The organism is Microbulbifer sp. VAAF005 (assembly GCF_030012985.1).
Classification (GTDB): Bacteria; Pseudomonadota; Gammaproteobacteria; order Pseudomonadales; family Cellvibrionaceae; genus Microbulbifer.
On the sequence record NZ_CP120233.1, the window covers coordinates 115,344 to 173,014 of the forward strand.

The 57,671-nt window shown below is 44.6% G+C and carries 48 protein-coding genes (1 of these 48 only partly in view); 37 read left to right on the forward strand and 11 right to left on the reverse strand.

All coding sequences use genetic code 11. From position 1 onward, the window contains the following. Positions 1–421, reverse strand: partial view of an alpha/beta hydrolase gene (locus P0078_RS00550; RefSeq protein WP_282932533.1) — the beginning only. 1,232 nt of this gene lie to the left of the window's left edge; 421 of the gene's 1,653 nt are visible here — the first part of the coding sequence; the start codon lies at positions 419–421; its stop codon lies beyond the left edge, outside the window. Positions 422–481: 60 nt separating this feature from the next. Further along, complete coding sequence (locus tag P0078_RS00555; RefSeq protein ID WP_282932534.1) at positions 482–1,099, reverse strand: trimeric intracellular cation channel family protein; 618 nt, start codon at positions 1,097–1,099, stop codon at positions 482–484. 215 nt (positions 1,100–1,314) lie between these two features. On the opposite strand from P0078_RS00555, the gene P0078_RS00560 reads away from it, so the two are divergent. Beyond that, on the forward strand, positions 1,315–2,214 hold the full coding sequence (locus tag P0078_RS00560) for an EamA family transporter (RefSeq protein ID WP_282932535.1): 900 nt from the start codon (positions 1,315–1,317) through the stop codon (positions 2,212–2,214). Positions 2,215–2,625: 411 nt separating this feature from the next. On the opposite strand, the gene P0078_RS00565 is transcribed toward P0078_RS00560, so the two are convergent. Then, complete coding sequence (locus tag P0078_RS00565; protein WP_282932536.1) at positions 2,626–3,810, reverse strand: acyl-CoA dehydrogenase; 1,185 nt, start codon at positions 3,808–3,810, stop codon at positions 2,626–2,628. 320 nt (positions 3,811–4,130) lie between these two features. Between P0078_RS00565 and P0078_RS00570 the strand changes: the two genes are divergently transcribed. The 4 genes from P0078_RS00570 (at position 4,131) to P0078_RS00585 (ending at position 13,929) form a co-directional block, all read left to right on the forward strand. Next, positions 4,131–5,567, forward strand: a complete 1,437-nt coding sequence (locus P0078_RS00570; RefSeq protein ID WP_282932537.1) for an efflux transporter outer membrane subunit — start codon at positions 4,131–4,133, stop codon at positions 5,565–5,567. Continuing rightward, the gene (locus P0078_RS00575; protein ID WP_282932538.1) at positions 5,567–6,805 is read left to right on the forward strand and encodes an efflux RND transporter periplasmic adaptor subunit; all 1,239 of its coding nucleotides are present in this window, start codon (positions 5,567–5,569) and stop codon (positions 6,803–6,805) included. Before P0078_RS00570 ends, P0078_RS00575 begins: the two co-directional genes overlap by 1 nt. Then, entirely contained in the window at positions 6,798–9,956 is a 3,159-nt protein-coding gene (locus P0078_RS00580) for an efflux RND transporter permease subunit (RefSeq protein ID WP_282932539.1), read from the forward strand. Before P0078_RS00575 ends, P0078_RS00580 begins: the two co-directional genes overlap by 8 nt. Positions 9,957–10,284: 328 nt before the next feature. Next, a complete protein-coding gene (locus P0078_RS00585; protein ID WP_282932540.1) occupies positions 10,285–13,929 on the forward strand; it encodes an amino acid adenylation domain-containing protein in 3,645 nt (1,214 codons plus the stop codon). A gap of 105 nt (positions 13,930–14,034) precedes the next feature. Here the strand turns inward: P0078_RS00585 and P0078_RS00590 are convergent, their stop codons facing one another. Then, complete coding sequence (locus P0078_RS00590; protein WP_282932541.1) at positions 14,035–15,270, reverse strand: MFS transporter; 1,236 nt, start codon at positions 15,268–15,270, stop codon at positions 14,035–14,037. Between the two features lie 121 nt (positions 15,271–15,391). Here P0078_RS00590 and P0078_RS00595 point away from each other — a divergent pair, with 121 nt between their 5' ends. The 3 genes from P0078_RS00595 to P0078_RS00605 all read left to right on the forward strand — a co-directional run bounded on the left by P0078_RS00595 (position 15,392) and on the right by P0078_RS00605 (position 17,131). After that, positions 15,392–15,685 (forward strand): hypothetical protein, encoded by a 294-nt coding sequence (locus P0078_RS00595; RefSeq protein ID WP_282932542.1) that lies wholly within the window; start codon positions 15,392–15,394, stop codon positions 15,683–15,685. Between the two features lie 460 nt (positions 15,686–16,145). Next, entirely contained in the window at positions 16,146–16,493 is a 348-nt protein-coding gene (locus P0078_RS00600; RefSeq protein ID WP_282932543.1) for a TM2 domain-containing protein, read from the forward strand. Between the two features lie 287 nt (positions 16,494–16,780). Next, positions 16,781–17,131, forward strand: a complete 351-nt coding sequence (locus tag P0078_RS00605; protein ID WP_282932544.1) for a DUF6559 family protein — start codon at positions 16,781–16,783, stop codon at positions 17,129–17,131. A 725-nt stretch (positions 17,132–17,856) separates the two neighbouring features. Here the strand turns inward: P0078_RS00605 and P0078_RS00610 are convergent. Both P0078_RS00610 and P0078_RS00615 read right to left on the reverse strand, forming a co-directional pair. Next, positions 17,857–18,753: a fatty acid desaturase family protein gene (locus P0078_RS00610; protein WP_282932545.1), complete on the reverse strand. Its 897-nt coding sequence runs from the start codon at positions 18,751–18,753 to the stop codon at positions 17,857–17,859. Positions 18,754–18,773: 20 nt separating this feature from the next. Then, complete coding sequence (locus P0078_RS00615) at positions 18,774–19,598, reverse strand: hypothetical protein (protein ID WP_282932546.1); 825 nt, start codon at positions 19,596–19,598, stop codon at positions 18,774–18,776. Between the two features lie 866 nt (positions 19,599–20,464). On the opposite strand from P0078_RS00615, the gene P0078_RS00620 reads away from it, so the two are divergent. From P0078_RS00620 to P0078_RS00630, 3 genes are all read left to right on the forward strand, one after another. Next, on the forward strand, positions 20,465–20,821 hold the full coding sequence (locus P0078_RS00620) for a VOC family protein (RefSeq protein ID WP_282932547.1): 357 nt from the start codon (positions 20,465–20,467) through the stop codon (positions 20,819–20,821). 218 nt (positions 20,822–21,039) lie between these two features. Further along, positions 21,040–21,594, forward strand: a complete 555-nt coding sequence (locus P0078_RS00625) for a hypothetical protein (protein WP_282932548.1) — start codon at positions 21,040–21,042, stop codon at positions 21,592–21,594. A 335-nt stretch (positions 21,595–21,929) separates the two neighbouring features. Further along, on the forward strand, positions 21,930–22,622 hold the full coding sequence (locus P0078_RS00630; RefSeq protein ID WP_282932549.1) for a GlcG/HbpS family heme-binding protein: 693 nt from the start codon (positions 21,930–21,932) through the stop codon (positions 22,620–22,622). A gap of 1,116 nt (positions 22,623–23,738) precedes the next feature. Here P0078_RS00630 and P0078_RS00635 read toward each other — a convergent pair. After that, complete coding sequence (locus tag P0078_RS00635; protein WP_282932550.1) at positions 23,739–24,791, reverse strand: DMT family transporter; 1,053 nt, start codon at positions 24,789–24,791, stop codon at positions 23,739–23,741. 857 nt (positions 24,792–25,648) lie between these two features. After that, positions 25,649–26,143, reverse strand: coding sequence for a DoxX family protein (locus tag P0078_RS00640; protein ID WP_282932551.1), 495 nt, complete (start codon positions 26,141–26,143; stop codon positions 25,649–25,651). Between the two features lie 1,156 nt (positions 26,144–27,299). Between P0078_RS00640 and P0078_RS00645 the strand changes: the two genes are divergently transcribed. The 4 genes from P0078_RS00645 (at position 27,300) to P0078_RS00660 (ending at position 31,630) form a co-directional block, all read left to right on the forward strand. After that, positions 27,300–27,572: a hypothetical protein gene (locus tag P0078_RS00645; protein ID WP_282932552.1), complete on the forward strand. Its 273-nt coding sequence runs from the start codon at positions 27,300–27,302 to the stop codon at positions 27,570–27,572. 2,097 nt (positions 27,573–29,669) lie between these two features. Next, a complete protein-coding gene (locus tag P0078_RS00650; protein WP_282932553.1) occupies positions 29,670–30,143 on the forward strand; it encodes a TM2 domain-containing protein in 474 nt (157 codons plus the stop codon). Between the two features lie 477 nt (positions 30,144–30,620). Further along, complete coding sequence (locus P0078_RS00655; RefSeq protein WP_282932554.1) at positions 30,621–31,127, forward strand: GNAT family N-acetyltransferase; 507 nt, start codon at positions 30,621–30,623, stop codon at positions 31,125–31,127. Between the two features lie 152 nt (positions 31,128–31,279). Next, the gene (locus P0078_RS00660) at positions 31,280–31,630 is read left to right on the forward strand and encodes a hypothetical protein (RefSeq protein ID WP_282932555.1); all 351 of its coding nucleotides are present in this window, start codon (positions 31,280–31,282) and stop codon (positions 31,628–31,630) included. A 587-nt stretch (positions 31,631–32,217) separates the two neighbouring features. Here P0078_RS00660 and P0078_RS00665 read toward each other — a convergent pair. Then, positions 32,218–33,045 (reverse strand): DUF2306 domain-containing protein, encoded by an 828-nt coding sequence (locus tag P0078_RS00665; RefSeq protein WP_282932556.1) that lies wholly within the window; start codon positions 33,043–33,045, stop codon positions 32,218–32,220. 188 nt (positions 33,046–33,233) lie between these two features. On the opposite strand from P0078_RS00665, the gene P0078_RS00670 reads away from it, so the two are divergent. The 3 genes from P0078_RS00670 to P0078_RS00680 are packed head-to-tail and all read left to right on the forward strand — an operon-like array spanning position 33,234 to position 35,615. Further along, positions 33,234–34,505, forward strand: coding sequence for a sensor histidine kinase (locus P0078_RS00670; protein WP_282932557.1), 1,272 nt, complete (start codon positions 33,234–33,236; stop codon positions 34,503–34,505). Further along, positions 34,505–35,179 (forward strand): response regulator, encoded by a 675-nt coding sequence (locus P0078_RS00675; RefSeq protein WP_282932558.1) that lies wholly within the window; start codon positions 34,505–34,507, stop codon positions 35,177–35,179. Before P0078_RS00670 ends, P0078_RS00675 begins: the two co-directional genes overlap by 1 nt. Then, on the forward strand, positions 35,166–35,615 hold the full coding sequence (locus P0078_RS00680; protein ID WP_282932559.1) for a hypothetical protein: 450 nt from the start codon (positions 35,166–35,168) through the stop codon (positions 35,613–35,615). Before P0078_RS00675 ends, P0078_RS00680 begins: the two co-directional genes overlap by 14 nt. Positions 35,616–36,036: 421 nt before the next feature. Here P0078_RS00680 and P0078_RS00685 read toward each other — a convergent pair whose 3' ends face one another. Both P0078_RS00685 and P0078_RS00690 read right to left on the reverse strand, forming a co-directional pair. Next, positions 36,037–36,402, reverse strand: a complete 366-nt coding sequence (locus P0078_RS00685) for a hypothetical protein (protein WP_282932560.1) — start codon at positions 36,400–36,402, stop codon at positions 36,037–36,039. Between the two features lie 100 nt (positions 36,403–36,502). Next, a complete protein-coding gene (locus P0078_RS00690; protein WP_282932561.1) occupies positions 36,503–36,820 on the reverse strand; it encodes a hypothetical protein in 318 nt (105 codons plus the stop codon). 565 nt (positions 36,821–37,385) lie between these two features. Between P0078_RS00690 and P0078_RS00695 the strand changes: the two genes are divergently transcribed. The 19 genes from P0078_RS00695 (at position 37,386) to P0078_RS00785 (ending at position 57,526) form a co-directional block, all read left to right on the forward strand. Next, on the forward strand, positions 37,386–38,168 hold the full coding sequence (locus tag P0078_RS00695) for a YwqG family protein (RefSeq protein ID WP_282932562.1): 783 nt from the start codon (positions 37,386–37,388) through the stop codon (positions 38,166–38,168). A 461-nt stretch (positions 38,169–38,629) separates the two neighbouring features. Next, a complete protein-coding gene (locus P0078_RS00700; protein ID WP_282932563.1) occupies positions 38,630–39,034 on the forward strand; it encodes an ACT domain-containing protein in 405 nt (134 codons plus the stop codon). A 41-nt stretch (positions 39,035–39,075) separates the two neighbouring features. Then, positions 39,076–40,353 (forward strand): DUF711 family protein, encoded by a 1,278-nt coding sequence (locus P0078_RS00705; RefSeq protein ID WP_282932564.1) that lies wholly within the window; start codon positions 39,076–39,078, stop codon positions 40,351–40,353. Positions 40,354–41,143: 790 nt separating this feature from the next. Beyond that, a complete protein-coding gene (locus tag P0078_RS00710) occupies positions 41,144–42,067 on the forward strand; it encodes a phosphatase domain-containing putative toxin (protein ID WP_282932565.1) in 924 nt (307 codons plus the stop codon). A 535-nt stretch (positions 42,068–42,602) separates the two neighbouring features. Further along, positions 42,603–43,160, forward strand: coding sequence for a hypothetical protein (locus tag P0078_RS00715; RefSeq protein ID WP_282932566.1), 558 nt, complete (start codon positions 42,603–42,605; stop codon positions 43,158–43,160). Positions 43,161–43,410: 250 nt separating this feature from the next. Continuing rightward, a complete protein-coding gene (locus tag P0078_RS00720) occupies positions 43,411–43,632 on the forward strand; it encodes a hypothetical protein (protein ID WP_282932567.1) in 222 nt (73 codons plus the stop codon). Positions 43,633–44,165: 533 nt separating this feature from the next. After that, complete coding sequence (locus tag P0078_RS00725) at positions 44,166–44,765, forward strand: dihydrofolate reductase family protein (RefSeq protein WP_282932568.1); 600 nt, start codon at positions 44,166–44,168, stop codon at positions 44,763–44,765. 718 nt (positions 44,766–45,483) lie between these two features. Next, complete coding sequence (locus tag P0078_RS00730; protein WP_282932569.1) at positions 45,484–45,828, forward strand: hypothetical protein; 345 nt, start codon at positions 45,484–45,486, stop codon at positions 45,826–45,828. Between the two features lie 592 nt (positions 45,829–46,420). Then, positions 46,421–46,915, forward strand: coding sequence for a hypothetical protein (locus P0078_RS00735; RefSeq protein WP_282932570.1), 495 nt, complete (start codon positions 46,421–46,423; stop codon positions 46,913–46,915). A 492-nt stretch (positions 46,916–47,407) separates the two neighbouring features. Then, the gene (locus P0078_RS00740; protein WP_282932571.1) at positions 47,408–47,902 is read left to right on the forward strand and encodes a gamma-glutamylcyclotransferase family protein; all 495 of its coding nucleotides are present in this window, start codon (positions 47,408–47,410) and stop codon (positions 47,900–47,902) included. A gap of 646 nt (positions 47,903–48,548) precedes the next feature. Continuing rightward, complete coding sequence (locus tag P0078_RS00745) at positions 48,549–48,764, forward strand: hypothetical protein (protein ID WP_282932572.1); 216 nt, start codon at positions 48,549–48,551, stop codon at positions 48,762–48,764. A 1,005-nt stretch (positions 48,765–49,769) separates the two neighbouring features. After that, positions 49,770–50,567: a hypothetical protein gene (locus tag P0078_RS00750; protein WP_282932573.1), complete on the forward strand. Its 798-nt coding sequence runs from the start codon at positions 49,770–49,772 to the stop codon at positions 50,565–50,567. Positions 50,568–51,606: 1,039 nt separating this feature from the next. Continuing rightward, complete coding sequence (locus P0078_RS00755) at positions 51,607–52,413, forward strand: helix-turn-helix transcriptional regulator (protein ID WP_282932574.1); 807 nt, start codon at positions 51,607–51,609, stop codon at positions 52,411–52,413. Positions 52,414–52,499: 86 nt separating this feature from the next. Then, positions 52,500–53,060 carry a YbhB/YbcL family Raf kinase inhibitor-like protein gene (locus P0078_RS00760; RefSeq protein ID WP_282932575.1) on the forward strand — a complete coding sequence of 187 codons (561 nt, stop codon included), beginning with the start codon at positions 52,500–52,502 and terminating at the stop codon, positions 53,058–53,060. A gap of 386 nt (positions 53,061–53,446) precedes the next feature. Beyond that, on the forward strand, positions 53,447–54,088 hold the full coding sequence (locus P0078_RS00765; protein WP_282932576.1) for a hypothetical protein: 642 nt from the start codon (positions 53,447–53,449) through the stop codon (positions 54,086–54,088). Positions 54,089–54,687: 599 nt separating this feature from the next. After that, a complete protein-coding gene (locus P0078_RS00770; RefSeq protein WP_282932577.1) occupies positions 54,688–55,563 on the forward strand; it encodes a reverse transcriptase domain-containing protein in 876 nt (291 codons plus the stop codon). A gap of 124 nt (positions 55,564–55,687) precedes the next feature. Next, complete coding sequence (locus P0078_RS00775; protein WP_282932578.1) at positions 55,688–55,978, forward strand: group II intron maturase-specific domain-containing protein; 291 nt, start codon at positions 55,688–55,690, stop codon at positions 55,976–55,978. A gap of 140 nt (positions 55,979–56,118) precedes the next feature. After that, positions 56,119–57,129 (forward strand): hypothetical protein, encoded by a 1,011-nt coding sequence (locus P0078_RS00780; protein WP_282934682.1) that lies wholly within the window; start codon positions 56,119–56,121, stop codon positions 57,127–57,129. Positions 57,130–57,220: 91 nt separating this feature from the next. Further along, a complete protein-coding gene (locus tag P0078_RS00785; protein WP_282932579.1) occupies positions 57,221–57,526 on the forward strand; it encodes a hypothetical protein in 306 nt (101 codons plus the stop codon). The last annotated feature ends 145 nt before the right edge of the window (positions 57,527–57,671 follow it).

Genomic DNA, 57,671 nt, shown 5'->3' on the forward strand with positions numbered 1-57,671 from the left:
TGCCCCTGGGATCTATAACAAAGAGATCCCGGCCATCTTCTACTGTCATGGCGGCATAGTTAAGCCACAACCAATCGCTGGCGTTCTCGGGCTCTAACCCCATGCTGGCTCCGGGGCCTCCGGCGCCTAGGTGGAGTAGGGGGATTTTCTTGGGATCGGGGTTTGTGGCGCGGAAGCGCACGACCGGAAAGCGGATTTTGCGCTTTTCTGGGTGGGCATAATTCTCCGGCACCTCCATCATGAAACACTGGGTGAAAGGCCAGGTTTCATCGGTTTTGAACCAGCAGGGCTTTGCTACCAGGCGAGCGTATTGTTTTTGCGGGGATTGACCGGTTTGAGCAGAGTTTGTCGAGCGCTCACAGGCTCCAATCACCATGGAAAAGAGAATGATGAGGAGAATGCGCAATCGGGCTTTTTGCACTTAGATTATTCCTGTGACTGCTACTAAATAGTGGTTTATGGTTTCAGACCTTTGAGTGGGTCAGTGCTTGCCGAAGCGTGCCACTGGCGCGGAGATATTCCAGCGCAATGCCGCGAGGCGAATCGCTAAGGTCACAAATACAGCAATAGCCACCACTAGCTCATGGGGTAGCCACCCTACATTGTCCAAGGCAACGAGTATGGCCGTACCGGTAAGGGCAGCGGTGGCATAGATCTCTCGCCGGAGTAAAAGTGGAATGTCACCGGACAGCACATCCCGAATCACCCCGCCAAAAGTACCGGTCATTACGCCGAGCACGATTGCGATGGTCGCGGAATAGCCCAGTTCTAGTACTTTCTGGGTTCCGAGCACCACAAAAACGGCGAGTCCAATGGCATCTGCCACCATTAGCAGGCGCATAGGGACCTTTAGATAGCGTATCAGGTAAAAGCTTACTACACCGGTAATTGAGGCGATCCACAGGTAATAGGTGTGGTCAAGCCAGAATACAGGGACGTTGAGAATAATGTCCCGGGCGGTGCCGCCGCCAATAGAGGTGACGCAGGCGAGTACCACGGCACCAAATAAATCCATCTGTTTGTGGCCGGCGGCGAGTACGCCGCTGAAGGCAAAGACCGCGATACCGATCAATTCAAACCAGTGCAGCAGCTCATCCATATCATCGTTACATCCAGAGATTGGCGGGCAGGGGAGAATAGCACTTCTGTCTACGCAAAGGGAATTGAGCAGCGATCTACTGGTGAGAAGTGTGAGGCGCCGCAATAGATCGGTACCAGGGAGCTATTGAAACAATGACCAAGGGCCCATTAGGCGCAGAAGAGTAATGGAGGCTGCTACCCTTTGGTTACGTCCATTGTTCACTGGCTGTAGAGATGCCGTATAAAAGCATACTGTTGGCTTTGCTGGCAGTCTCAATTTTTGGACTGAATTACCCGATAACCAAGGTGGCGCTGGCCGACTTCCCGCCAATGTTATTGGCTTCGGTTCGCTTCACCCTCGTCGCTGTTCCTCTGGTTTTCTTTTGTCCATTCCCCAAGACCTCGATCCTCAATGTTGTTGCGCTCGGTTTCTTCTTAGAGTTTCTCTCTCTGGGGTTGATGTACTACGCCATGAAGGCCGATATTCAAGCGGGTGTAGCGTCACTGCTTATGCAGTCGCAGGTGCCATTCACCCTATTGCTATTCGCAATGCTGTTTGGCGATAAGATAAATATGCAGCAGTGCTTGGGTTTGGTAATAGCGGCTGTAGGGTTCTCTGTATTCTTCTACTATGCCGATAAAGGTGGGTCGACAACGATAGTGGGATTTATCCTTATTATGGGGGCGGGGCTGTCTTGGGCGATAGCGAATATCGTATTCCGCAGGATGCCAGGTGTTAACTTACTTCATTTAATGGTTTGGGCTTCATTGGTGCCGCCGGTACCTCTTTTGGTCTTGTCAATATTTTATGAGAGCCATACTCCCTGGGTTTTCTTTTTTCAGGCGCATACGGCCAGTTGGTTTTCAATTGTTTACCAAGTGTGCATGGTGACATTGGTTGGTTATATTTTATGGGGTGATTTAATTCGTCGCTATTCCTCTGCCTGCGTTTCACCATTTGGGTTGCTGGTTCCTATTGTGGGAATAATCGGCTCATCAATTATCCTCGGTGAATATCTTACATTTGTTGAGTGGGTAGCGACTTTTGTTGTGTTGCTGGGTATTGCTCTTTGTGTAGTGAAATTAAATGATCGAAATCCGGGGCAGGAGATTGTTGATGTGGAGGGAAGTTAGGGGAGGGGTAATAATTTTATTCAGCTTGTTGAGCTCTCTGTTTGGGCTTTCCGCGGTTCCCAAAACTTCCTTTTTATACCTTTATTGAGAGTTTAATAATTGCTGAGGGCTGTCTTTACTTGTTTCGCGGTTCGATGATGCGTAAACGGTCACAGTGAGTTTTGGCCTGCTCTCAAATTATTTTTACTTTAAATCCAAACGTTTTTTTCGGTGCAGTACTTTGCTTGGTGTGGGTAATAATTTAATACTGCTCCACAGTCTATGCGCCGCCTTTTTGCGTGATTATTCCGAACTTTAGTTTAATGGCTTTGTGCTACCAACCTGGGGCCGAGGTAGAAGTAAGCAGATAAGAAGTGATGGGATAAGGGCGATGCCCACGGAAAATACCGTGAGCATCGAACTAGACGTGTTTTACACGAATGCTTGCAGGCCGGTCTGGGCGCGGCCGAGGATCAATGCGTGTACGTCGTGGGTACCTTCGTAGGTATTTACAGCTTCCAGGTTCATCACGTGGCGAATTACGTGGAATTCGTCGGAGATGCCGTTGCCGCCGTGCATATCGCGAGCAATACGGGCGATATCCAGTGCCTTACCACAGTTGTTGCGCTTCACCAGGGAGATCATGGTGGGGTCGAACTGCTTGTTCTCATCCATGATGCGACCAACGCGCAGGGAGGCTTGCAGGCCCAGGGTAATTTCGGTCTGCATGTCAGCCAGTTTCTTCTGGAACAGCTGGGTTTGAGCCAGAGGGCGGTTGAACTGGGTGCGGTCCAGGCCGTACTGGCGAGCGGCGTGCCAGCAGAACTCACCGGCACCCATGGCGCCCCAGGAGATACCGTAACGAGCGCGGTTCAGGCAGCCGAAGGGGCCGCGCAGTCCGCCAATTTCCGGGAACTTGTTTTCTTCCGGAACGAACACATTGTCCATCACGATCTCACCGGTAATGGAGGCGCGCAGTGAGAACTTGCCTTCGATCTTCGGTGCGGAGAGGCCTTCCATACCCTTGTCCAGCACGAAGCCGCGAATAATATCGTCGTCATCTTTCGCCCAAACAACGAAAACGTCGGCGATTGGGCTGTTGGTGATCCACATCTTGGAGCCGCTGATGCGGTAGCCGCCATCGACTTTCTTGGCGCGGGTTTTCATGCCGCCGGGATCGGAACCCGCATCGGGCTCGGTCAGGCCGAAACAGCCAACCCATTCGCCGGATGCCAGCTTGGGCAGGTACTTCTGCTTCTGCTCTTCGCTGCCGTAAGCGTAAATTGGGTGCATAACCAGGCTGGACTGAACGCTCATGGCGGAGCGGTAGCCGGAGTCGACGCGTTCAACTTCGCGCGCCACCAGGCCGTAGGAAACGTAGTTGAGACCGGCACAGCCGTAGCCTTCGATGGTGGAACCGAGCAGGCCCAATTCACCCATCTCGTTCATGATTTCACGATCGAAGATTTCGTGGCGGTTACCCTCGAGAACTCTGGGCATCAGTTTGCTTTGGCAGTACTCACGTGCCGTGTCGCGCACCATGCGCTCTTCGTCGGTCAGCTGTTGGTCCAGCAGCAAAATATCGTCCCAATGGGCGAGTGGCTGATGTTTACTCATGGTTTGTCTCTTCTACTTCCGTTATTAATTCCACCGGAGCGTCCAAGGGGGCCGGCTGAAGAAGGCCGAGCACCTTTGTACAGAGGGGAGACTTTTTGGATAAGCTCCGCGTCAAACCCCGATGACTATTCAGTTTAGTGTGCCGCATCATACCGAAGTAGTCGGTTTTCGGCACTCCTGCGGGCAGCAATTTTTTGCCTGATTTTACGTATGCTTTGTAAACAAGAGTAAAACGCATTGCGAGCGATTTTGGGGGGCGGATAATGCACGCAATAAATCTCTATTTTTTACGATTAAACGTTTAATTTCGGTGATATTCCTTGTCCTTTTACCGTATTTTGGCAATTTGTGTTCCGCTGCTTGTCAGCTGTAGTTCGCAGCCAATTGAGACCATTCAACCCGATGAAAATTTAGGGTTACCAGAATCTTTTCGTGCATCGGGTACCGTCGCACCGAGTTTGCGCTGGTGGCGAGATTTGGAAGATCCGCAGTTGGACAATTTGGTACAGCTGGCACTGAAAGATAATCCGGATATTCAGGCTACCTATTGGCGATTGGAGCAGGCCGCAGCCACCGCGCGGGGAGCGCGATCGGGCCTTTGGCCAAGACTGACCGCCAGTATTGAAAATACTGAGCAGCGCTACTCTTCCGGCGAGTTCACCGATCCCTCTGCGGAGGGCAATAGTTGGAGTACCCGTATCGCCGCCAGCTACGAAGTGGATCTTTGGGGGCGGGTTCGTGCCGGTGCCAGTGCTGCAGAGGCGGCTTACCTGGCCCAGGAACAGAATTTACAGACGGCAGCTCTGACCCTGGCGAGCGAGGTGGCAGCTACCTGGTTGGAGTTGCGGGAGCAGTGGGGGCAGCGGGATTTGCTGCAACAACAGCTGGAGATCAATCGCAAAAGCCTGAAGGTTCTGGAACTGCGCTTTGGTCGTGGCGTCTCAGGTGCAGCCGATGTTTTGCAGCAACAGCAACTGGTCCAGCAGTCACAGCAGGAACTGGATGAGGAGGAAGCGGATGCCGAAACTCTAAAAGTACAGTTAGCGGTGCTTTTGGGTATCAATGTCGAGGAACTTAGCGGCATTATTCACGAACAGGCCGGGTTGCCGGTATTACCAGCCCTGCCAGAGACCGGCGTGCCATCGCAATTGTTATTGCGCCGCCCGGATGTCGTTGAGGCGCAGCGAGACCTTCTACAGGGCTATCACTTAGCCGATGAGGCCTGGGCAGATCGACTGCCCGTATTTAGTTTGTCTGCGGTAGCCAGCAATGGCACCAGTTTAATTAGTGATGTGACTGAAAACTGGCTCTTGGCCATCGCAGCCTCTATTGAGGGGGTGATTTTTGATGGTGGCGCCCTGGCATCAGCCCGGGAGCAACAGGACGCCGTTCTGCAGGAGCGCTGGGCGCTCTACCGCAGTGCAGTCAATGAAGCCTTGTCTGAAGTAGAGCAGGCCTTGATTCGAGAGAGCCTGATCGAGCGGAGACTCAACCATCTACGTGAGCGTGAGCGTCTCGCAGACCTTTTGGTTCTGCGCCAAAGCCGCGCCTATGCGCGGGGGACCATCGACTTCCTCAATGTGTTGACCGCGACGAGTGAACAACAGAGTTTGGCGCGACAAATCTTGTCTGCCGAGCGCGAACTGATTGAAAACCGAGTAGTACTTTACCGCGCGCTTTCCGGCGGGATCCCCCAGGCGGATCTTCCAGCCCCCGAGCCAGTGGATTTGGAGTTGTACCTGGAGGGAAATAACTGATGTTGCAGAAACTCAATTGGCGCCTGCTGATCCCCATAATTTTGGTGGTGTTGGCATTCCTGGCCTTCAACTGGATGATGCGGGAAAAACCGTCGGTCAGTCGCGGTGAGCGCAAATCGCCACCGCCGACAGTCGATGTAGCCGTTGCTGAGCAGGGTCGTTTTCCTGTGACCCTGAGCGCGCTGGGTAAAGTGAGTGCCCGTGAGTTAGCGGAGTTGGAGCCCCAAGTACAGGGGCAGGTGCAGTGGCTCGATTATGATCTGGGCCCCGGAGCCGTAATGCCAAAAGGGCAGGTGCTGTTGCGTATTGATCAGGAGCCCTACCAGTTGGCCCTGATGACGGCCCAGAGCACCCTCGCCGAACGCCGTGCTGAATTGCAGCAGGAGCAAGGACAGCAGCAAGTTGCTCAAGAGGAATACGAGCTTCTCGGCACAGCCCTGTCTGGAACGGATAAGGCTCTGGTGTTGCGCGAGCCTCAGAGAGCTGCAGCAGAGGCGGCAGTAAAATCCGCAGAGGCAAATGTGGCCTTGGCTAAACGCGATCTTCGGCTTACCGAGATTCGCGCCCCATTTGATGCCCTGGTAGTTGAGCGTGATGCCGACGTCGGTGATCGCGTCTCTCCGGGAGATACTCTTTACAGCCTCGCTAGTGCCGACCGTTTCCAGATTGCCGTTGAGGTTCCCGCGTCGCAACTGCACCGGCTCGGACGCGGTGATGTTGAAGTTCGAATTTACGGCAGCCAGTGGCCGCAGGGCGTCTACCGCCGCGGTGAGTTTGTCCGGGTTATCCCGGTACTGGAAGAGCAGGGTCGTCTCGCCAGTGTGTTGGTAGAGCTGGAAGACCCGCTTTCCGTCCAGGATCCGTCCCAGCCGCAGCTGCTTCTCAACGATCTGGCGAAAGTAGAGATCGTTTCCCAAAGTGAGGATGAGCGCGTGCGTATCCCCCTCACTGCGTTGCAAGACGGCAACAATGTGTGGGTGGTTCGCGAGAACCGCACCACGGTTCTGCCGGTAGAAGTGGCCTATATGAGCGGCGACTTTGCAGTCCTGGAGCAGGGGCTCAGCGGTGGAGAAGCCTTAGTGACGACCCGGTTGGTAACCGTTACTGAGGGTATGCCGGTGCGAATTGCCGGAGACAGTAATCGCCAGCAGCGTCCGCCGATAGATGCGGCTGCCTCTGCAGAACGGCCGCCAAGGCGCGGCCCCGGTGGACCCAATGCTGGGGGCGCAGATGACTGAGCAGAATAGATCCAAAGATAAGGTCGATACCCGCACGGGCGCCATCGCCTGGATGGCGCGCAACCATGTAACCGCCAATTTGTTGATGCTGGTTTTCCTGATCGGTGGTTTGATTTTTTCGACCATCGTTAAAAAGGAAGTTTTCCCGGAGTTCAGCCTGGACACTGTGAGCGTGTCCATTTCCTATCCCGGTGCCAGCCCTGAGGAAGTCGAGCGCGGTGTACTGGTGGCCGCAGAGCAGGCGGTACAGGGCTTGGTAGGGATCAAGGAGATGACCGCGAGGGCCAATGAGGGTAGTGCCTCTTTGACACTGGAGCTGGAAGGCGATGCTGATGCTGCCTTGGTGTACCAGAATATTCAGCAGGCTATCGATTCCGTTACCACTTTCCCCACAGATATTGAGCAGCCCCAGGTCAGTCTGGCTGAGCGCAAACGGGATGTGCTGGACCTCGTATTGCACGGCGATCTTACCGAGCAAAACCTGCGCGCGTTGGCGATGCAGGTTTACGATAAGCTCGAAGCGCACAGCGGTATTACCCAGCTGGAAGCACAGGGTATGCGGGACTTACAAGTGGCGATCGAGATTCGCCGCGATGACCTGCGTCGCTATGGGCTTACCCTGCTGGAAGTGGCAAGCATCGTAGAAAATGCAGCGGTAGATATTCCCAGCGGCAGCGTTAAGTCTGATGCGGGGGAGATATTGGTTCGGGTGACCGAGCGCCGTGATTGGGCTCGTGAGTTCGGCGATATTGTTATTGCCCAGGGCGCTGGTGGCGGTGCTGTTTATTTAAAGGATGTTGCCAATATCAGCGATGCGCTTGAGGAAGAAGCGCGCAATATGGTGTTTAACGGCGAGCCAGCTATCAGCATCAAGATCTACCGGGTGGGCGACCAAACACCAATGAGTGTCAGTGAGGCTGCCCATGAAGTCGTTGATGAGGTCAGGGCAAGCCTGCCTCCGGGGGTGACCCTGACAGTTCGAGATGACGACTCAGAAATTTTCAAAGCGCGTCTGACCCTGCTGCTGAAGAACGGTTTTATTGGGCTCTTATTAGTATTTGTTGTGCTCGGAGCCTTTCTGGAATTGCGGTTGGCTTTTTGGGTAACACTGGGCATTCCTACCAGCTTCCTGGGGGCATTGCTATTCCTGCCTGGGCTGGATATTTCCATCAGTATGGTAAGTATGTTTGCCTTTATTATCGCCCTTGGAATAGTGGTGGATGATGCAATTATTGCCGGTGAGAATATCCACGAGTGGCGACAAAAAGGCTACAGCAATCTGGAGGCTGCCGTTGCCGGTGCCCGGCAGGTATCGGTGCCGCTCACATTTGCGATTCTGACTAATATTGTCGCCTTCCTTCCATTGATGGCCTTACCCGGCTTTATGGGCAAGATCTTTGGTGTGATTCCCTTTGTGGTGGGCTCGGTATTTATTATTTCCTGGGTGGAAGCCCTGTTTATTTTGCCCGGTCACTTGGCCCACTCTCGTCGCGGCTATAAAAGTCGCCGGGCGCGCCGCTTTGCCGCGCGGCAGAAAATGCTGGCGCGGGGATTGGATCGTTTTGTACAGCAGCGATTTAGGCCCTTCCTGGATATATGTATCAAGCACCGCTACACCACTATTGCCGTGGCGGTAGCGGCGCTGTTGGTGGTTGGCGGTTATGCGGCTAGCGGTCGTATGGGCTTCACCTTGATGCCCAGGGTGGAGCGTGACTCCGGTCGCTTTGCCGTTACTTTTCCCACCGGAACGGCTCAATCCCAGCTGGAAAAAGCGCGCTCGCAGATTATTACTGCTGCCGATAAGGTGCTCGAGCAATACGATAAAGAAAAGGTCTTCCTGGGGATTCGCGGTTTGATGGGCGATGATGCGATTATGGTGGACGCTTTCTTTGTTCCCGCAGATGAGCGTCCTTTTTCCACCGGTGAGTTTATTCGCGCCTGGCGCCAGGAAGTGGGACCCATTGCCGGTGCCCTTAGCGCGACAACAGCTTCTGACCGTGGCGGTCCCGGCGCTGGCTCCTCGTTAACCGTGGAGCTTCGCCATACTGACACGGATACCTTGGAGCAAGCTGCGATACGTTTAGGGGATGAGTTGGAGAAATTCCCCAATGTCAGTGATATCGATCCCGGTATTTCCCTCGGTAAGACCCAGTTGGACCTTACGCTGACTGAAACGGCCAAAAGTTTGGGCATGTCTGCGGAGGATATTGGTCGCCAGTTGCGGGCAGCGTTGTACGGGGCTGAGGCCCTGCGCCAACAGCGCGGCCGGGATCAGGTGAAGGTCATGGTGCGTTTGCCAGAGGATGAGCGAGCCAATATCAATGATGTGAATAGCATTATGATCCGGGCCAGCAATGGACTTTGGATGCCCCTGCCAGATCTGGTAAAAATTGATAAAGGGCGCGCCTATGCCACGATTAATCGCCGAGCAGGCCGCAGGGTTACAACAATTACCGCCAATGTGGAGCCCAGTGACCAAGCGACGCTTGTGATTAATGAGCTGAATGAAAGTGTGGTCCCCCAATTGAAAGCTGAATTCCCCGGCTTAAGTGTTTCGTATGAGGGACGCCAAGCGGAGGAGCGAGAGGGATTGGCAAGCCTGGCGATGACCTTTGCCCTTGCAATGGCGGTGCTGTACTTGTTATTGGCAATTCCCTTAAAGAGTTACGTACAGCCGTTGATCGTAATGGTGGCGATACCCTTTGGTGTGATCGGTGCGTTACTTGGTCACTTAGGTATGGGGTATGGACTCAGTATGGTGAGTCTGCTGGGGATGGTAGCACTGGCCGGAGTTGTGATTAACGATACCCTGGTAATGATTGAGTACAGCAATCGCCTTCGAAATGATGGTGCCGATTTGGAAAGTGCTATCAAGGGAGCTGCAGCGCGGCGTTTCCGCCCAATTGTGTTGACCACTGTAACAACTTTCTGCGGCTTGATGCCGATGATCTTTGAAAGCTCGGTGCAAGCGCGTTTTATGATTCCAATGGCGATCTCGCTGGGCTATGGAATACTTGCTGCCACGGCGATTTCATTGTTATTAGTACCCTGTCTCTATTTAATGATGGGTAGAGATATTCCACAGTTATTCGTATGGCTGAAAAACAACTTTATCCGCCTTAGAGGTGAAGGTGTAGTTGTACATAAATAGATTTAAATGCAGTCGGCATTTTGTGCCGACTGCATCTCTTCTCAATGCCACTTCTTTTGTGACCGATTTTTCCCCAGTGGTTTCCGCTTTCCGCTTCTAGCTTCCAGAACGCTCGATCTATTTGTATTCCTCTTCATTCATTGAATTTTCAGTAGCGGAAATGCTGGGCTAGTTCAATGTTATGAAATTTATTCCCGGCATACTTCCCGTTTACCGAATGATTCCTCTGTATTTTCAAATAACATAAAATTTTGACCAAATTTGAAAGACAGCGAGATAGATTGAAAGTTAGTTTTCAGATTTTAATAAGTATAAAAGGTAACGTTCAGTGTGCAGCTCAATAGACGAATTGAAAGTTCAACCCGAAGATGTAAGTCAAGTAGAAATAGCTGCTGTATCATCGGGAGAGACAGTCTGTGATTTAATCGAAAGACAAAGATTAAAGAGTCCCGATAAGGTCGCTATTATTGATGGCGACAAGAAGGTAAGTTTCACTTTCCTAATGAAGCGCGCCAATGGGATTACAGCTGAATTGGTAAGCCGGGGAGTTAAGCCAGGTTCCCTGGTGGGGGTCTGTATGAATCGATCCTGGGAGTTGGTCGCTGCTTTACTTGGTGTGATGCGTGCAGGTTGTGCCTATGTCCCATTAGATCCGCTTTACCCGCAAGAGCGCGTGCGGTATACGCTCGAACATTCCAAAGCTGCGGCAGCAATAGTTGATTGTGATAGTAGTGCAAACTTGTGTCTTGGTGTTAATGAGCTGCTATGGATTGATGAGTTACGAGGGGAGTCGCCGAACTTGCCGCCCGAGCAGGTAAGGCCCGGTGCGAGTGATTTGGCCTACGTAATCTATACGTCGGGTTCTACCGGAAACCCGAAGGGGGTCGCTATTGAGCACCGCAGCCTTATCGCTCTCAGTAAGTCCATGAGCGAGCTATTGAGTAATGATGAGCTTGAAGGTGTGCTAGCTTCGACTTCAGTTTGTTTTGACCCGTCTGTGATGGAGACTATAGGAGCTCTAGCATTGGGTGGCCGGGTTATATTGGCAAAAAATATTTTGGAGTTGCCGCAGTTACCCTCTCTTGCGCAAGTGCGAACTTGTATCACTGTTCCATCAGCAATGCAGGCCTTACTTTCAGTAGAAGAGCTGCCCGGGGGAATCCGTTGCCTGATTTTTGGGGGTGAGGTACTTAAACAGTCCTTGGTTGATCAGATTTATGCAGGGGCGGTTAAACCGAGGATAGTGAATGTATACGGTCCCACAGAGGATACGGTTTATTCTACTTATACTGAGGTTAGCCCTGGTAGCGGTAGTATTACGATAGGGAAGACTCTCCCGAATTCCTGCGCGTATATTTTGGACAGAAATCTGCGACCGGTTTCTCCCGGTAGAGAGGGGGAGCTATATTTGGCGGGTGACAAGCTCGCTAGAGGCTATTTGAATGATGAGCCACTAACCAAGGCGCGATTTATTCAGACAGCTCCCGATACTGGAATAGCGGATCAACGTCTGTATAAAACGGGAGACCTATGCCGATGGACAGAGAATGGGGAAATAGAATATCTGGGGCGTGCTGACTGTCAGGTAAAGATCAGGGGGTATCGTATTGAGTTGGAAGAAGTCGAGTCGACACTTGAGTCGCTAACCGGGGTTAATGCAGCGGCCGCTACTGTAGTTGATGGCGGAGCAGGGCAACAGATACTAGTGGCCTATATTGTCGTTACAGATAAGGCAATTACTGAGGAAACTGTAAAGGCTTTTCTCAATGAGCGTCTTCCAAAATATATGGTTCCCCATTTTGTTCGACATCTACGTGAGTTGCCTCTGCTCCCTAACAATAAGCTCGACCGAAAAAAACTAGCACTCCTCAAAGTCGATTTCAGTGCCTTTGTTGATAATAGTTTTGCCGCAAATGATGATATTAACCAAGGCAGCAAATTACTTGGACACTTCGCAGCTTTATCTGTGGATAGCGAAACAATTATTATGTCAATTATTCAGGGTGAGATGGCTTCTCTTATGAACCACTCAAATCCCGAAAGTGTATTACCAGAGCTAACATTCGATAAGCAGGGATTGGATTCTTTGACGACGTTAGAGTTGGCTAGCCGTCTCAGCCATTGCGCGGGACGTCCGCTTACTGTTCAAGCAATTCAGGATTACCCCACGCCAAAGTTATTGGCTGGCTATATGCTCGACTTGATGGATAGCAAAGTTGATTCTGAATCACCTTGCGTGGCTGTCGGCGCTAAAACCGATCAGCTGGCTCACTTCCAGTCTCAGCTCCAATTGAGTCATCCAAGTTTTCAAGTTGCAAAGGCATCATCCTGGTCTGCTTCCGATAAAAGTAGGTTGTTGCAAGCTGTGATTGCGATGGTTAATAACCAGGAGAGGAATCCTTATAGCAAGGTTTTGCTCACAGGCAGTGGTACTCGGGGCACAGTAACGGATGTTTACAGCGATGATACTCAAGATGCCATTATATGGACTACAAACTTATACCTTGGCTTGAATAGGGATGAGTCAGTTATCGAGCAGGCATCGTCGGCTCTTCGGCACCTCGGTACCGGAATGGGTACTTCTGCAGCGGCATCAGGTCTGACAGACCTCCACCTGCAGTTTGAAGCGGAGTTTGCTGATTTAGTAGGTAAGTCTGGAGCTTGCTTATTTCCAACGGGCTACACAGCCAATGTCGGGGTCGTCGCAGGACTTCTTGGTGAAGATGATGTCGTGGTTATCGATCAGCTTTGCCATGCCTCAATTGTTGATGGAGCTCGCCTCAGTGGGGCCAAAATCAGGACTTTCCAACACAATAGCACTTCTGATCTGGAGTCTGTACTCAAGTCGGAGGTATCCCCTTACCGTACAATTTTAGTGGTACTCGAGGGGGTTTATAGTATGGGGGAAGGGGCTGCACCCGTGGCAGAGATTGTACGCGCAGCAAAGAAATACAATGCCCTCGTTTTGGTTGATGAGGCACATTCGTTTGGTTTTTACGGTGAAAGCGGTGCGGGCATCTGTGCGGCTCAAGGAGTTACAGATCAAGTAGACTTTATAATGACAACTCTTAGCAAGTCGCTTGGTAGTCTCGGTGGCGTTGTTGCTGCGAATAAGGAATATGTTGATCTGCTGAAATCCTCAGCGAGGGCATACATTTTCCAGGCTTCTGTCAGCCCCGCAGATATTGCTGCTGCATTAGCAGCATTGAAGCGCATTAGATCTGACGATGGATTACGCGAGCAATTATGGGATACGACCCGCTATATGCGACAAAGGTTTGAGCGGGCTGGGTACGACCTGGGAACAGGTGATGGGCCAATTATTACGCCCCATTTTAGTGATAAAGATAAGTTATACGGGATAGTACAAGCCCTATATCAGCGCGGTATTCAAACTTCTGCTGTCACCTATCCTATAGTTGAAAGTGGCCGAGGGCGCCTGAGGTTGATTTGTTCCGCGGCTCACACTAGGGAGGATGTTGATAGGACCTTGGAAGCTCTTATTGAGGCTGAAAAAGAGGTTGATGTTCAACCCCAGAAAATAAAAGAGGAAGCTATGGATTTGGGGCAAGCCCTTGCTGAAATTGGTGAGTGGGCAAATACCTTTTCTAACTTCCTAAAGGAATATATCAACCGACAATCCAGCCCTATGCCCAACTTGTGCTTGTCCGTGAGTGTTACTGAACAGTTTGAGCCGGTGAGGATTTTAATTGATGGTGGCAAAGTAACCCTAAGTGATCACTCGGCTGACGACGTTCCTTTTTGCTCATTAACACTAAGAAATCAGAGGTCTGTCATGGCTTTGCGGCTTCACGATGCTCAGTCGCTGCTCGATGGTATTTGTACAGGCAGCTGTACATTAAGTGGTCAGGTTGAGCCATTTATATGGTGGATCGCCCGTATTCTAGATTTAAGTGTGGAGGTAAATAACCCTGTAGACTGTGGATTAGCTAGGGAGCAGGCGATTCATTAACTCATGAGGGGTGAGGTTTAAAGTTATGGGCCTTTCAGCTTACCCTGATGGGCCCATGTCTGGTATTACTGGCAGAGCAAGTCAGTTACTTATTTACCCCGTATTTCACTTTGCTACGCGAGGGAGCTTTCGCCAGCTCCACCGGATTAAAACAAACACTAATATCGATGCAGTTGCTGTAATGTAAAATGGCAAGCGGATATTAACTTCCATAGCCATGCCCCCCGCGAGTGAAATCAAGCTTGCTACCAAGGTGAAGCCTGCAGTAGCTATTCCCATTACCCAACCCTGTTCCGTCTCATCGACACTATTGGCAAATATATTCAAGAGAGCGGGGTAAGCGATCCCAAAGCAAAGGTACGCGAAGAACACACTGAGATAACATAGCCAAATGTGGCTGCTGAATACGAAGACTAGTGCGCTCGCTCCCATTGCTAAGGCGGAAACCATAACTACCAGGGACTTAGTCCAGCGGGACAAAACAGGCTTGACCATATAAAGACTGGAAATTGCCACCGCAATACCCATAGTCAGCATGGCCATACTGGTTGTTAGCAGGCCTGCTTGGAATCTGCTGCTTAAATAATTCGTGATAAATATATAAAAACTGAGATGCACCAGCATGAAACAGAGGTAGGCAGGACAAAGTCGGACAACTCGAGGGCGGTCCTTCAGATGTATAAACTGAGTAAATAGATCCAGAAAACGAAGCCTAAGCTGCATCGGGGCTTGGCGAGTATCGTGATAAAAGGTCAGGATCAAAAACAAAGTAATAGCGACAAGTACCAGAGCAAAGTAAAAGGGCAGCTGGATACTGGCTATGCTCCCCAATAGTTCCCTGTCTGCCAAGACTCCTGCCATAATCGGTCCAGCTACAGCCCCAGCACTCATTCCTGCTACCAATAACCCTAGGTTCTTGGAAGCCTCCAGCTCACTTTGGCTGGCATCAATCATTGCTGCTTGAGCGATAGGCTGGTTTCCCGCAGTAAAGCCGCTGATCACTCGTCCGAGAATAAGAAGCCAAAGGCTATTGCTTATCAAAGAGAGAACAGTGATCGCGTACCCGGCCATAGCTCCCACCAAACACAGTACCATTGCAGTCTTGCGTCCAATACTGTCAGATAGCTTGGCGATATATACAGACCCAACGAACCACGCCAGAAAGAAGCTACCGATCACAACCCCATAGTATAAATGCCGAGTTGATTGTGGTGTATCAGCAGGTAAAAACTGGAATTTTGTCGACATAACCAGTTCATTGATAATCGGAAACAGCAATCCCTGGCCCATCAGATCTACAAAAACTACTGCCAGAAGGGCTAAACGGCACATGATAGACATAAGCACTTCCTCCCCAAGCTTCAGCTTTGCTGCTTAAAGCAAGATAGCAGCTGATGAATAGATTACAGGGCCAGAACTGCACAGCGTAAATTAGATGGGAGTGATAGAGAGGATAGGTTGTTTGGCGCCTTTCTCAGGACGCTCAAATACAGTATTAACTATAAAAGTACAGGAGCTGGCCTGGGAGCAGCAAGGAAAACTAGATGGAGTTCTGTTCTACCCGGATCAAGGAGGTCAATACATGAGTCGCCAGTTCTGGAATCTGAAGAGTGAACGGATACCTTCTCCCGGTTACAGCGCCTTAGCACGAGCAAGCCAAGATACCAGTCATTATTTGATAAATTGCTACAACATCGAGCGTCCCTACCAATACAATGGCGGAGTTCCAACTGGAAAAACAGAAGAAAAAACTTAACTTACTGCCCGACATTAGTTGACCAATACACTATGTAAATCATTTGAGTCGCGGTTTAGCTACTAAGATATAAATTCTAAGTAAGGTTATAGGTTTCCAATAATAAATCCGACGGCTTAAATTTAAGTGCCCGGAGTATACGGTAGTATAAACGGGACACCGATGAGCCATTGACACGAAAGAGGTTGCCTCTACCCTGGATCTTCATAGCCCCCCTCGAAGGTGATATATAAATAGGCATTTATTAACCGATAAGCTCCCTATATCCGGAAGTAATATTTATAAGTATGGATATTTATGGCGCTCTAGCTCCTTAAGTGGTACGACTGTATATGTTTGTGTTGGTTTAGGGGGATCTATTAAACAATTTTGTTATGTTGAGGCTTTGAATAATCCCAAAAGGTGTGTATAAAGCACGGGCGCCAAGTTCTACATAGTGGCAAAACGGAGATTATTTAAAATGAATGACGTAGTTGTGGATAGAGTCAAGGGAGCTGACGAAAAGTTCTGTAGTGACTGTGGGGAAAACATTAAAGAAAGAGCGGAAATTTGTCCTAAATGCGGGGTAAGACAGTCAGCGCGATCTGGGTTGGCTCCAAACGGCAAGAGTAAAGTTGCAGCAGCATTGCTTGCCTTTTTCCTAGGTGGGTTTGGTGTTCATAAATTCTATCTTGGGCAGGTTGGTTTAGGGATTCTATATCTAGTGTTTTTCTGGACATTCATCCCCGCAATTGTAGCCTTTATTGAATTTATCATTCTATTGACTATGAGTGATGAAGCATTCAACCAAAAGTTTGGTAATATTTAGAGTTGCTCTATATATGCAGCGCCGCTATGCGGCGCATGTCTATAAATAAGTTTTCAGTTTTGAAAATACTTAATATTAGCTACATCAAATCTACCCAATCAAATTTTTAATGAGCTGACTGATAGTGTTCATAAGTTATGAGATCGGTTTATTTTGAAAATGCCAATTGGGGTAAAAAATTAAATCGCTATAGATTAAAGTGCATTAACATTCGTCGATCTTCAATTCACAGTGCATGCTACCATTAAATTGTCTATTGGTAGTGGATATGGTAAGGGGCGCTAGGTGTGTGGTTTTTTAATTTAGGAGGCCGACGGAAAGCTATACAGGTTTTCAAAAGGGATTTGAAGCGTAAGCTTTCGGATGACTGGGGAAACAAGAAGAAATACCCTGGGGATAAAGTATCCAAGAGCGTAAAAAAACACTTCCCAAAGTATTGCAAGCATGAAGCTTATGCAATATATATGTGGTCCGGCAAAGATCAATTTGATATATATTGCACGAGTCTTGGTGTGAACCTAAGTTCAATGGATATTAGAAAAGAAATAGAGTCTTCCATTGCTTCTATGAGCAATTCTCATTGGGGGAGAGATGATTATTCTGAGAGCAACTTCTTCGATTCAGGTAACGCAGATTAAATTGAATTCAGGTAATCCTGAACGTGGTTAACGCTATGAATATCAAAAAGATATTAGAGGCTGAGGGTATCGATATAGTAAACATGTTGTCGAAATATATAGGTATAGTTGGATGCTCAGCCGAAGGTGCGGCCCTAAGTTACAAAACGATATGTACTGAGAGTCCTAAAACTTTTAGGGGTCTATAGACACCCTGAGGTTTCTATGTTTACTCATTCCTTAGGGAATTATGTGGATAGACTAAGTGCTCACGATTTAATGGGGATTGCTGAGCTAATGCTGCCCTCTGCTAAAAAGCTCAAGGCGCTGATTTCTTAACCTGCCCAGACTGTGATACGGTTATACTTGGGTGTACCGAAATTCCTTTAATTATTAATAATTCAAACTCTGCTCTTCCGACATTAAATTCAAATTATTTGTTGGCTAAGACCGTCATTAGGGAAGCTGCCGAAAACACCTGGTATTTTTAGCTTGCGGTAGAAAGTAATAGCTGAGTCTTTTTCTATGTAGAGTTGGGGATCTGGAGACACTCACCAATGGAGGTTTAGAAAGCAGCAAAGCTTTAGAAAATAGCTTCTCACATGCTAAAAAGCTTTGCTGCTGCTTATGACTATATTCAGCAATATCACAATATTTTAAGAACTGGGAAAACAATGCTGTATGCACCGGTCGGGAATCGAGGCCTAAATTGTTCTTTCTCTAAGAGAGATAATAGCAATTAAACATTATTTTACTACTTGTTTCAGTACGCCAAAGTAATTTCCGGCCATCTCCACATCATTATAATACCCACGCACTTTAAGAAATTTATGTAGCGCTTTTAGGTTGTAGGTAGGGACAGCCATAAATGCATGATGTTCACAGTGGTAGCTTAGTCCATCGGTGGGACTGACAAATAATAAGCCTAAAAGCCCCCTGGGAATGGATCGTGTATTATATTTTGGTTCCAAGTGATATAGGTCTTTGACCCCAGCGTGCTCGGCAATTTGACGCATACGTATAATAGCCATATACACAGTCAGGTAGGCAATTACCCACAAAGCATACAGTTGAGGAAATCCGGAGGCCCACAATATGGCAAACATGATGCCATTAACAAAAAGGCCGCGTGTAAGCTGGTAATTTGTCCGTTTATTTCGACTTAATAGATCTCGTCCGCTCAAAAATAAATATAGATTCGCCTTTAAACCTGTAATTCCCAAAAAATCCCGAGTAAATTTTCTGAACAGACTTTTCTTACTTACCGGGTAGTCCTTATAGTTCTTTAGGTCTGGGTCTTGATCGGTGCCAGCATTTCGGTGATGTTTTAGATGGCTTTTAATGTAGGTCTCACCATCCATTAGCAAAAAAGGAGAAGATAACCACTTTGCAACAAAATTATTGTAGGAGCGTGTTGCAAAAAGTGTTTTATGACCGGCTTCGTGCATGATCGCTGCCAACGCCTGTTGTCTTCCCGCAAGCAAGAAGATAGCTGCGATATAAGTAGACCAGTGGGGTAGCAATGCCGAAATTAAAAAAATTCCTGAAATTTCAAGCCATGTCCTTGAAACAATCCATAAAGCTTTGGTGTCACTACGCTGGAGAAAAGGCTTGAGTTCTTCTTTGCTAATAGGAACATTCATTGTGTAGCACCTTGTCGTGATTATTCGTCAACACCTAACGTCTTCAATTGATCTAGCCAAATTTTCCGACCAACGCGATCGTATTTGTGCACGATATTTCTCAACTGTTGATACCTATTTTGAGGTCTAATATTTCTCGGCAATAGAGGATCAACCGCTAGTCGATGGATAGCCTCACCACCTAAGCGACATGTCTCATACAATGTTGCGCAAACAGGTTTCCCTGAAAGAGCTTTTAGGCTATCTTCAAGAGTTTGTACAAGAGCTTCATATTCGCTATCGAGCTTCTCAACATCCCATAACTGATGAGCCCAATGGGAGGCCAGTAAATCTGGTACTTCCTGTAGTACAAAGCAATACGCACCTTCTTCGAGGCCAAGAGTTTCCAGTTCTACAGTTATTTCAGAATGAGCTAGCTTCAAATTATTAGGGCGTACCCACAATTGGTCTAGCCCAGCGGCAAAGCCATACCATTCGAGAACCATCAATGACTTCTTTCGAGTAGTACGTGATACTCCTTTGGGCAAGTGACAAGTGATCCAACTGTGATCCCAACTTTCGTAGTGAAAGGTATTTTGTTGCCAGCGATTAATAAAAGCTCGTTTCGCTAAAGCTTTTTCCGTTAAGCGGTACATGCCGCGCCCATCATGAGTAATCAGATCGCTTCCAACCAATCTATTTAACGTTACGCGAAGATTATTGGTGGAAATGTCAAATGCGTCAGATATGAACCCTAGCTGACTAGTTGAAAGCTCATGGCGCCTATTTACACCCATTAAGTCCAGTAGGACATTTTTGGGGGTAGGCTCATACGTATACTGATACATAATGATTTTAACGATCAAATCCCTGACGCGTGTTTAACTACATATTACAGACTCGAACACAACATGCAAGGTATCGTAATCTTTGCGACCTCTAAAAGGCGCCTGGATCAACGATAATAACTATCCCCGGTTGACTGGTATCGTTGCCTATTTGAGAGTTTCTTGTAATAGAGCGGTGATTTGGCGCTTTTCTCTCCCTTGGGGAGCTGGTCGGCTGGTTAGAAAAAGGGCTATATATGCTGCATTTTAACTTATACGAGATAAGCAAAGAATGCTTTTCGTTCGGCTTGTATGAGCCACGAGAGTGGCTTCTGGGTATAGGTTGAGTGCTGTTAGAAATGACTTGGAAAGTACGCTACCTCGGAATATTAGATCTCAACCCCGCCTCTGTGTGCGAATAGGTAGACTGATAAAAGTCGCCATCTTCATAGCATTATTTCTCCAATATTTGCGGCTAAGGTGAAGGAGGCCTGCTAGGGATAATAGGCTTTAGTAGGTATGTATCTTGCTTGTATGACAATTTTAGAGGGGGCATCTAGTTGCCTATCAAAACGGATAGCTGGTCGAGCGTAAGAATTTACTGAAATAAACTTTGAGAAGAGCGGGTCAAGATCGTAATGGGTCCGAAAAAAATTTCTATTAGCCACTCGTTTCAATTGTTGTCTGTTTATTGAGTGTACCCCTAAATTGTTGGTAGGCTTAAGTGGGTATCTATAAAACAGATAATAAATATTGGTCCTGGCCACTCAAAGGCAAAGCCATCTTCAATTGTAGGCTTTAGATAAAGCTTTAGCCCCGAGTGACTATCTAATATACTGAAAGCTTTTATGCCTTGGCTAATCGCTCAATGCGGTAGGGGTTATAATTTTGCAGGTGTCTCAATTATGAGTGAAATAGTAAAATTTGGAGCTATTATATATGCAAAGGATATACAGGCTCTCTCCGAATTTTATTTAAAGATGTTTGACCTATCTGTGCTGCATAAAACAGATAAGCTGGTTAGTATAGGTGGGGGAGGGTTTAATGTTGTTGTACATGCCCCGCCTGAGGAAATTCCGGAGCGGAAATTTAATGCTGTTAAATTGTATATTGCAGTTGAAAGTCTTAATACTGCAAAGAGTAAAGCGGAGGGGTTGGGCGGTAAGGCTTTGAAAGGCGAATGGTCAAATTCAATTTTTAAAGTGTGTAATATAGCGGATCCTGAAGGCAATCATATTCAGCTTAGAGAATTCCTGCAGTAGTGATAGGATAGGTTTCCCCTGAGATCTAAGTAAGGCGTAGCTTTAACTTTTGGTAAATTAATAGGAGAATGTTATTGTTGTTTGAAGGCTGGAGCCTTAGAAAATTATGAATATTATTTGACTGGGTTTATGTTTATTGAGGATAGCCATTTCCTCTCAAGGCTTAGTCTTAATGTACGGCCCAGCAATACGTCGGGCAATATCATTTTGGGGTTTAGATGGAATCGTTGTTAAAGGAATTAGTTTTTTTATCTTGTGATGCTCTCAAGGAGGAGGATCATTATCTTCGTGAGTCACTTTCTAATAATCAATGCTACTCATGCGATAAGACTGGGATTCTGAGTATAAACAATGAACGATACTATCAGTTTATAATTGCAAGGTACCTGTTTAGACACTTTTCCAGAAGGATTCAGGTAGAGTATGACCTCATTGATCTTGTTGTATTTAGGGAAGATCTCCCCTCGAAAGTAGAGGTTGCCGTGGAAATGAAGCGTTGGATGAGTTCAACAGGCAGTCCAGAAATACCAGGAATCAGAAGTGACTTTGATAAATTAAGAAAATGCGACTCATTAAAGACATTGGTTTTAATATTTTCCTCAAATCCTAAGAATGTATCAATCAAAGGTAATATTCAGTATCTCTCAAATAAAATAGATAGAGATTTAGATCCTGATCTATGGGTGTATGAATCATTTGATACAGTAGGTGGGAATGGTGCAGAAAATGTATTTTGGGTGGCAGGTTATGATCCTTTCAGTCACTCAAAATGATCGGTAGTAGGATAAGATCATTACGTATCATATCACCTATAAATCTAGACTCTTGTAAAAGTAAATAATAAGCCACTCTAGCCCCCCCCCCCCAATCGTTTCGGCAGTGAGGATATAGCCTATCCTGCAGTGATGATGTATGCAGTAGTAGAAATAAGTGAAACTGTAGGTATATAAACTATCAGCTATCCAAAAGACGCATCTAAATCAATTGCAAAATTAAAAATTTCAGGTGTAAGGGATAGTCCTCAGTATTCGAGGCCTCTGGAGTATTTGAGAAAATGCACTAGTATGGATAGTCATCAACCACTTAAACAATAAAAGGGGAAGTTAAAGTGGAGGTCAATTCAGATAAGTTACCCGTACATTCTGAACTTAAGAGGGCTCTCAGAGAAGTTATCAGTCAAGGAAACGGTGGATTTAATCTCAATATGTGGGCTACCGTAGTTGATAGAGATGGAGTCGTAAAAGCGGTTGTATTCTCGGGTAAAGATAGAGGAGATCAATGGCCTGGGAGCCGAGTCATTTCTGCACAAAAAGCAAATACAGCAAATTCATTCAGCCTTCCAGGTTTATCACTTTCTACAGCCAATCTGTTTTCAGCGGTTCAACCAGGCGGTAGTTTGTACGGTTTGCAGCATAGCAATCCAGTTGATACTAGCGTAGCTTATGGTGGCTCATCAAGTGAATTTGGCACAGAGAGCGACCCTATGATTGGTAAGAAGATTGGTGGGGTTAACGTATTTGGTGGCGGTTTAGCATTGTACAGTGAAGCTGGAGAGCTTCTTGGTGCTGTTGGGCTAAGTGGTGACAGTTCTTGTGCAGACCATAATATCGCATGGAAACTTCGGCATAAGCTCAATTTGGACTATGTTCCTGCTGGCGTCAGTCCAAGCAACGATGACAACATTGTCAACGATATTGTCGATGATGTCAGTTCAAGTGGCTGGGGGCATCCCATATGCTCGACTGAGGCTGCTGATATAGCTGCAGGTTTTTCTAAAACTCATCCGGTTAGATCTAGATGAAAATGACCAAACACGATGCTGTAAACTTATATTTCTGGTGAAATTTTTCAAGTTAACCTATTTATTTACGATTCTTTTGAAAATAGTTTTTTCAGGTAAAACATTTAGACAGTATAACTACATTAGTGGTGAGTGCGGCAGCGCTTGGCACCAATGTGTTTCTGAAGTAGTTAGTAAGGGTGTCCAGAATTGCCGGAGTTTGATGTCAATAATTTGAGATATTCCTTCGATAAATACACCAGATCTTACAGAAGCTTATATTGACTCAAGTTCCGCTAATAAGAAGGATGGAATCATATTGGAAAGCTGGTAACCGATGATAATAGTGAAAGTTCTATCTTTATACTTACTCAGGAGCTGCGAGAGGGGAGGTATGGTGATTATGAATGTGTTCTTTTGTTACATAAAGATAAGCTTGTTCTTGAATATTATTATAAAAAGGGCTGAATCAACTATAACTTGTTTTATAGCCTGGCCTGGACAGACTTATATTTTGGTAACGCAATAATGGAGACGGAGTACTGCCTACAAAAGGGGGGCTAACTTTTCGCTCTGAGGTAGTTAATTGTTACATTTGAATAAAATGGCAGAAGATATGTATTGGCTTATTAGTGGCTTTGTTGCGATATCTAATAAATTAATACTGGTGAAGTTGTTTAAAGTCCTCCGTGGTGATACTAACTTTAACTTCACACTTTTGATCTCAAGTTATATGGTTGAGATATTCCTCCAAGTACTAGAATTTTAGCTTTACACAAATTCTCTCTTCAATCAATTGTCTAGTAAGCTTATATATTTATCGGGGTAGCTTTCCTGGATTGCTATCTTTATTATGTCGAAGATAGCAAAGAGAATTGGATAATATGTACATCGATCAACCTGCTAGCTTTATATTGGCTAGAGGCGAACATCTACTTGGTATGAACTAGCGGATGTATCGTACATAAATCGATTAATGTAAGTGAAACGCTTCCGCCATACGGAGTGGTGATTTTGGGTTTATATTCTGTAAAACTCTTCTTCTATTACTTTATCTATCTCAGTAGATCAATATCTCTTCGTCTAATTGGGTGCCCTAAGCCTGTAGCTCTTTGCTGATAATGAAGCTTTAAAGGGCTACACCCCCTTAAATGAGCATGGCTTCTTATACTTCATTTCGACAGCTTTCTGTTCACGATATTGCCCGAGCAAAGAGGTGGCTATTCCTGCCATAATGATGACTCCCCCAATGATTTGAGCAAAGTTGGGGACCTCTTGCAAGATAAGAAAGGCGAAGAAGGTACCAGCAACCGGAGTGATGGCTGTCGCGATGGAGATATCAGCAGAGCTTGCACCTCCTTGAAGACCTTTAAACCATGTGATCTGCCCAAAAACGATAATGATTGCTCCGTATACAAGCATCCATACCCAGAGGAAAGGGGAAAAAAGGTCGTCAAAGTGGTTAGGGCCAAATACAGAGAGAACAATAATCGAAAAGAGGATCACTCCTGCAAGCATACGGAAAACTGAAAATACACCAATAGGAACACGATCAAGTAGTTTCCGGCTCACTTGAACGGCAATCACCCCTAAAAGTGTTGCTACCGCCGTTAAAATCTCTCCAGCTTTGGGGAGGGTTTGTAGAAATTGGTTCACAGCTGGATTTCCAACATCCAGCATTTTCATTGTCATCTGATTTTCCATTGGGGGTTGATTCAGAGCGAAAATAGCAATAACACCTACGGTTACAATAAGTGCACCGACTATCGAGAACCCTGTAGGCCTCTCCCGGAACATTACATAAGCTAGTAGTAGTCCTAAGGGTGCATCTAGGGTTGAGATTAAAACTACATTGGTTACCTCTGTAATCATTAGGGCAATAAAGAAGAATGCGGGAGCAAGAACTCCAGACATTAAAATGAGTACAAACATGTAAAACCAGTCTTTAAAGGGGTACTGCTTTAGAAGGTCGAGACGCCAATCTTTTCTATAAATGATAAGAAGAGTTATACCCGCCAGAAGATTTCCAGCGAATAAGAGGTTACAGAAGGAAATTGGATTGTGCCCATGAATGGGATAGTGGGCTCCAAGCTCGCCTATTTTAGCAACGACAGAGTTGGATGCGGCAAAAATAAGAATAGAAATCCACAACCAAAATCGAGTACTTTTTACGGCGGGTTGTTTTTCCATTTGATATCCCTTGGTCGCTGCGGCATGTTCCAGTAAATTAAATTCTTCCCGGGTTAAGCATGCCCTACTATTTGGTAACGGTGAGTGGCTTTGTCTGATGTGGACTAGTGTAGACCAATTCTAATAACTGATAGTGCTCAAAAGAAGAATGTCTATCCATGTGAAAATACTGCATCGAATGCTTCTCAGTGTGTTAAAGCCATTCTTACTTATGTTTATGAGGTGGAAAGATTATTCCGGAATTTTGTGAGAAATATGTGATTATGAGATTTGTAGTACTGGAGGAGGGTGGAATAGTCTCTTACTACTGGGGTGGAAGGAAAGAATACACCGCACTCGAGACACGCTGTGAATACATCCCTGTAAGCTCCTCATCGGTATCCATGCCTCATAGGGTCCCAAGCGCGGTGTATTCTTCCCTTCTCCCTTTTTAGTAACTTGTGTTTCTATAAGTGGAACTCCCTATGACAGTCCACTATATTTTAAATTAAATGTTCATGGCTATGAACTTACACCTTCTCAACACGTATAATGTAATGGGCTCTATGAGCGGCTATAAGGTAGAGAAGAATAAAGCCAAAGCTAACTGTATATTAAGATCGAGATTCTCAATATATAGCACAAGGATATTCTTCTAATATATAAAAATTAATATTGGCGATATAAGGTGGGTTGGCTGTTCGCCAATTTTTCTGGTTTTCCACTTTGGTTGTTAGTATTTGAAGTATGTTCTCGAGTGTTCAGGGTTGTATGTTTCTGAGAAGTTGCAAATTCTGATTATTGCAAAGCAAGGATTACGCTAATGCTGATAGCAATTCAGTGTGCATCTGTTATGCCTGCGTATCTATATATTTTATTTAACTGCTCTTGGTAAGTCCTAACTTATTGGCGATTAGATAATCTAAGCTAAATCGACCTGGGCCAGTAGCCATTAACCAAATAAATAAAATAATATATAAGACTTGAGGTAGATAAAGAAACCAGCTCATCCAATCCAGTGGCCCAATACCTTTAGGAATAACATGTTCAATTTCGACCGTAGCGATAGCAACAATCATTGTAATCGTCAATACAATTGCGACAGGTGTTGACAAGAGTCCAACAAACAATAACAGTCCACCAAAAAATTCTATACTAGCTAAAACTATCGCCATAAATTCATGGAAAGGCATTCCTATTTCATTCATCAAATTTATAAGATCTTCATGTTTTTTGGGATCGAATAGTTTGTTATATCCAGACACTGAAAAAAATAGCCCCAGAGATAGGCGTGCAACTAAAATGGGTATCCATTCCCAGCTGCGATCACCAATTAGTAGTTTTTTAATTAAAGGAGAGAGTTGTGTAAACATATATGTCCTCTTACATCCTAATTGTGAGTGCTCAGTTAAGAAGCTTCTGCACTTGAATATCTGTTTTACATTCTGTGGGTAATATTGTGTCGATATAAAATTCGTGAGCCTCGTAATTGTGCCTAAAATAATTATCAGGAAGTTAACATTTCAGATGTATGTGTAATGAGTGTTACGGGTGATTCATCGGCCAAAGGTGGAATATGTACTGATAACTTCTAATGGCCAGTCCAGCTAGATACCCATATTTGAACCAGGCTGAGATAGAACCACCTAAAAGCAGGGTAGACACGTAATGACTCATTAACCCTCAAACATCTTAGTCCAGCTAGATGTCGGGGCAAGTCAAATTGAATACTGACCTTTGAAATTGCGCCATATGATAGGCGGCGAACAGTTTGATAGCTCTCCTTTAAGTCTCCACGCAAGAGTACCTTGCGTGCTGTTTCTTCCTTCTTACGGTTAGGTTTCGCCTGAAAATGAGGATGATAATGGCGTCGGAAAATCTGGGGGAAGTTGTAATAAAAAAGACATGTTAGTGATGAGGAACATACAATGAAAACATACGCCGATACCTTTGATGTAGGTTCGCCAATTCAAAGAAACTCAAGCGGCTCTGAATTAAAGAGCTCGCTTGCCCTTGTCGTGTCATTAATGACTTTCATTGATAACTACTGATGCGCACATGGGCCCTGCACAGCAACACTAAGGGGTTTGGTGATAGAGGCGTCAATTTTGCTTGACTTCCATTCGAGTTGGTTGTAGCGCTGGAGCATTCGTACCAATGTACAGGCCCCTTCTGAGTTACTGTTTTAAGGGCACATGCTTGCTAGTGATCGCCAAGTAGTGGATGAAGATGTCATGGCGGTAACTAGCTCTTTGTAGTGGGGCAGGTCGGTGGGCGATATGGCAAGAAGGTAGGAGCTAAATAAGCGATGAAAGTCTTCTTTGGTGGCAGAATTATGAAGTCTTGAACACAAAATTTCTCTTAATCATGGCCTAATCAAGCTACAATGTGGCGTTCTAAAGGTAGTTGGCACATGGAGGCTGGTTTTGTTCCTATTTGTATCTCACCAAATACAATAGATAACCAGGCCATGCAACGGATCGGTCTAGTGAGATCGGCGATAATGTATTGTGTAGAGTTCAGAGGATTATGAGTAGTAAATTGATTGTAATGGCCATATTCATGGCTGTATGCGGGGTAGGGTGTGCTAGCCAAGAGGATCTGCTTAATGCCGAGCTTTGGTCCGGTGATCCATATGTAAATATTCCTAGTAGCGGTGGAGCTACCCAGGATTTAGGAAAAACGCCTCGAGCTAAAATGCTGGAGCAACGAGAGACTGATTTACAGGGAAAGAGTAAATTGTCAAAAGATCAAGTCCTTAATCATTTAATTTTGGGTGAAGATGGGAAGATCAATTTTTAGCTTAATTCCAGTAACACTCAAAGTGTGGGGCCTCCTGTAATTCCGGTACAAGACCATTGAAGTCATTTCGGCCACAAAAAACTGGGCTCCACAAGACAGGCTACACGTTGGACTGGTAGCGATTTGCAGTGGCAGTAGCTTTAGGGGAATTGGGTGGCGCTTGGTGAGTTCCTGTTGAGCTTGCCCCTGCTAATTGGGCAGAAGTAATAAATTTTGAGCCTGAGTCTCTTCATGGAAGGGCAATACTACTTGCGTATGGGGCGAGAGCCATACAAAGAGAGACTTTAATATCGTATTTTAACCAAATGATTACCCGGGGTAGCCGACAATCGAACCATAAAGTACGGCGGTACCAGCTGGCCGGCCTGCTAGGATATAGATCTTATTCTAGCTATCTACATCGCTTTTACTGAGCCTACGATATTTTTTACCTGTGGCTGGTTATGCTGAAGTCAGCACGATAATCATGGCCTAACATTTCTTGCCACTTCCTGCTTCTCATTCCTTTTAGGCCTCTTCACCGTGGGTGGGGATAGGCTTGAGGGATGAGTGCTTATCTTTACTTTTAGTCTTTCACCGAATTTGATCCGGTTTCGCTAATCTGGTATGCGGGGGGGGGGCAGCTAGTTTACAGTCTTCTGGTTCTAAGTGGTACGTAAGCACTAATTATTGAGAAGGCTTTGTAAGGAGCTCCTTGGGTTAACTGTGAGTCGCTAGTAACAATAAAAGGATACTAATTTGGAGGAGGTAAGTGACTCGCAGTATCAAAAAAAGTTTCCGGTTTTAAGCGTAGCCTCCTTTACCGCAAGTTTTCTATCGTTCTACTTTGTGTGATTCTCACTTCACTGATTCCTCGCTACTCACAAAGAGTGAACCCTTCGATCCTGTTGCTCATGAAATATTGTATTTAGGTTGGTATATTTTATTTTGTATCCAACCCCTTTTGGTTTTCTCGAGAAAATTCGCCATCCATAGGAAGCCTGGGTACGTGAGTGTTTTGCTCTTTGTTTTAGATGGTTAGTGGTATTGAGATGATGCCTGGAATTATGGATTTTCCAAATCCGCTGAAGCAAAGTCTATTTTGAGAAATTTTACACAAAATTATTTTCTTTGCTGTATTCTATATCTTGGGAGTGATTTATAGGTGTAGCTTGTACTCGCATAAGTACTTTATGTTTTTTGCTTCTTTAAGAATGATTCCTGCTTCTGCAATTAGAATTCCCTTTTGCCCCATAACTCCCATTGATGGGAGTGCATTTACTCTTCTATGCACATATGGACCGCTACTTATACCAGTCATTATTGATCGGCTGAAGTTTGAAGTCGTACATCCAGTTCTAAAGAGGGCGATTCCGATATGTTTGGTCACACAAGTTATTTTCACAGTGGTTTTACCAACAACAGGTATAGGGGAGGCAATATTCACGCTTACGTAACGGGGTGCATCGCCGGATATAGCTAGTAGTGGGTATCGAGTGAGGCGGCGATAATCAAGCAGGCCAGGTTGGTCATCTCCATGGAACTATGCCAAACGGTTTGCGTTGCTACCAGTAATGAATCGTTCGCTGATAGTGGGAAACTTCTATAGGATTTGGTGCTCTGTTGGATTCCCTTTCTGGAATTGCCTGCTATCAACGTCCTCTATAAATTACTTTTAGTCCATATTACTAAAAAGGGAGAAGGAAAGAATACACCGCGCTTGGGACCCTATGAGGCATGGATGCCGATTAGGAGCTTACAGGGATGTATTCACAGCGTGTCTCGAGTGCGGTGTATTCTTTCCTTCCACCCCAGTAGTAAGTGCGCACTTAAATCTTTGTTCTGTGGGACGGTCAGTCTTTTGGTGCATAGATGCCTAACTTTACTTGGTTGCCATTCACCTCAGGAGGCTCAATCTAGTTGTTTTCTAGCGGCACGCAAGATATGAGTGGCCACTCAGTGGAGGGGAGGCTTGGGAATTGATTCTTAGGGGTGGAATAGGCGGGGGTGTGGAGAAGATTGGATTAGTGGGCTTTAGAATTATTGAGAAGCGTGATATATAGATGCTGCTTTTCAGCGAACTGTTATATTTATAGAAGTAGGTTAAGGAGCCTTATTTTGGACGGAAATATCTATGAGCAACCCTCATCTGAACTTGAGCGAAATTTGGTCTTTTGTAGGGATTGCGGTTCCCAGATTTCAAGAACGGCATCTACTTGCCCAAGTTGCGGAGTGGCTCAGCAGATAGGTGGTAAGGGGAAAGTGGCTGCTGGACTGTTGGCAATATTTTTAGGCGGTTTTGGTCTTCATAGATTTTATCTGGGCCAATGGTGGGGATTGTTCTATCTTCTGTTCTGCTGGACAGGAATTCCTGGATTAATCGCTTTTATCGAAGGTATTGTGTTCTTATGCACATCTAACGAGAAGTGGTTTGACAAGTATGGAAATAAAAAGGGTGGTTCGGCATTAGTTTTGGTACTTGTACTCTTCTTTTTAATAATTCCTGTAATTGGAATATTGGCTGCCATTTCAATTCCGGCATATCAAGACTACGTTACTCGTGCTCAACAACACCAATTGGAATCCCGATAAGTTTATAATAACTTAGTGGCGGCCCTTTCTAAGAAGGGGCGTCATTAAGACGTTATGGAGAATATAAATAAGTTTAGAGCTTCGGATGCTGCTTTATACTTGTTGTGGGCCGCGTTAGTGGTTTTGTGAAATTGAGCGCATAGGGTAATCTTATATGCGGTTCTGAAGTGTCGGCATTCCCCAAAATCTCTAACTAATATACGTTGGGTTTACAATTTTGCTAAAGAAAGAGCCTTCTCGGAAAGACAAAGATTGCCGATATTCAAGCGTCTACTTCGTTCGTTTTTATCGCAGGATTTTAGGCTGTATCGTGATAATCAAAAATTGATATAACATTCAATCTTGCTGGGTGTAACCGCGATAGAGCTAGAATTATATTGCTACTATGGAGGGATGATGAATTTTGGAATTATAGAAAAATGGGATATATAGACATCGTTTTTGAACTAACAATTAACTTCCTCAAGGGATAAAAAGTTGGACGTCAAGATTCGCAATGAGAGTAGCCGAGATATTGAGCTAATCCACCGAGTTATAGAATTAGCTTTTCGGGAAGCTCCGTATACTGATCACACTGAGCAATTTATTGTGAGGGCTCTTCGCCGGGCTGGTGCGCTATTTTTGTCTCAAGTGGCTGAATTAGATGGAGAAATTTTGGGTCATCTTGCTATTTCTCCAGTCAATATTTCTGATGATTCAACTAGCTGGTATGGGCTTGGGCCGATCTCGGTATTGCCTGCGCATCAAGGTGAGGGGGTTGGTTCAAAACTAGTGGAAAAAGCCCTTGCGGACCTCAAAGAGCAGGGGGCTGCGGGTTGTGTCGTACTAGGGGACCCCAATTACTATGGGCGGTTTGGCTTTAAGGTTGTCGAGGGGTTGGTTTTGCCAGGGGTTCCTGCAGAGTACTTCCAGGCGCTGTCGTTTAACCGTAATTTTCCGCAAGGAGAGGTTGCGTACCATGAGGCATTCTCGACCCAAGGATAGCGATCGCTTAATTGGCGTTGATTTTCCAACTCTTTGCAGTTCCAAATTGGTTAAGTGAATAAGCAATGAAGTCAGTCTTTATAATCCTATTGATGTTATGCTCTCAAGTGGCGCACTCTTGCGAGTTTCTCTTTGGGACTTGGAAGTCCTCGATGAAAGAAAGCTATGATTACGCATCCCAAAATCCAAAAGTCGAGCGCAAGCAATTAGACTTTGTCAAATACGCTTTTGGCCATATGATAATTACATATTCGGAAGACTTTCTAGAGGTGCATGAAACTGAAAATATAGAAGTGGTAATAGAAGGGAAAAGCTACCCTTTTGCTTTTTCAGGGGATGTATCAGGCATAAATTACAAAACGTGTACAAGTAACTTAATCGAAGTTGAATACGAGAAATTTGGCAAAATAGATACTTACCAACTTACAGTGGTTAATGAGAACCTGTATTGGGTAAAGCTAGAGAGTGAAATTGGCCGTGAATATTTTCATAGAGTCAAGTAATCACTTAACAGGTTTAGGGGGCGGTAGCTTTACTAATACTGTTGATCACGCTCTTCTTTATACCTTGGTGATCGAAGTATTTCATTTCGAACAAGCTAATCAAAACACGACCTTTAGTAAGTATTGAGGGTAAGGTGTGTAATGCAAACCTGATCACTTACTACTGATTAACGGCTTGGTCCATTGAACTCTGGGTGTTAGGTGATGTATCCAACTGAGTATTAAATGAATGCGTCAATTAGGATCTTCAGTTGTTTTTCACTAGATTTGAATTGTCGGGGGTTAATACGGTAATCACGGCCTATTTAATCTGGGCGGGACTCTATTTGGCTAACGGTTCTGTATTACCTTCCGTATTGGAGAATCCATCCCGGGCTGCTTCTCTGTAGGCTTTTCGTATTTTTCTTTGTGTATATAGATGGTTCCCATTCGGCGAGGGGGTACGGATGCTCATCGTACTTTTATTCAGTGGGTGCCCAGGATTGCAATTTGTGTCTTACTTCAGTAGCCAGTAGCGGGATTTCCAAGTCGTGAACCTCTAAAGCCAAATCAACACAAGAAGTTCACGATAACCAGCCCAGGTAGCCTTAGATCCGTGGCAGCCACATTCCCATCGTAGCAGCAAAAATACCAATGGCCATAAACACGGTCAGCGGCACTAATGTACTGACAAACGCAATCTGGGTACCTTGTGCGGCTCCACGCTTTTGACAGTGAAAATACCATTCCAGCATGGCCAGTGGGAGCAGGTATTGGCCGAAGCCCAGGGCATATAGGAAAGGCCCGGTAAAGGATTTCCAGTCAATCCCCCAGCCGCCGGTTAGCATTGCCCAGCCCATCAAGGCTACACGAAAAAACCACACTGCACTTGCTGCCATAAAAAGGCGCAAGGCCCAGCGGCGGTGCTCAGCAATGCGTCTGGCCATCGCAGTCTGCACTGCCAGAAAAGCAAAAAACAGAATCAGTATGCCGTCCATCGTAATGCTGATCTGCGACACCAGATTGCCAAAGGTGTGCCGCGTCCAGGTCATGTAGAGCCCCGCAATACTGGCGATGACAGCGGTCAGTAGATAGCTGCGTCCCAGCCAGCGGTGGAAGTTAGGGGCATGGCGCCGCACCGAAGGGATTAGCTGAAGTGGACCACCGCCGATGACAATCGCGGCCAATAGCACGTGGCTTACCGAAGCCAGGTTGCCTAATATATCTCCCTCGCGGAAGCCTGCCGGCAGGTGTAGCCCTTTCAAGCCGTGCACTCCTGATTCGGCAATGGGTGGGTAGAAGACGGCCAGGATATAGGCAAAGAAGATCGCATGGCCGATAGCCGCGATGCAGAACCAGGTTTTTACCGACAGGTTAACTGCCCGCCGGGTATCGAATGGTCGCGGTAGTGTTTGGCTGAGTACAGCGTCGTTCATGGGGTTCTCCAGGCGATTATGGTCCGTATTGGGTCTGAGTATGCTTGCCGAACATGTTCTGCTTTTTCAGACCTACGCACATCGGCCGCAGGCAGGAATCGAACTCCCCCAAAGGGTGGAGAGTTTGCCGCTTCCGTCTCCCCGGAAAGTCCCATGACAGCTGGTTGCACCTGGTTTAGCATGCGGAAATGAAATCTTCGTCCCTAAATATGCCTGAGCCGAATCCGCCCAATGCCAGCACGGAACTGCCCAAGCTCCCTATGTGGCGGCCCTTACGTGGGCCGTTTGAGCGATGGCCGCACCTGACCGACCTGCTTATTGCGTTGCTTATGTTCTTGCTAACGCTACTGATGTGGTCGCGCAACGGCTCGCCCGGAGTGCTATCCATGCAGAGCCTGTCGGATGTTATTACTTTCCAGTGTGCATTCGTTGGCTCCTTCGCTCTGTTGTGGCGTCGCACCCACCCTTGGCAGGTACAGGCCGTTATTCTCGGCGCAACAATATTGCTGGAGCTGGGTTTGCCGGCAGATGGCATCGTGGCTATGGCGATTTCGCTGTATAGCCTCGGTCGTTACGAGGCCAATACCCGGGCCAGCTTTTTTGGCGTTATCGCGACGCTGGTTTTTGTGGCGCTTGACCAGGGTATTCCGGTTCAGCCAACTGCAGCAGGCACAGTAACGGTGATGCTGGTATGGGCGCTGTGGTATATCGGCCGCCGGCTGCGCTTTCGCGGCGAATATCTGCGATTGTTGGAAGAGAGAGCCAAGTATTTAGAGCGCGAACGCAATGCCGAATCCGAGCGTGCAGTCGCGGCTGAGCGCACTCGAATCGCCCGTGAAATGCATGATGTGGTAGCCCACCAAGTGAGTCTTATGACTGTGCAGGCCGGTGCCGCCAGGGCTATCAGCCGCAATAACCCGCAAGCTGCCAGTGAGGCTATGGCTTCTGTAGAGGAGGCTGGCCGTCAGGCCATGACGGAAATGCGTCATTTACTCGGTGTACTGCGACCGACTAATAACGACACTGCACTCACTCCGCAACCAGATCTCAACGATTTGCCAGCTCTGATTGAAAAGGTCCGACGGGTGTTAACCCTGGTTGACTACGAGACCCACGGCGCACTGGGAAAAGTGCCAACTAGCGTCGCGCTCGCCGCCTATCGCATCGTTCAGGAATCTCTCACCAATGTCATCAAGCACGTCGGTGCCGCAGCGCGAGTCCAAGTGAGTGTACGCGCAGACCACGGCACTCTCACGATTCGAGTGTGCGATGATGGAAATACTGTCGGCGAGCGGCCCATGGAAGAAACAGCTATTGACAAGCAACCCGGCGGAGGGCACGGCATCGCAGGCATGCGCGAGCGCACGGAACTGCTCGGTGGCCATTTGTATGCGGGTGTAGTCGATGGTGGTGGTTTTGAGGTATATGCACAAATACCTACAGGAATGGTGAAAACATAATGTTGCGAGTGATGGTGGTGGACGACCAGGCTTTGGTGCGGCGCGGTTTTGCCCTGATTTTGGATAACGAGCCCGATATCGAGGTGGTCGCCGAGGCCGGTACGGGTGTCGAGGCAATTGAAGCCGCGCGAGTGTACCAGCCAGATATCATCCTAATGGATATCCGTATGCCGGAGATGGACGGGCTGGAATCCACAGCGCACATACTGGAAGCTAGTGATGCAACTTGCCGTGTCATTATTTTGACCACGTTCGATCCTGATGAATATGTGTTTCGTGCGCTGCGGGCTGGCGCCAGTGGTTTTGTGCTCAAGGATATTCCCCCAGAGGCGCTGGTACAGGCAGTGCGCACCGTAGCAGAGGGCGGTGCCATGCTTGCACCGGGCATCACCCAACGCCTGATTAGCCAGTTCGCACAGAAATTGGGTGCCGGGCGCAACCTGGCAAAACGCCTGGAGCGTCTGACCACTCGGGAGCGTGAAGTGCTGGAAGCCATCGCCGCAGGCAAGAGTAATGCAGAGATTGCCGAAACCCTGTTTATTGGCCCAGCTACCGTGAAAACCCACGTTTCCAGTTTGCTGTCAAAATTGGAGCTGCGCGATCGTGCGCAGGCAGTCGTATTCGCTTACGAATGTGGCCTGGCCACTGTGGGGGAGTACGATGTCGGCTTCTAGATCAAAACCCGCTTTGCAACGCAATGCACTGAATCGCCTTGCCGCCTGTGGCGCTGTAGTTCTGGGATTGTTTTTCCTCCTTGGAGCCCAGGGCCACTTTGTTGCCACCTGGCCTTTGATAACCAGCGATGGAATTGGTTTATCCCGTCGTTTGTTGTTGATGTTGCCCGGTGTGATGCTCGCCGGCACGGCGGTGTTGAACCTCCTCCTCTGTAAGCCACTCTGGCAAGAGCGTCGCTATGCGCTAAACGTTACGCTCGCGGGTAATCTGCTTACTATGAGCTACTTGCTCTACCTGATGATACGAGGCGTTCCCAATCATCCTATTGGCACTTTCCTAGCATTGGAGATGTCTTTCGTAATGCTACTAGTAGGAACGAGGGCGGGAATGGTCTGGCCTGCGGTAGTGGCACAGGTTGAGGTGGAGAAACAGTAATGCAGGTGCTTGGGGGTTGTACTAGCTTTTAGCAGCCATCGACTTCAAAGCCGCTTTTAACTTGTTAGTTTTGACGTCTGTCTGGTAAATAAAATTCTCTATGGACCTTCGAAGCCCTGGCCAGGTCGTGTTCTCCACGAAACAATACCTGCCCACAATCCTTTCCGCACTTGATATCCCTATCAATCAGAAATGCGCCTACCACACAGTGAGGAGTGTCATCATAGTCGGCTATTGCACAAGGGGTATTTGGGTACATCGCGATATTGTTATGCGTTCCATGTCTACTTTAGTAGCTAGATACCTAGTGTTCTGTGTGGTTTTACTTTTGCCTATTGAGATGACGGGCCATATAGATTAGGTGTTTAGAGTGTCTCTGGAAAATATTGCCTTGGCATTCAGCCAAGGCAATATTATTATTTTACTGATCAACTAAGGGGAATGAACTGTTCAGCTTGAGGAAGTAGTGGTCAATTACCTCCTGTTTGGTTTCTATATCCATTTCTTCTCTATTTAACAGGCAGTGTACCAAGGAGTAGTAAGTTTGGTTACATCTCTCTTCAAATGCTAATAAAGTACCTTCGCCTTCACGATCACCTTTGTAAAGGTGATTTAGTTTACGGTAAATACTGATATACCCAGGCGCTTTTTTGCCTTTTATATCGTTTGATATTTCCAGTTTAATTTTTCCTTGTGTTTTGGGAATTAACCAGTTGTCAGCAGCTTTTGAAACACCAGTTCCTAATCCAAAGGTAATGGCGTTACCGGCTTCAGAAATACCCTGCAATACAATCTCCCTTAGCAACTCTTCAGCTACCCGCTTATTCAGGGGAATGTCAATAACTCTCTTTACTTGCTGTATTCTATTCCCAAAGATATCAATAACATCAAGGTAGTATCTTTTTATATGTTGATTTGGGGCTAGACATTTGAGTAATGTTCTTTTTTTCAATACTGTCACGACCGATAAGAGCCTTCTTTTTTATATATCCCTTTTGATAGTTTTCAGTTAAATCTCTTGTGACATAGAAATAGCCGTCTTCTTCATTATGTACAGTTACACACTCACCGATTAGGAGGTCATAATTTTTAACTAAAAAATTTTGACCGATTGAATCCCTAATTTTATACTTTATTCCGGGTGGCTTGGCATGCAGGTTGGCTGGATTGATTACTATTGCTTTAAAGTTTTCTGGAAAAATCATGGTGGCCTCCGTATGTTAGGGCGAATATTATTTAATCGCAAAATTAATTTGGTAATACTGAATTATTACCTTATGTGTTGCGGGATTAATTTCGTTACCCTGTAAATAAAATGCTGCCAATTTGATCTTAACTATATCGGTTGCAAGTATGGGTTTTAGCCGTATATTTGAAAAAAAACGCACTTCAATTATGTTTATTATTTGGCTATTGTGAGTAGCTGATGCGTATATAGCCCTTTTCGGAGGGTAGGTAGAATTTCAGGGGAAGATTCCTATATTTTCTTGTTTACCTTTCACTTCTTGCACTGGAATCAATACACATGTCCCAATTTTAGGGTTCTCATGGCTCGGCGGTTTGGCACTAAACCTAGTTTCTACTATTAGTCTAGTTGTGGGTAGCGTTCCAGGTTGAGGAGTTCGGTAAGTGGCCCTTGGGGGTGGGGCAGCTGGCTAAGCCAATGGGCTTTGGAATTAAAGAGAAGCGTGATATATAGATGCTGATTTTGAATTAACTGTTAGCTTACAAGGTAATGCTTGAGCGTCAGTCTTGAAAATGGAGTAGAAATTGGATATTGAATTAGAAGCAAAGAAAATTCGTTCCGAGCTAGAGAAATTTAGCCTTCCGGCAATTAAGTTGTTCCCAAAAGCGGAGAAAGCTGAACATATTTGGAGTACAAAGTTTGGCGGGAAACCATATTGGCCAAAGGGTAAGGCATATCCTGTGTCAGATGATGGTGCCAAGTTAATCCTTTTGGCTCAGCTGAACTTCGATGAGCTACCCAAATTGAGTCAATATCCTGAAAGTGGAATACTTCAATTTTTTATCGAGGATGATGACGTTTACGGGATGGATTTTGACAGACCTACAGAAGAAGTAATTTCATCGCCTAGCGGCTATCGGGTCATATACCATCCTGAAATTGAAAAAAATGAATTGTATTTAGAGCAAGATCTTCCAGGAGCGAATGATGAACATTTCCTTCCCGCTTCTAGGGAGTATCGAATTGAATGTATCCTCGATAAAGAAATACCATCACCTACTGACTATAGATATGAGATGTATGCGTCTGATCCTTTGGAGTATGAGGACGACCTTGCTGAATATGTGTACGAGAATTTTTCTGCTGAAGGCAGTAAAATAGGGGGTTATGCTAGTTTTGCACAAGAAGATCCACGTATTTCTGAGAAAAAAGATAATTGGCTTTTGTTATTTCAGATGGACTCTGAACTGGTGGGTGACAATCAAATAATGTGGGGTGATATGGGTGTAGGTAACTTCTTTATCGAAAGAGAAGCGCTAAAGAAAAAAGACTTTTCTAAAGTCTGGTATAACTGGGACTGCTGCTGATAGCTGAAATATATCAAGAATATTAAGGTGTCAATAGTGATGTACCTGATTTAGCTGTTAGCGATAAAGCGAAGCTTGGAGAATCTTTCTGGGTAGTAGAATTTAGGCTAAGTTGAGCGCGCTGGATATGCGCGCTTTGCACAATGAGTGAGCAGTATTTTACTGTCGATAGAGTGGGGCTGATAGTGAAGGTATAGTTGATTGCAAGATTTGCGAAACAGTATTGGAGGATTGGAATGGGTTGTGCTATTTATTTTCCGTTTCTTATAGAGCATGCTTCTAGATGTACATCTATATTTATAGGGCTCCAGCCTGGTTTGTTAAAAATTCTCCATGTTTATCAAAGCTAAAGATACTATACGCATGCTGCCAGGTTGATTGGTGGCGGCAATAATCTCGTTTCGGCCACAAAGAAAGCGGCCTCACCAAACTCACCATTGTTAGAATGCTGGAGGATATTAATGTCAGGAACAGTAGATCTTGGGAAACTATTAGATGATATGAATCCACAATTGTTTGAGAGTGAGTATGTATTTTGTCATGTCTCAGGTCAGCTATCTGATTATGTTCACTTGCAGCCACGTGCCAGTTTTATTGAACCAGAAGGCTTAACCCTGATTTTATTAAAAAGCATTGCTGAGAACGAAAATATCAGATTTGAAAGTACTTACAAACAGATAATGTTAACGGTACATTCAAGTTTAAATGCTGTTGGCTTGACCGCAGTAATACCAAATAAGCTTATGTCAAAAGGTATCAGTGCAAACGTAGTAGCTGCCTATTTTCATGACCATATCTTTGTTCAATCAGAGAAAGCTAAAGCTGCATTATCTGCTCTGTATGAAATATCAGGAAAAAACAGCTAGCAGGATACCGTTAGGGGATGAGTTAACATTAAAATCTAAAGATGGACTTTGGAAAAGCAATTTACCACCAAGGAAGAAGTGAAGACGTGAACTATAAAAGCAAAGAGTTATGCAGAATTAGAACAGTTACAACTTTTATTAGTTTGGGGCGAGATAAAAATAGTTGGAAAAAAGAAATTGAGAAGGCATCATTTTTTTGTGCCAGCCTGTCAAAGGAGTTTCATAATAATGGGTATATTGTTCAGTCGGTGAGGGTTGTCACTAATTCGTTTGGCGAATATTTAAATACTGATTCATATGAAACAGCAAGAGTTGACCTGCAGTATATAAGTAAATTATTGGAAGGGGCAAACAGGTCTGGGCTCCGAATTCGCTTTGCTATTGGTGAAGCAAAAACCAAAAATGAGATAAAATTACTCCCAGAGTTGATTAAAGATTTCGGTGATTTATGCAATGTCTGCGTGAATGTGAGCCTTGATGAGTTTGGGGTTCTTACCAATGATCTTATAGAAGAATCGGCTAAAACTGTGTTAAAGATTAGTCAAATCACGGAAAGAGGAGAGGGGAATTTCAATTTCACCGTTAACTTCAATTGTGAACCTCTTATCCCATACTTTCCTGCTAGCTATCATCGAAAAGAACTAGGTAATTGTTTTGTTATTGGTTTAGAGACCCCTGATTTACTTGTGAATGTGCTAAAACTTTACAGTCTAAGTGCATCTACTAAGAGCCATAATGAGCGTTACAAAAACTACTTTCAAATTATGAGAAATGCGCTTCAATATCATATCTCAAGCATCAATGAAGTCATATTGAACTCACAGTCTAAACACAATTTTAGGTTCTCTGGCTTTGATAGTTCTGCAGCGCCTTCAAAAGATTGTTCAAGTATGGCTGAAGTCTATAAACAAATGGGTGTAGAATATTTTGGTGCATCCGGAACAGTTGAAGCTTCGTCATTATTGACAAAAGTCTTCAAGTCTATAGAGGGAGTAGATTTAGTCGGGTTCTCTGGTCTTATGCTGGCATTAACTGAAGATACTGGCTTGGCTGAAGGGACTAAAAAGGACAATTTTGATATACGATCCCTTCTAACATTCAGTGCTGTTTGTGGCATCGGTTTGGATACGGTTCCCATTCCTGGCGATACTCCCATAGAAAAGATCTCTGCACTTATGAGAGATACCGGAACTATGGCCTATCGACTAAATAAACCATTAACTGTTCGCTTATTTCCAGTTCCAGGTCTTACAGCAGGTGATCAAACAGTTTTTGAAAGTGATGATTTATGCAATTGTACCGTGCTCTCAGTACCGTAAGTTCCAAATTATCAAAATAACCATCTAACTAAGCCGGTGGTGCCTATAATACACTTTAAGCAGCGGCAAGGTTGTATGCATACGTATGTAGCAATTTTAACTCCATTGGATACTTCGCTAAGCTAGACAAACTACCAAGCAAGGCGAAGGATGGCAACAAAAGATGGTCCTACTCAGAAAAGCAAACGCTCTTTCTTGGGTGTATTTCCTGTAGGATATAAATACAGGTGTGCTTAGTTAGAGTGTTTGTTTTTGAGGGGGGATATGAAGTAATTGCCGCATTTTTTCAAAAAATAGAGTTTAACTTCTTTAAGGAAGGATTTGTTAGTCTCTCTTTCATTGGAGAATCTGCCTTCAATGTCTTCCAGTTTTTATTCCTCTTCTTTTAAGTGCGTAAGTAGATCTCTTCGTATCGTATGGGGAAGTAGATTAAAGACATGGAAATAAGACCTTACTAGATTTATTTCCGTTTTTAGTGGTGATAGTGGGACACTTGTTCCACTTGCTGGGCTTCCATAAATCTGAATTTTTGCACTTGTCTGATTGTTTCCTATTGATGTTCAGACTGAGAGCGGCATTCTTTGAGGTAAAAATTGAAAGATGATGCTTGTTGGGAGGATGCTTAAGCTTTTATTTGCAGTAATTGATCATTTTTAGAAAATTGTGTGAAAACACATAGATCTAAAAATAAATTATGGCAGACTTAAATGAAGCTCTCTTGTGCCGGTATGGCGGACAATCATATAGTGGTCGGTTGTTATATTAAACGATTAGATTAAAAGGAATAAAAATGTACGTTTTTAATACATTTAAACAGCGGGTAAATGTAGCGAACAGTAGATTTACTGAGGCGCGTTCTTCTTTGAGATCTTTGTACACGGTGCTACGCAATGCAGACCCCGGGCAAGCCTCTGTAGCCGATATTTTAGGTGCCATTCGTCCAATGTCGGCAAGGAAAAAGTTAAAATATAGAAATGCACTTAACTATCTGCTCACACATCTTGGTGGTGAAATTCAACCACAAAATTTCAGCTGGATGAGCCCAGGTATTGGAGGTATGTCGAAATTCAACAGCAATCCAGATCTAGATAAGGCAGGTCTCTGGCTTTATAAAAATGATGTTCGAACAGTCATAACTATTGAAAGTAATGGGGCAGCTGCCACGAAAGCTGCAACCTCTGGAACCTTCCCAGATTTTAAATGGTTTAGCTGTTTTCTAGCGGATTGGCATGCCCCTTCTGTTAAACAGTTGGTACGTTACTGCGAGGCTGTCCATGAGCGTAGCGCTTATGGATCTGTTGCCACCCACTGTTGGGGCGGGACCGGGCGTACAGGATGTTTTCTGGCGGCTTGGTCGTTATTTACTGGTTCTTCAAGGTCTGCTCAAGAAGCCCTGGGAAAGGTCCGCAGGCAATACAACACACACTCAGTAGAAATGAAAGCTCAGTACAACACTCTCGCAAGATTCTCAGATCATCTGGGTTATGTAGCATCAAAGACCTATGATGACAATACATTGGACCACGCAGGTGGACACTGGCACCCGGGCAAACAGGACTTTGGCATTGCCCAAGATCCAGGGCATGCCGGTTCTGGTGGTGGTACAGGGGATGCCGTTTTCAAAAAATTGGTTGGTCAACACGGCGTTGCGAATAGTAAAAGCCCTTATGTTACTGAATCACCCACTGCACATGTGCAAGTGGTAAGGGCATGAATGAGATATGAAATAACAGAGCTCAACCCCGTTGGGCTCTTTTTTATTATGTATCTTGCGGCTTAATAATGCCTGGTTTCTACGGAGAGGTTTGGCACGGTCTTTCATTCTCACAGAACCTGTTAGCAACATACTCTACGACCTACTCCTTGTTCATTTTCAGTGGATACATAGATTTCTGTGCGGTGGAAGGAGGGTGATATAGTGCTTCAAGCTATGGTTATGGGAAACTTGCGAATTAGGATGGAGTAGGGGGGAATTAAATATGAAATAAACCCTTCTATAAATTGCCAAGAGATATAAATTAAGTCAGTTTTTCTATGAAATTTTCTGGAAATAAGTAGAGTATGGATGGGGGAGAGCTATAAAGACTTTGCTGTATTATTTATATTGAGCGTTCGTACTATCTAAAGGTGGAGTGTGAACTTTTATATATTTGTATATGGTTGAGTTAACCAGCTTCCGAATCATTGAGAAACGTGATATAGGTACCAACTTTGAATCAACCGTTATACTTGAATTAGAGAATACAATAATGAAAAAAATAGTGTTGATGGCTGTAACGTTTTTGGCTATTTCTGGATGTAAAACTACGTCTGTGAGAAATGATGCAGATACAGGATTCCAGGTGGCACACTCAGAATACTTAGGGAAGAAGCTATACGATGCAGTGCTTTCAGAAGATGGAAGCTCACCCTATACAAGCAGAGAGCAGGATATCTTAGAAATGTCTAAAGACCTTGTATGTAAGGGGAGGTACAAAGCTGTATCGGTAGTGGATGAAAAGTTTGAAACTGAAAATATATATCTCCTATTAAGCCCTGAGAATGATTCTGGTATTCAATTTGGCCGTCATCTGAAGTTCAGACTCAGGTTAGGTAGTAATGATATTGTGGATGTATCTCCATCAACAAAGACCTGTCTATTGGTTCCGGCTGAGGGGGATGGTATCCCGTTCTCTACTCACTTGATCTCAAATGTACCAACTGAATTTCATGTATTTTTGAGTCTGTATCATGAGAAGAAAATTTATGTAAGCACTTCTGCTGGCCTTTGGAGCGTAGACGCGGGTAAGGTCACCTTGATGGAGTAAATACATAGCAATGAGTACGAGTCGGTACCTAAAGCTACTTATATTTATACACGAGACTGCTTATTTCGATGTGGCCCTCTAATAGGAATCGGGGTATATAAGCCCAGTATATGAGCTATTAGGAGTAGTATGAAAAAAAGAAATTTATATCTCGTATTTGCTTCAATTCTCTGTTTTGCTGTGATAGTAGAAATTTTGAGTAGGACCAGTGGGGTCTGTCTGGGCATTTTGGTAGAGGAAATACCTGATCATGAAAAAGTTAACCATTAAAAGCTTGCCTTTTACGATAGGAATATTTTTCACAGTGGCATTTGTCTTCTTACTTCATGAGTTCATCCGGGGATTTGACTATGAGGATGTGGAATACACAATGGAGATGCTGCCTTATTTAGGAATGTCATTTGCTTGTGCTTTAGTAGGTATTCCGTCAGTTATCTATGGTATTAATCGTTTATCTGATGGGGCTTCTTAAAAAGTATTTATGGGTGTTTGTAAAGCTGGTGGACATTACTTACACCCGATATAGGTTGTTTTTCATTGTGTTCAGAGTGTGATCGTCTTTCTAGATCATGGGGTGAGTATGATTTATTGGATTTGGCTGCGTCGACTGAACGCTTAGGGCACGACGAAAATAGAGTTTAATTCAAGTATTTCCGTAGTTTCTATTAGCGCCCATTCGGGTTTAAGGGGTTGCAGTTGTCTAATAGAAGATTTGGTTATTAGTGACACAAAAGAGTGGTCTAGCAGTTCCATATAGATATGGAATTCTTTCTGGTTGGCATAGATGCCGACATTGATCTCCTGAGGCTTCATAAGATAAGCTGTATTTGCCTCGCTATTCAGGCATAGGCCCAATTAGTTACTCGAGTTATGCGTAGTCAGTGTCTATCACACTTATACTTGTTCGCTGACTTTATAAATCGGTACTGAATTCAATTTCGGGACATAAGGGTATATTTGGACTTATACCGCACAAAGGATTCGGCTCTTCGCGAGAATCAACCAATGAGAAAATTAGCCATATTGATATTTCAAACGCTTGACGGTGTAATGCAAGCTCCGAGTGTACCTGAGGAAGATTTTTCAGGTGGCTTTAGTCATGGAGGTTGGGCTAAAGATTGTTGGGATGAAGTCATGGAGCAAGTGGGAAAGGAAGCAATGGCAGAACCGTATGATCTGCTATTAGGGCGCAATACATACAACTTGTTTGCCTCAAATTTCTCGAATGCGGAACCTGGCAATCCAATCACAGATAAACTTAATCAGGCAAAAAAATACGTTGTGACATCAGGCACTGATGATCTCATGTGGAATAATTCATTCAAGCTCAGGAGCTCGAATGCGGCTTTAGAAGTCGGCAAAGTTAAAGAAATGGAAGGGCCGCTGTTGCAGCTTCATGGAAGTTGGCAATTGGTACAGTCACTTCTAAAGCATAGTTTGGTAGATGAGCTTAGACTGTGGACGTTTCCCGTAGTTGTTGGAGAAGGAAAACGTTTGTTTGAAAATGGCAAGATCTCATCAAAATACAAACTCATTAAATTTTCGGCATGTCCTTCAGGAGCCTTCATGCACTTCTATCAACTATTAGATGGCAAGGCCGTATAAGGTAGCTTTTAGACAAATAAATTGCTCTCGAAGCGGCTCTTATCAGGCTGTTAGGATGAGGTGCAAGTTTTTATGAAGCAAGAACATATTTTGGTATTTTCACTATCTGTATTGGCTTCTTTCAACCTTTACGCAACATAGGGTGTATACGTTCTGACTACTCTAATAGGGTTCAAAAGGGAATCCAATGCATCTTAATTTGGTTATTTCCATTAGTTGGCGGCCTAATTACTGTATGCTTTGTTGAGCCAATGGATACAAGCTCAAATTATAGAAGACCTGATGCAGCCCCTGGTCAAGATTCAACCCTGCCACTGAGGGATGTATGGATTGAGTTTATACCATTGAACTCAAATATGGTACTGAAGCAGAGTCTTCCCAATTAGGCGATCTACAGAATTCTCCAGTCCTTTAAGTTGTTAGCTCTAATGAAGAAACTCATACTAATTACGCTACTTACGCCACTCATAGCTTGGCCGGAGAAGAGAGTTAAGTTTCTATGCGTGTCAATAGATGGATGTTGGTTGCCTTAGTATGAAAATTTCTATTGAGTAGCTTAGCTAGCGTAAAATTAATGTTGCTAGGGCAAGAGTATATACCTGGCTGTATACAACACTTTCAAACCCCAATGGTAAAAACTCATAACAATCAATAGAAAATTATCCAAAAAACGTGAACTGCCGGGTTACACCATGCTTCGCTCACCCGTATATATAAGATGTCAAAAATTATGAAGAGTATTTCAATACTATTACTATTAGCTTCACTTGACAGTTTGGCGGCTGAATCGATCAGTGGTGCATTGAGTATCTTACTAGAAACTGGTGAAACGAGTAGTTTTGTTCATGTCGGTAACAATATAAGATCTAAACTTTCTGCACGGCGAAGAGTTTTCTCTTTGTGTACTATTCGGGTAGTGCTTGGTGATGCCCAGCCACCTATTGGCGATGGTACTGCGACAAATCATGCTTACATATCTTGCCCAGGCTATAGGGATCTTGGTGTACGCCTAAAAGCCGATCAAGAAGGTAAGCATCATATTGTTGGCTATTGGTCCATGTAAATATTAATAAATGGTTGTTATCAAACCTTCCGCCTAGGCGAATCTATCCGTGACGCCTCCCATAGCCTATTTTTTGTTCACTATAGTCGCGAATAGATCTCTTCAAGGTTGGTAGAGGGGCTTGGTGGAGGTGAATGCCTTTTGGTTACGCAGCTGTTCTTCACTTTTAGTGTGCCAAATGAAGCAGTAGTACAAGTTTTTAGGCTTTGGTCGGTATAGCATATACAGGATCAATATGATTTTATCTAGCGCTACTCAAACCACGAGTGGGTAATTCTTGGCGGAAAGTTGTAGCAGGTGTTCTTGTTGAGCAAGCGTTCTATTTGACGGGTGTCCAGGGCTACTATACGTATACTCACAACTCTGGCAGTATAGATATGGCCAAGTAGTATTTTGTTAGCTGGGAGAAATTCTGGTAAGAGCCAAGTCGTGCAATTGAAAGGAAGTACTTTGTGGAAGCAGATAAAGCCACCTTGGAGCACTAAGGCTTTAACAGGTTCAAATACTCGGCTTATAGCCTGGTTACTAACCCCTGAACACTGACAGACTACGCGCCTACAGATGTCAAGCTAATTTAGAGAACATATTTAAAGTGCAGTACATATACTTATTTTTACTGTTGATTATTCCCCGTATAGCACTCACTGATAGCCCAATCGAACCTTGGGTTACCCAGTTTAGCTTTACAAACGGTTGGGGACAGTATGAAGTTATCTGGGTAACATCAGATGGGAGCGCTGGTTACGCCAATTTAGGCCATTCAGGTACACTTCCTTGCCAATTTAAGTTTCCGAAGATTGAAAAAGTGAAGGTAATTTATAGTTTAAATAAAGCGATAAGAGACCTGAAGCTTGCTCCAAATCTAGGAGATGAATCCTTTTCCTGTGACGATGAAACAAGAGTTTCTATTGCTGTAAGTCATAAGCCGACACGAGATGGAATTGTAGGTTTTGAGAGAAGAATGAGCATGATCCCTCGATGTAATGACTTCTTTATTGATACTAATTTATTTACAGCAGCCAGCATTGTATATGAAAATATTGAAAAGCTACCTAGTGAATGTAAAATAAACCCCCTAGAACACTAAAAAATATCAGATTCACTTCGTTGCGTATTGTGTCACTCGAAAATTTGTATTGGAGTTAATGCGATAATTGAGATTTAGTGTGTCTTGTTATCTGAGAGTATCTCACTCCCCTATAGGAAGGAGATACTGCGCCCAGTATTTTCCATTACCTATTTTTAATACCCACAAGGTTTCTTCAAATTGTGCGAAAGAATTTTACGACGTAATCCCAGGTTCTACCCTTAGAAACGGAATAGGTGAGTTGTAGACATGGGTATTTCCCGAGGATGGAGAAGACTAGCAAGTAGCTTTCGGGAAGGCGTTAGTTTTCGGGGGTATGGCTGGTTCGTAATAAGAAGTGGACTTCTAACTAGACTATTCGCAAGATGCGAATTAAGGCAGTATTGGCATTTATGTTCTATTCTGCATGCCTGAATAGTAGAGCTATTTCCTCTATTCTTTTGAAAGAACCAACAACTAATTTTGATTAACGGTTAACAGTATGGGGCCAGCGTGAGGTATTTTGCTTACGGGTCAAATATGTCCCGTCCAAGATTGAAGGAAAGAGTTCCAAGTGCCGTGCGGATAGGAGTATTTGCTCTAATTGAACATTGTCTCTGTTTTCATAAAGTGAGTAAAAAGGATGGATCTGGTAAGTGCGATGCACTATTTACTCGAGACCCTGGGGACTATGTTATTGGCGCCCTGTTTGAAATATCAGATAGCGAAAAAGGTGCTCTTGATAGAGTGGAGGGCTTAGGATACGGCTATCAGGAAAAGAGAGTTTGGGTGACTGACGCTAAAGGGGATTCGCTCGAAGCATTTACATATTATGCAACGAATACGGATCCTTCATTGCAGCCTTATTCTTGGTATCTATATCACGTGATATATGGAGCGAAAGAAATAGGGGTTCCGGCTGACTACCTAAAGAAGCTGGAAGCTACCAAAAGTATAGAAGACCCGGATAGAGAAAGGGATGCAAGAGAACGTGCAATATATAGCTAATAAAGCTGATACAGAGGCAGCTTTTCTGTTGTGGATTCATCTTCACTACAAGGCTGCCTATGCAGAAGGAGTTCGAGTTCAACGATGATTTTTTCATTGATAAAGGGTAAGAATGTCTGGGAATTATTGCTTTCCACACTGTTACTAGTCCAAATTTTACTTCGAATGGTAGATAGCCCTGCATCTTTAAGATTGTCAGCTGTTGTGCTCCTTTGTATAACGCCATACATAATCACACTAATATTTAGAAGCTGGATTTTAGGCCATAAGCTTCACAGGCATGCTCATCGTCATCGTACTGATTATCGAAGGCCAGCCTTTTTGTCGCTGGCACTAGTACCTCACAATATGGTGATTGTGTTGTTTATTCTTCTTCCGCCAGTATTGTTTATTGAGTTTCTTTTCGGTTTGGATAGCGCTTCCGCTACGCACACTGAGGGCCTAACTGTAATCTTATTGTTTACCTCAATCTCGTTTTGGTATTTTCGAGTAGTGGAGCCGGTGCTATCCAAGGAAATTGGTTCTTGAGTTGAGAAATGCTTCTAACAATATTGGCATAAGCGTGTACTTTATACGTTGAAACTGTGACAAGTTACTCGTGTGTGCGGCGAGTGTTATATGACGTATTAAGCAAGGACTAAATCACTTGAAAATAAAACTATCTGATGAAGAGGTTTCTACGCTAAGTGCAGCCACCAAACAGCTCGTAGTGAAGAAGCGTACTGGAGAGGTGGGCATATTACACGGTATGAATCGCTTTGTTTCAGCGCAGGTGGTTCTAAAGAAAAAAGACCGAGAGGCTCTGTATTCAGCCTTTAAGAAACTGGGGATGGCTGGCTTTCCAAAAGAGGTAGATATGTGATTATAGTATCACAAGACCTTAAATAACAAAAAATGAGAGAGGATGGCAAAATCCTGGCTTTATTTTTGTGTTGCTCGATAGGTTCGAAATCCAATTTAAAAGTAATACTTCAGTACGTAGCGCATTAGCTGGACGTTCAGACTGTAGAAACTAGCGTATATCTATGATCTTTCAGGCGCGACTGAAATTTAACCAACTATTGTGCTTCTACATGAATTCTGATTTAGTTTTAACTGATGAGTAGGCAGTACCTCAACACAAAGAACTAATATATTGCCGCTTTCGTACTAAGGATATGATGTTATAGCGGTTACTTAAACAAGTAATACATTTAGTACCCTGCAGAATTAGCCACGTAAAGGAATGCAAGATGGATATTTGCTCAATTCTTGAAAAATCTGCTCTCAATAACTTGCGCTGCTTACTTTTCGTACTCTTTTGGTGGGTACATAGACTTCTTAGGGATGAATGGAGAGTTTTGGAGGTGTGAATGCATATTTTTACTTAATTGGCTTTCGCTTTCCGCACTGTAACTGTAACACCTGTGCCTACTGCAGAGCTTTTGTTTATGGTCAACCTACTTGCTTCCTGAAGATGCTCAAGTTGAGGGTTGGTATTCCTTGGTGATTGATACTTTACGAGTGGGGAAGGGCCGTAGCGGTGCAGGGTAGCAGAGGATGAGTGATATTCTTTCTGAGTTTACGATGCACTATAGCTTATTGAGTATACAAATTTTTACAGGTTCAATTTCCCTATACGACTACTATTGCCCTGCTAACCACTCTATTTGGTGGCGGGCCAGAATGTTTGCCCGCTGGTGTTCAGCGGCGCTATTCCTATACTCTAAACACAGCTTTCACCTGCGACCTCGTAAGATCGCTTACAAAAGATATGGTTTGTTCTTGATTACATTTGGGTGTAATCATCCGTAATTCTTCATTTATTTTCTTGTCTTGCTATTTGTGTAAAATTTAATAGTTGTGAATTTGATCTAGAGATAAAGTGATGGGAATAAAAGATAGCGGAAATATTGGTGAAAGTCGCCCTTTCGCAATGGCTTTAGCTGAGGGAGATATAGGCGATAAGACAGTTGATGTCGGTGTTATTTTTAATAACAGGGAAGTTGATAGGCATTTTGTTTTGCGAACTTGCTATCTAACTTATGCAGCATGGAAATCAACCTATGGAGGAAGTGCAGCTGGATCTCCATTTATAACTAGCTATGCGTATGGATTGGAGGGAGCTAAAAAGCAAGATCCTGAGTCGAAAGGATATGCAGCTTGGTTAGGTGGCGAGTTATGGGTTTTTGGTGTTGATGCCACTAGCTCAAGAGATATTTATAAAGCGCTAGATATAGCTGCGGAATGGTTTGGCGTTAGGCCAGAATTTTTCTTGAGTGATATTTACGTAAAAAACCTAAATGTAGATACTAATAAAAAAGAGACTAATGAAACACTTGTCAGAAGAAACAAGAGGTTGTACGCAAAGACATGTGAAGCAATTCATCGGGTCTCAAAAATAAAGAGTAGCTCAGTGAATTTCTGGGTGTTTAGTCACAAAGAAAATTATAAAATAAAGCAAAAAGATTTACGCTCTGCAATGAGGGCTGGTGGGGCCAGTATAGCTTTTTCGAGCAAGGAGAAGCATAGCGTTAATTCAGGAAGTAACAATGGAGAAAAAGAGTTCGAGCATCGTACTAATCTGCATTTGGCAAAAATAAATTTTAATATTAGCCCTTTGAAGGATTTGATGTCTAGTCGAATGCCTCTCGAGCAATATTTAGGTGAAGCTGCTCTCTTATAGATTTTATATGGCAACAACGTATGTTTTGAGGTTCTTTTGAAGTTATGGCGAAACCCAACTTTCATGAGGTCTCAAAATATTTCTGTGGTATATCAGTGTAAATTGAAAATCTAGAGTGTATAGGGATAATAATCTCTCCTCTTTTTAGTAAAAAATAAAGCCTGCCTCGTTCAAGGCCTTTTTCTATGAGAGTTTATAGGTCATCGTATTGTAATTTTTAAGATACAAGCGGATTTATCAAAATTTGAAGTATATCCAAATTATCGGATTTAAGTGATTGATTATTTTTTTACTAAAGCAAACTCTAAGTCATGATATAGCTGTATTTGAACTATTACATGTAATTACCGTATCCTTGACTCAAATAACGTTTAACTCTCATGGAGGAAGCCTGGTTATGGCCTCCACTATGAGAAATTCGCTATTAACTCTCCGCTTGTGTCTAATTTTTGTTCATTTTCGATGTGTATATAGATCTCTACGTGATGAAAGGGCAGGAGCTTGGGGAGTGGGTGTTTATCTCTACTTGATTTCCTTTCGTTCTCAGTACTGTGAATGAGGTATTCGTTGGTTCATTACTTTATAGTTAATCTACTTACTTCAGGCTGATACCCAAGCCGTGGTTGGGTATCGCTTATAGGGAGAACTAAGATGTTTGCGAGTGGGGAATGGCCGCAGTGGTGCAGAATAGGGAAGGGCGGGGACGAGCCTTCCTGAATTGGGATTTCACTATAACCTATTGAATTTAAATCATTACTGGGAAGGATGCAACCCAAGCTGTTTAGCGGCAACGCTAACACCGATTTTGAACGCCAGTACTTTCAATACTTCTCTGAGCATTGTTTACGAGTGGTTTTGGTTGGATTGCTTGGTCTGGCCATAGAGCTCCACTGCTGCATATTTTATCGCTTAAGAGAGTGTCCGTCGCTAGTGGGTAGAATCTGATTGTGCGTGATTGGGTTGGAACATTTTGTAATTATTGATGGTTATGCTATATAGACCCTGCTTTTGAATTTACTGTTAGGCGCTCAATCAACTTATGTTAAAACTTAAGCAATTAGCAAAAAAGTTGCTGGAGGAGGGTAAGAGCTTACCTTTTTCAGTTTATTCCTCATATAAGGAACAAAATATTTTTAATGTTCCAATTGTTAATCCTACCTTGATATGTGTACTTGACGGATGCAAGGAACTAGGTGGGGATAGCCAAAAGAGCTGCTCAGCTGGGGAGTTTATATTTCTATCTAATAGCCCTAAAGTTGATATGCGAAATATCCCAGTCGATTCGGAATATTTTGCGCTGCTTATTGAATTTGAATATAAGGATTTCGATAGATTAATTTTTGAGAAGAGTATTGAAAAAAGCTATTTTACCGGTGAGGTAGGTTCTACTTTGGAGATAACCCTCCATCAGTTTATGGAATGGGGTTCCTCCGTTTCTTCAGATCTATGGCATATTCGAAGACAAGAAATATTACAAACATTATTTTATTTGGGGTACCAAGAAGTAGCTTCTGTATTGGAGTCAGCGAGTGTGAGTCAAAAGTTATATAGAATTATCAGTGAAAATCCAGCAGCGGACTTAAGGGTAGATATGCTGGCGTCAAAATTAGCAATGAGTGAGTCAACACTAAGAAGGAAGTTAAATGGTGAAGGTACAAGTGTTAAAGTTATTATAGATGATGTCAGGCTTGGCTTTGGACTGCACTTGCTTCAAACGACATTTGAGCCTGTAGGCCGTATATCAGAAAGGTGTGGCTATAAGTCACAGTCTCGATTTGCAGATAGGTTTAAGCGAGCTTTTGGTATAACCCCTATAGAACTGAGAAAAACAAGAGTGAACGTTTGAGGCAAAACTTTGACTGTTTTTGATCTATTACTCTGAATATGAAACTCCTATCATAAGTATTCATTCGGAATATATTTGGAGAAAAAATGTCAAGTGTAATAAGCAGGTTCAGTTTTGTTGTCTTTACAGTGCTCTTGTCCGGTGCGGTTTCTGCAGAGTCATTTTTGCTATCGAGTAAAGATATACATGCTGGAAAATTTATGAGCAAAGAGCAGGAATTCCAAGGGTTCGGCTGTACTGGTAGTAATATTTCACCACAGTTATCTTGGTCTAATGCGCCAGAAAGGACAGAAGCTTTTGCTGTTTTTGCATATGACCCTGATGCACCAACAGGTAGTGGTTGGTGGCATTGGCAACTTGTAAATATTCCCAAAGATACTACTTCACTGCAGGCTGATGCAGGAAGCTCAGAAAAAAACCGTATCCCTCAGGGTAGTATACAAATAGTAAATGATTATGGTTTAAGGGGCTTTGGTGGTGCTTGTCCACCTAAAGGCCATGGCGCCCACCGGTACCAGTTTACGGTTTATGCATTATCAAAGAAATTAGATTTACCAAGCGATGCATCAGGGGCACTAACTGGCTATATGGTTAAGGCTAACTCTCTGGGCGCAAGTACTATCGAAGCTTTATACGTACGGGAGTGACCGCCGATGAGCAAATTCAGATGAGGCCATGGCGCATCTGATGTGACCGGGAGCGAGATAATTGAAGTTTTGTGTTTCTTGCCATTCACTAAAGTTAAACTGCTTAAGAAAAAGCCCTGGCAGGCCTCCTTTGGTGAGGCCGCTTCTCATTAGCTTCATTCAGATGTGTGCGGAGGGTTCATTTCGTTTGATGGGTGTGGATGTCTGCCTTTACTTGATTCTGGTTTACTTTTAGCTCGATAATTGAGGCATTCGTACCGACTCCTAGGTTCTCGCCGGTTTAGTGATTTATGGTCAAAGTGCTTACTTCGTGCTTGATTTTCAAGCCGTGGGTGGGCATTCCTTGGCGGAGAAGCTTGGTAAGTGATGTCTTGTAGAGGAATCGGATGGCTGAGGAAGTGGTGGGCCAGAATTTCATAAATATGGAAGTAAAAATAGAAGCATTAATAGAGTTGCCAATATCAGATCAGGCTTACGATCTTAGGAAAGAATGTAGCTCGACTGCAAGAGACGAGCTACTTACAGTAAGTGGATATCGAGACTTGGTCGGATATTCAGCTGATCATCAATTTCATTCGTTAAGTAAGCTTAATGACAACAATTTGGCGCGCGCAATTGAACTGCATATATCAGATTTTGAAGTCAAAGATTGTTGCGCCTTCTTTGGCGGCTTTGCTCTAGTCATAAATGGAGTTAATAAATTATTTCCCCAATGTTGTGGGACTATGGCTGATCTTGAGTCCTGGATGCGATTGAAGTCGGAATCCGATCTCTACATAGCCATTGAGGGGCATCCAAGTCCGCGTGCGTTTAGAAAGGGCGATAAAGTAATAATTGAGTGCATTGATGACGAGCCATTCATCCCGGTCACAGATAGAAAAATTGAGGTTGATTATCCTGCTTTGTGTGAGGCGATAGGGGTGGCCGAGTCAGAGATTATCATGGTGGCAAATCGTATAGATGGTTTGGCAAGCTCAATGGGGTTGCCAAAAAATACATCTATTCACTTGCTAAGAGAGATGGCGTAGGGCATGTAATAAGAAAATACAGCGGAACTGAAACTCCGCTGATTTGGGCGTTAGTACGTCAAGCTAAGCTTGATGCTTCTTGCAGGGTGGAAGTCCCTGTCGGGTAAGGCCTAACCAGCCACCCGTATCGAGTGTTGCGCGTAGGGCGGAGCAGAAGGAAAAAAATATACTCATTTTTTTCTCACTGTGAACAAACTATGTGAAGCGTACACAGAGAATTCTATAGACCATAGGGGTTATCGTGACCCTGAAGTGCTGGTATCGCTCCGATAATAAAGTGAGCTCCGATTGACGAGATGTGTAACGCCATCGAAGTCCAGGCAAAGCAACCGCATTGGTGAGGTTGTGGCGGATCGGCGGGGTTATCAAGCCGTGGCATGTAGAAAGAGAGGTATTGAGAACTTGAGAGATCCGAGCAGGTTCCTGAAGGAACAGGTAGGGACGTTAAGCCTAATGGTGAAACCAACGAAGACCACTCGGAAGTCGGATCAGCTCATAGTAGTCCGAGAGCGGGAAAGCCGCTTACATGGCGAAGGAGCTGACAGTAATATCGGTGTGCAACAGAAACATAGTCTGGACAAAGTAGGGCTGGAGACACTATGACAACCGCCTTGCACGCCATCGCATTTAAAGCACAGAGCCACCCCGCGCACAGGTTTCAGAATTTATACGGACTGCTAAATTCCAACCTGCTGTATCAAAGCTGGGGCCAGCTCAACAAGCAGGCCCGCCCCGGTATCGATGGAGTAACAACCGAAGTTTACCGGCAAGGTCTGCCGCAAAATATCCAATGCCTACATCAACGGCTGTGTGACAAACGCTACCGCACCCAGGCGATTAAGCGGGTATTGATTCCCAAAGGCAATGGCAAGCAGCGCCCACTGGGGCTGCCTACGGTGGAAGACAAACGGGTGCAGCAGAGCGTAGCGCAGCTACTGCAAAGTATCTGGGAGCAGGATTTTCTGCCCTTTAGCTACGGCTACCGCCCCAGGAAAAGCGCCCACCAAGCCGTACATAGCCTTGGCTTAAATCTGCAATTCAAAGGCTACGGCTACATCGTTGAAGCCGATTTTAAAGGCTTCTTCGATCAGCTGGATCACGACTGGTTACTGCGCATGCTAGCCCTTCGTATCGACGACAAAGCCCTGCTGACACTGATTAAACAGTGGCTTAAGGTGCGCGTGCAAACTCCAGATGGTAAATTCAGTAAAGCGGCAGCAGGCACCCCGCAAGGTGGCGTGATCAGTCCGGTACTGGCGAACATCTATCTGCATTACGCCCTGGATTTGTGGTTCGAGAAGAAGGTTAAGCCGCGTATGCGTGGCAGAGCCATGCTAATCCGGTACGCCGATGATTATGTAGCGGCTTTCCAATTGAAAACGGATGCAGAGCGATTTTACCGGGTGCTACCGCAACGGCTGAACAAGTTTGGCTTGCAGTTAGCCCCCGAAAAAAACGTACCTGAAGCGCTTTAGCGGCTTCCATCCGGGCCGAAAACGGCAGTTCCAGTTTCTGGGTTTTGAGTTCTACTGGAGCCTGGACGTCAACAAACGCCCCAGGCTCAGGCGCCGGACTACCGCAAAGAAACAGAAGGGCACAATGGAAGCACTCTACCACTGGATCAAAGCCAAGCGCAGAGAGCGTCTGAGAGAATGGCTGCCCACACTGAAGCGCAAGCTACAAGGCTTCCAGAACTACTTCGGTCTGCCAGACAACAGTCGAAGCTTGTCCCGTTTGTACAGCTATGTTCTACACAGCATACACAAATGGCTCAATCGACGGAGTCAGCGCAAGAGTTATAACTGGAATAGTCTAAAGGAAATGCTGGGATATTTTGGGCTAAAGCCACCGCGAGTATACAAACGCAGTATACTTGTGGACTGGTATTAGGGTTCGTGCTTTACACGAGCGAATATATTATTGAAGAGCCGGATGCGGTAGTTCCGCACGTCCGGATCTGCGTGGGGGCAGTTAGGGTAACTGGCTGTCCTACCACTACTCAAGCCGTGAAATAGGTGCAACAGTTGAAGATGATGGAAGAGAAAGTTATTTTAGCAGTTAAGGACTTTGCGAACTCGATAAATTCGGGGAGCAAGGTTGTAGCTGATATGTCTGCATTAGTTGATGTGACGAGTCAGTTATCTCTTTCCAGTTTTGACTACTGGGAACGGTTTATACGCACTGAGTTCTCTTCAGCAGTAAGAGAATCAACGCCTTCCAAGTGGAAGCTTTGGTCAAAACCTAAGGAGCTGATAACTTGGCTTGACCTAATTAGTTGGGATGGTTACAAAAGAGAGAAAGCTCTACGAGCCCTTTCGGGAGGAGCGCCAAATACATTCTTTTTCTCGCTTGCCGTTCGTAGGCTGAATGATTGGGTGCCTCAAGTGCGTGAGGCTGCAAGGGAAAAGCTTCCTGAGATAGCAAAATTAACTGATCCAAAATGCGTAGTTGAAGCACTATGTATTGCACTATCAAATTGGAACTCATGGGGCAGAATCAAGGAGGAAGACAAGCAGATTCTTCTTCAAATCATTTGTGAAAAGGATATAGCAGAGTCGCTTCGGCGTAAGTTAATTTCGTCAGCGTCCGGGCCTATGCCGTCGCTCTTTTCCCAGCTTGGGCGCACACCTATTCTTGATGAGAATCTAGAGGAAATAGCGAGACTAGCTATTCAACCTTCGGTTAGGGCTAAGGCATATCGTAGTTTATTTGAAGGCCGTATTGTCTGGGTGGAGGGCCGGAAATGGGAATGGACAGATATACGCTATTGTGAAGGTAGGGTAAGGCCCATCGTAGGTGAACGAAAATTTGACATCAAGATCCCTATACTCGATTTTTTAGAATTATCATCTGATGATCGCTCGTCTATCGTTAGACGAGTTTCAGCTGAGATTTTGATACGAGATCTGGGTAAAATTGAAGCAGTTATTGCTAAGGAGTTAGCTAACAAGTTTGCTTCAGATAAGTCTCACCCTGTATCAGAAAGGGGTAAGTTTGCGAAAAGAAAATTAGAGGAAATGGCATCTGTCAATGACTCTTAACGAGTGTATATTGATAGACTCGCTTTCAGTTTCGCTCCAACAAGAAGGCTGTATTACTAAATGGGTAGCCATACATACAAGGTAACTTGCTATGTTTAAAGTGTTCTATAAGTTTAATGTAAAAATTATAGTTTTCATGGCATTGACAGTTTGTTCCCACATTGCAAGCGCCTGCTTGTGTTCTGATGAACTTGCACTTGAAAAAGGGGTTTCCGAAATTGCTACAAAGTTTCCGGCCAAAAGCGCAAAACTTGGGGGCTATAAGTTGATTGTTGATGGCCGTTTCTATTTAGTGATTCCGAAGGAAGAATCAAGGTATGGACGTGGCGGTGGTCAGCCGATTGTGAAACTACACCGTGAAAACTGTCAGGTAGTCGATATTTCACTTACTCGCTAGTTGCATTGCCTGCTTGATTTATAAGCTCTGTAGCATGTTCATTGCTATACCTTATTTGTTGATAGGAATTTCATGAGGAGCGAGCCAAGATAGAATAAAGTAAAGCTGCGTAAAAGAGTTGTTTAAATCACTTCCTGAAGATGTT

Excerpts from the sequence above, each read along its gene's own strand:
- P0078_RS00705 (WP_282932564.1), top strand. The coding sequence starts at position 39,076 with ATGGACTTTGGAAAAGCAATTTACCACCAAGGAAGAAGTGAAGACGTG.
- P0078_RS00640 (WP_282932551.1), bottom strand. The coding sequence starts at position 26,143 with ATGTTTACACAACTCTCTCCTTTAATTAAAAAACTACTAATTGGTGAT.
- P0078_RS00755 (WP_282932574.1), top strand. The coding sequence starts at position 51,607 with ATGTTAAAACTTAAGCAATTAGCAAAAAAGTTGCTGGAGGAGGGTAAG.
- P0078_RS00700 (WP_282932563.1), top strand. The coding sequence starts at position 38,630 with ATGTCAGGAACAGTAGATCTTGGGAAACTATTAGATGATATGAATCCA.
- P0078_RS00730 (WP_282932569.1), top strand. The coding sequence starts at position 45,484 with ATGTCAAAAATTATGAAGAGTATTTCAATACTATTACTATTAGCTTCA.
- P0078_RS00780 (WP_282934682.1), top strand. The coding sequence starts at position 56,119 with ATGATGGAAGAGAAAGTTATTTTAGCAGTTAAGGACTTTGCGAACTCG.
- P0078_RS00565 (WP_282932536.1), bottom strand. The coding sequence starts at position 3,810 with ATGAGTAAACATCAGCCACTCGCCCATTGGGACGATATTTTGCTGCTG.
- P0078_RS00625 (WP_282932548.1), top strand. The coding sequence starts at position 21,040 with ATGGAATCGTTGTTAAAGGAATTAGTTTTTTTATCTTGTGATGCTCTC.
- P0078_RS00785 (WP_282932579.1), top strand. The coding sequence starts at position 57,221 with ATGTTTAAAGTGTTCTATAAGTTTAATGTAAAAATTATAGTTTTCATG.
- P0078_RS00690 (WP_282932561.1), bottom strand. The coding sequence starts at position 36,820 with ATGATTTTTCCAGAAAACTTTAAAGCAATAGTAATCAATCCAGCCAAC.
- P0078_RS00765 (WP_282932576.1), top strand. The coding sequence starts at position 53,447 with ATGGCTGAGGAAGTGGTGGGCCAGAATTTCATAAATATGGAAGTAAAA.
- P0078_RS00560 (WP_282932535.1), top strand. The coding sequence starts at position 1,315 with ATGCCGTATAAAAGCATACTGTTGGCTTTGCTGGCAGTCTCAATTTTT.
- P0078_RS00725 (WP_282932568.1), top strand. The coding sequence starts at position 44,166 with ATGAGAAAATTAGCCATATTGATATTTCAAACGCTTGACGGTGTAATG.
- P0078_RS00580 (WP_282932539.1), top strand. The coding sequence starts at position 6,798 with ATGACTGAGCAGAATAGATCCAAAGATAAGGTCGATACCCGCACGGGC.
- P0078_RS00645 (WP_282932552.1), top strand. The coding sequence starts at position 27,300 with ATGAGTAGTAAATTGATTGTAATGGCCATATTCATGGCTGTATGCGGG.
- P0078_RS00675 (WP_282932558.1), top strand. The coding sequence starts at position 34,505 with ATGTTGCGAGTGATGGTGGTGGACGACCAGGCTTTGGTGCGGCGCGGT.
- P0078_RS00635 (WP_282932550.1), bottom strand. The coding sequence starts at position 24,791 with ATGGAAAAACAACCCGCCGTAAAAAGTACTCGATTTTGGTTGTGGATT.
- P0078_RS00750 (WP_282932573.1), top strand. The coding sequence starts at position 49,770 with ATGGGAATAAAAGATAGCGGAAATATTGGTGAAAGTCGCCCTTTCGCA.
- P0078_RS00770 (WP_282932577.1), top strand. The coding sequence starts at position 54,688 with ATGACAACCGCCTTGCACGCCATCGCATTTAAAGCACAGAGCCACCCC.
- P0078_RS00710 (WP_282932565.1), top strand. The coding sequence starts at position 41,144 with ATGTACGTTTTTAATACATTTAAACAGCGGGTAAATGTAGCGAACAGT.
- P0078_RS00660 (WP_282932555.1), top strand. The coding sequence starts at position 31,280 with ATGAAAGAAAGCTATGATTACGCATCCCAAAATCCAAAAGTCGAGCGC.
- P0078_RS00575 (WP_282932538.1), top strand. The coding sequence starts at position 5,567 with ATGTTGCAGAAACTCAATTGGCGCCTGCTGATCCCCATAATTTTGGTG.
- P0078_RS00760 (WP_282932575.1), top strand. The coding sequence starts at position 52,500 with ATGTCAAGTGTAATAAGCAGGTTCAGTTTTGTTGTCTTTACAGTGCTC.
- P0078_RS00590 (WP_282932541.1), bottom strand. The coding sequence starts at position 15,270 with ATGTCTATCATGTGCCGTTTAGCCCTTCTGGCAGTAGTTTTTGTAGAT.
- P0078_RS00720 (WP_282932567.1), top strand. The coding sequence starts at position 43,411 with ATGAAAAAGTTAACCATTAAAAGCTTGCCTTTTACGATAGGAATATTT.
- P0078_RS00715 (WP_282932566.1), top strand. The coding sequence starts at position 42,603 with ATGAAAAAAATAGTGTTGATGGCTGTAACGTTTTTGGCTATTTCTGGA.
- P0078_RS00620 (WP_282932547.1), top strand. The coding sequence starts at position 20,465 with ATGAGTGAAATAGTAAAATTTGGAGCTATTATATATGCAAAGGATATA.
- P0078_RS00555 (WP_282932534.1), bottom strand. The coding sequence starts at position 1,099 with ATGGATGAGCTGCTGCACTGGTTTGAATTGATCGGTATCGCGGTCTTT.
- P0078_RS00680 (WP_282932559.1), top strand. The coding sequence starts at position 35,166 with ATGTCGGCTTCTAGATCAAAACCCGCTTTGCAACGCAATGCACTGAAT.
- P0078_RS00670 (WP_282932557.1), top strand. The coding sequence starts at position 33,234 with ATGAAATCTTCGTCCCTAAATATGCCTGAGCCGAATCCGCCCAATGCC.
- P0078_RS00665 (WP_282932556.1), bottom strand. The coding sequence starts at position 33,045 with ATGAACGACGCTGTACTCAGCCAAACACTACCGCGACCATTCGATACC.
- P0078_RS00775 (WP_282932578.1), top strand. The coding sequence starts at position 55,688 with ATGGAAGCACTCTACCACTGGATCAAAGCCAAGCGCAGAGAGCGTCTG.
- P0078_RS00610 (WP_282932545.1), bottom strand. The coding sequence starts at position 18,753 with ATGAATGTTCCTATTAGCAAAGAAGAACTCAAGCCTTTTCTCCAGCGT.
- P0078_RS00600 (WP_282932543.1), top strand. The coding sequence starts at position 16,146 with ATGAATGACGTAGTTGTGGATAGAGTCAAGGGAGCTGACGAAAAGTTC.